Genomic DNA, 57,671 nt, shown 5'->3' with positions numbered 1-57,671 from the left:
ATAAGCCAGAAAGCACTTCAAAAACGCTCATAAACATAAGTCTGTCAATATTAAGACTCATAAGCATAAATCCGACAGTTAGAACAGTCAAAAATACAATCAGATGTGACCAATCAGAACCGCGGAATTTATGCGATCCAAAAATAATCGCTCCCACAAGCGAACCGCATGCAAACAATGCCAACTGCATACCAATGAAATGATCAAGCCCCTGAGCTTTCATTGCAGCTGTTACAGACACGTCAAATGCACTAAAACTCATATTAAACACAACAAACATGAGCACAAGCGGGATAATGCCGCGGTAAAGCAGCACGTTTTTGCCGCGCTTTTTTGAGCGATGATTATGCAATTGCTTAAGACTAAATTTGTCTACAAATGAGCGTTTCGCTTCTTGCTTTTGAGATGCCACATAATCTTTGGAAATTTCATCTTCTTTTTGAGAAGCGATTAATACATCAACATCTTCAGCTGCAGCAGTTGGAACTTCCACTACTTTGAGCACAGCAGGTTGAGTATTTTTTAGAGAAAAGAACCAAGCTCCGCCCAATCCACTTGCAAATACTGGCACGAATAATTGCGAAACAGGGTGCACAGAAGTTGCTAACCACGCGGCTAAAATAGGTCCTAATATAAACACAATTTCATCGATACCAGATTCCAACGCATAAGCAACGTTTAATAAAGAATCGTCATCTTCTGCACGCAATGTATAAGCCCAACGAGTACGCACCAACGCGCCAAAAGCAAACTGAGTTACGCCCATCACAATTGCTAACACAAAAAGCAAAACAAGAGGAACCTTAAATAAAGCTGCACATGCAAAAGAAATCATAGCGATTACTTGTGCACTTAGCGCAATAACTCCAACTTTACGCTGACCAAAACGGTCAAAAAGCTTAGCATACACAGGAGTTACCGCAGCTTGTGCAAGCACATACGACGCAGACATTGCTCCAGCAATAGTCCAGTTGTTATACAAATGGTTTAATGCAAGAACAATTCCCAACGCAATCATAGACATTGGCAAACGCGCAATCGCGCCTGCTACACAAAACGCTTTAGCTCCATTAAATGAAAATAATCTAGAATATTGAGAAAATACCGATGCTTTCTTAGTTGCCGTTTGGGACGACATATATTTCTTTGCTCCTTTTTGTCAAGCAAGTCACGCAACGTTATACATTTGCATATTTTTATTAACGCATTTTAGAACGAGCATTTGCTTGCTTTGAACGAACTCTCGGCTCACCTGAGTAAATATACAAGTCATCCACCAAAGATTTCACGTTCTTAGCTTCATAAGGATAATCCGAGCGCATAAAAGAAGCATCTCTTCTAAGCCCGTGATAATCATAAAAGCTTACGTCACACGCTGAATCAGTATGCAAATAGTAACGATTTACTCCGTTATTTCTTAGCATATGCATTGTTCGCTTCCACAAGCCTCCACCAACACCATGCCCACGAGCATCTGGAGAAACAAGGAAAAGCTCCAATTCCGCTTGAGTTAAATTATTGATATGAGATTTCGCTTCAAGTTTAGTTTCCAACGCGCGCATGCCGTACGCTTCTTCTAAAGCGAGAGCATAGTTTTTGTCACAATTTTCTTTCATTGCGGCTTCTTGCTCGCGAAGCATTCTCCCTACTTCTGGAAATAAAACAGGTGCGTCAAAAACTCGCGCCAAAAGCAGACCCATAAACTTACCGTCTATTTCAGCAATAGTACCATGCGTTGAAGGTTCTAAGTAATGCAACACACATCTTCGAGAAAGACTTAACGAAGCATCTTTCCCAACTTTTTGCGCAATACCCCAAGTACGTTCATATTCTTTAACCATTGCATCAATATCACTGAGTTTTACAGAACGAAATTCAACAGTCATGATTCTTCCTTACTTCATACTCAAATCGATGTTGTGCGTATGCCCGCCCACACACACTGCACGAGGAATCTGCACGTTTTCGAAGTGATGCACGATGCGTTTCAATCGCGGCGCAAAATACGTTACAGCAAACAAAAATTGCAGCAAATAAATTGCGACAAAATGATTGCAATAGCAACATTTATGCGTCATCATCATCGAGGGAGATTAACGTGTCAGAGTGTAACTCGGCAAGGATCTCATCTTTCGTTTTTTGCTCGGCATGAATTTCCCGTTCACATTCATCCGATATGTTCACATAATAAAGGGTGGCATCGATAGCATCAAGCGGAACCTTAGTCATAAGAGACAAAAGCAGACGATACCAGTCAAGCTGGCCAAGTTTAAGCGCAATATCTTGCGGCTTGGTCGGTTTTCTACCAGTTTTCCAATCAACAATCGTGTACAATTTGCTTGGATCTTCTGGATTTAAACCACCTGCAAATATTGCGTCGATTTTGCCATTAATAATTTGATCGCCTAATTCTGGAACATGAGCTACAATCGGCTGCTCTGCTGCTATAGGACGGCGATGCGCCCATTTTGATGTTATTAAACGCTGCTTCCATATCAACAATTTGCGCTCCGAAGATTTTGCATTTTGCGAAATATTCTCGCAAGTTTCAGCAACGTTTTCAACAGCAGTCTCATCAACGTCATACTGAATAGAATTTTTATTCACGCAACCAGCTTTTACAAACTGTTCAGCCCAAGCATGAAAACGCGTTCCCAAATCAGAAGCAGGCGAAGAAACGCTAGGAATAGGGCGAATAATTGCCATCCATTCCTTCCGCAAACGCTTAGCATCCGCATCATTAAAATCTTCATTCGCGCGCGAATAATCATTACGAAACATAGCGCGTCTTTGCACAGCAGTCACATTGACATTTTCAACATTAGAAAGCTGCTCTGCTCTGTTTTTCAACTCTTGAATGTTGTGATACCAATCAATTTTCGGCATTAAATCTGCATCTTGTAGCAAAGCTTGAGCTTTGTAAAGCAAAGAATTATCTTTTGAAATACCAGAAATTTGATTACTCATTTTTGAATTTACAACGTCTTGCGCAGATTTTTGCAATACACTACGTATAGCTTCACTAGATGCACTCGGCCAAGATAATTGTTTCTCATTATCTTCAGTTGGAATAGTGCTTTCCTCGCTAAATAATTGCGCAAGTTGCGAAGCTGACTCCCCTACAACATAACCTACTTGATTTGAAGAATCTGAAACCTTAGCTGTGACCTGAACCGGAGATTCTTCAGATCCGCGCATTGAATCATACATTTCCTGCCAAAAAACAGAAGGTTTTTTAACTCTAGAAGTTGAAATATTTGAAGATTCATCTACAGAAGAAGCTGCACTATTGGCAAAATTTTCTTTATTCTCAACAACGCTCATAGCATTAGACTGGCTGCAAGTGAGCAATGCTGCGAATTTAGCACGCGTCAAAGCAACATACATAAGGTGACGCTCGTCAATATGCAAAGCGCGCCCACGCTCTTCGACTTGTGAAAGAGGCAATGTGCCAGTTTTCATCACAGCGTCATACACTTTGCTAGCTTCTGAAGGAATCGCTTCTACTGGAGCCTGCTCATGCTCATGGAATTTTTCTGCCAAATCAAACATTTCTCTAGCTCTTGATCCATAAACTTCTGCGTCGATATCGTCTACAGTTAACATATTTTTCAAAGATTTTTGAGGTTCCATGCTAGTTTCAAGATCAACATCGTGAGGGAATCTTGGCAATATGTTTGCATCCACTCTCATAGAAACAGGCACTTTTGAAGCAACTTCGAGCGTTGCGTATGCCCTTTCCCTGTACACGCCACTTTGTTGCGTTGCTATTACGCGCAAATTATCGCCTTGATTACTTGGGAACGCGCCTTCATTAAGCCCAACTATCGCTACAGCAGGCCATTCCAAACCTTTCGATTGGTGAATAGTCATCAATACGACATCCGCAGCCTCATCCACTGAAGAAGGTTGATCGTTAATTTTGTCTATATTGAAAATCCAAGACATAAACCCATGCAAAGTAGGAGTTGTAAAATCGCTCATTTCTTGCAAATACGCGTCTGCTAGTAAACAAATAGAATCGACAGTAGAGTGCATATCGTCAAGAAGCGTTGCATTAGAGGAAGTATCATTCATAAGCGCACGAGATAGCGCAACGTCAATATCAACGTTAAGCGTTTCTACAGCAACGCGCATAATATCTTGCAAAGAGCCAGATTGAGCACGTTGTATTGCATGAATCATTTGCCCTATTCTTAACACTGCTATATAAGCTTTAGAGCTTAAATTATTTTTTAGCTCAAAAAGCAAATTATTGTTATTGTTGTCGTTATTTTTTGCTTCTTCGCTTAGTTGCGTTTCGTATGCTTCAAGCAAAACATCCGCCACAAAAACTCCACCATGAATACTATTGGTTTGCGAAGCTTGAGATTGCTGTTCTCGAACAACTTGCGACCACTTAGAGCGAGGAGTTTCAGCGTTTACTAAACCTGCTTGCACTAAAGCACGAAAAACATATTCGATATTCTTTGATGTTGCAATATTAGCTATAGCAGCCAAATCGTCAGTATTAAGCGCAAAACGAGGAGTTGCAAGCAATCTCATCAAAGCTTGAGTATTTGTGTGATCTGCAACAACAGAAAGAAGAGCTAAAACATCTCGAATTTCTGGTTTTTCAAGCAATGCAGAATACCCAACAGTAAGAGTGCGTAAACCTGCTTTTTGTAATGCTTCTTCATATAACGGAATATTATTTTTGCTACGGAAAAGAACTGCAACTCGAGCAGATGCAGAATTAGTATCGTCGTTTTCAGATAGCGCATTATGTTTTACATATTTTACAAAACGCACAACGGCTTCTACTTCTTGATATTGCGTAGGCATATTTAACACACTAAAAGTACCTTTTGGTGCATTATCTAAGTATTGCAAGTTTTTCACTTCTACTTCTGTAGCAAGTGAACTACTATGGCGAAGCGCAGGCACTCGCAAAGGTTTCGTAATAGAATTTGCAGCTTTTAAAATAAGCTGCGAATTGCGTCGCGTTCTAGTAAGAGAAAACTCACTTGACTGGTCGATATTTAGTGCTTGCTCAAGCTTTCTGAAAGCTCCGGAACTAGCTCCTCTAAACGAGTAAATAGCTTGGAACGGATCACCTACTGCAGCAATATTCGTTTGTTGAGTAGTTAAAAAGTCTTGATTTTCACTAGTTTTCGCAGCAACGCTAGCTTCTTCCACACCGTTAGTTTTTTTATGAAACAGCGTTGCAATCAGCATTGCTTGAGTTGTAGAAGTATCTTGATATTCATCAAGCAAAACTTGGCTGTATTGGCGGCGATACTGCTCTGCAATAGAAGGAAAATGCGTCACCAAACGGTATGCAGCAATAGTAAAATCGCTAAATTGCGCCATATTTGCGCGCTGCTTTGCTGCGTCAAAAGCCAAAACTAATTCAAGTAATACATTGCGCTTCTCAGCAGCTTCAAGCAAGTTATTACAAGATTCATAACACTTATTTTTTAATGTAATATTCAGGTATTCTACGTATTCTTTTCCGTAATTTTCGCACTTTTCGAAATATTTTTCATCTGAATCGTTTTTTCCGCGACGCAATTTAATAGAGCTAGGCTTTTTTGCAATTATTTCAGTAGTTTCAGCACAATTAATTGCTTTTTGCAAATGCTCAATCCAAGCGTTATTCCACTTCTGAATTTCTAAAACAGCTTTAGACGTGCTATCTATAGACTCTCCCCTGCTATTTATGCCAATCATCGAGCATGAAATATCTGCTGCGAGCGCAAGCACGTCGTCAATAAGCGCATCAAAACTATACCAAGACAGCACTTCCGCATGATTAGTAACATAATCGTTTACTAGCGGTTTTATTAATTCGCGCGCACCTGCATCGCTTAAAGGTTGCGTATTTTGATCAAATCCAACAAGCAAACCATATTGGCGCACAATTGACTGGAAAAAAGCATCGTATGTCATTACTTCTGGCTTCAAAAAGCCACTTGAAGATGCGGAATTTCCGTTATTGATAAGCTTATTTATTTCGCTACTATGCTGACTTACAGCTTGAGCAACTCTTGCAAGCAGCTCAGAAGCTGCTTTATTAGTAAAAGTCAAACCCAAAATACTTTCAGGAGCAACTCCGCGCTCAATAAGGTCGATAACTCGACGAGTCATCGTATACGTTTTGCCGCTTCCAGCTCCTGCAACAATAATCATGTTCTTATTTGTTGGTGCTTGAATTGCTGCAGCTTGCTCCGCGCTATCGGTGTTCTTGCGAGTAAATTGCTTATTTGTTTTATCAATCATAACTACAACACCTCATATACAGTGTCTATACAACCTGCGCATGCTGGGCATACTTGTTTTCCGTTGCAATACTTTAAGTGTTCAGAAGTTGGGTGCGCAATAATCTTATGCGAACGAACTGCCGCAGCAGCATAGCAAACGCGCGAAATCATAGTAAGAGACCATTTTGCACTTTGGTTTAATGATGTAAACGACTGCCAAGCGCTTTCGCTTACATTTTCTGGACAATTCTTCGCAATATCGTCAAGATGCGGACAATCTAACAATCTTGCCATATTTTTGAATCCAACTCGTAACTCAAGCGGATTATTATTTAAAGCATTTTTTACGCAAAGCGGCGGCTGATACACGTTTTCAGCAACGTTATGATCTTGAGCAGGATAATCGTTCTTAGCAACGTGAAATAGAATACTTCGCGAAATAATCGGCGCATTCGACGCATCAATAAGAGGTTTCTCATCAGAAAAAAGTAAAGCAAGCTGGTAGCAAACTAGCTGCAAATCGTTAAAAACTCCGCTTGCTGTTAAAGGCTTTCCTGTTTTATAGTCCAGTAAGCGAATATGCTCGGAACCATCTGAATTAATGCGCTTTTCCATGCGATCAATTCGACCGTGAATATGTACTTGCATATCTTCACTTGCGCCATCCGGCCATCCTCCAACTAAAGCACCCATCAATTCGTAGCAATCATGCGTAGTAACGGTTTGCAAATTTGCATTCTTAAAAGTATTGTTCAATACGCGAGCAATATCATTAAATCCAAAATGCGCGCTTGTTTGCAATTCGCAATACGCTTGTTGCAATCTACCTATGCTACTTTCTAAAGATTTTTCGCTTTTTGTAAGAGATTCTAATATGCCGTTTTCTGACTTTTTTGAGTTAAGCGCATATGTTGATTGATCGTAAGAAGTGACAAAATATTGCGCAATTGCATGTAACGCACGTTTAATATTCTTCTCACGCGCAAGAGCCGAATAATGCTCCTTACTATCTCGAATATCTGCAAGTTCAGGCGCAATACTTAGGTAATACTTTTCCATAAGATTTGCGATTGCGTTACTGCGGCGCACAAGCGGAGAGTAGGGAGAATAGTCGGCTGAATTATTCGCGACTTCGGCTGAATTATTCGCTGTTTCAGTTTCATCAACTTCAGTTTCTGGCATATCGTAATGCTGATTTTCGCTTGCCCATCTTGCAGTTTCGTGAATGAGCGTGCCAAAATACGTTGCTGCACTGCCGGGTTGAGGACCTAAAAGCTGACGATTTAGCAATCCGCACACAGGGCATGCCCACAAACTATCTACAGCTGAAGGAGACAAGCTTACAACAGAACTAGCTTTTTTAGCAGAGCCAGCTTTTTCATTGTTTTTTTCATTGTCTTTTTCAACAGAAGATTTTTTATCAACATAGTCATCGACATCGCTCATAAAATCCCACTCAAAAGGATCAGCGCAAAATACTCCATTTTCTTTAAGTAATTGCAACGTTTGAGCAGCGTCAATAATCGCATTTCTAGACTTACTATTCTCACTATTGGAACTATTTGCAATATCGGAACTACTTGCACTATCTGCACTATCTGCATTACCTACACTATTTCCAAACTCTTCTTTCATAGAAGAAGCACGCAAAATTTGCGAACGAGCAGCACACACTAGTCCACGAGCATCCATATCTAAACCGGCAAAAGGTGTAGTAAATTCCGTAAAAGGCGTGCGCGAATTTTCATTATTGTAGTATCTTTCAGGCAAATAATAATAAAGAAAGTCGCTTGGCACAGCACTATCGCTATATTGCGCGCTTATATACAAACGCTCTGTTGCGCGCGTAATAGCTAACAAAAAACTGCGCTGTTCCGAAGCAAAAACTGCAGATTTATCATTATTCGAAAGAAGTGACGCATTCACAGTCAATTTAGAAGCAGAAATCTTAGAATGCAAAATAATATTCGCTAAACTTTCTGCGCCAAACATAGTGCTACGAGAAGCAAGATTTGGCCACACACGTTGTTGCAAAGTAGGCATCCACACAAGATTCCAATGTTTTCCAACAGAACCAGCAGGAGTAGTAAGCGTTACAGCATCTGGAACAGGTGCTACTTTAGCAAGAGAATCAGCTTCAATTTCCATGCCACGAACTTGAGCTATAAAATCTGCAATACTTACAACATTTTCTTGTCTAAAAGTATCGTCAAACGTATTCATTGAAGAAATATCAGAAGAAACATATGAAGAAACATAATCAAAAAGACGCATTGCAGCATCCAAGCGATCGTTGGCTCGATAACCTTCCGAATTATGCTGTAAAGACATACGCTGCCAACGCTCAGCAACATGACAAATATTCCAAGCCTCACCAAGAGCGTATTGAGCATTACTCAAATCAGGATTATTGCGCATACGAGAAGCGAGAATTTGCACGTTTTTCCACAGTTTTACAAAAGCTGCAACGTGCGGATTTCGAGGAGCCATATTCTGCAATATTTGCAACACTGTAGAATCATTACGAACATTAGAATCATCATCTATAAAACGTGCAACATCTGCTACACAAAGCAAATAGCACGCATCAAGAGACAATGGCATAAGATCATTTGAACTGCCATCAATACGACTATTATCAACCAAAATTTGAGATTCAACGTACGCCTTGCTTTGCGCATTATGAAGCGAATTTTGCAACAAATCCCAGTTATGAACAAGATTTCGCAAAGGCGCATTAGATTCAAAGCTCTTGTTCTTTTCACCATTTTGCTCAATTAAAACAGCCGAAAGAGAAGAAAGAGAACGCATAAGCGAATCTACAGAATATAACTTCGCAGGTATTTCAACGTCTAAATCACCGTAAAACCCAGAATCGTTCTTAGTAATCGAGGAAAGTGGACTATCCATAATATTCTGAACTCGCAAACGCACCCACGAAGCCAAATTTTGCAAACTTCTACCATGTTTTACTTGCTCAACAATTCCAGAAAAACCGTACTGCGCAAATTGAGCAAGTTCAATAAGCGCAAATAAACCTTGCACAAACGGCTCATCTTTTAATGGGCGAGTTACTAACGAGTAACGCACAGGAACTCCAGAAGCGCGAAGTTGCTCGCCAAAAAGACGAACAGTGGAATTGTCGTGCGCAATTAACGCCATATCGCTCCACTTGCGCTTATTATTTACGTGAGATTGCTTCATTTGCCAAATAACAGCATCTAATTCCTCGCGCTGTGAACGATATAACGCTGTAAAAACAGTGTCGTCTGAGTTGAGATGAGAATTTTGTGGGGTTTCTATAGGCTCAATCGGTAAGGAACCTGCAAATTTTGGCATTTTCCAAGGGCGATTTGGGAGCGCAACATCTGTTTTATATTGCGAAGTAAGCGAAAGAGAAACGCGCGAAGCGAGTAACTCACGCATCGAAGGTGCTTGGGTATAATTTGCAAAAGTTGGATCTGCAGAATAATTTTTAGAAGAATTAGCAGAATCGTCGGAAGAATTTTCGCAAGAATCAGCAAAACTCGTATATTCTAAAGTTTGCTCAGCAGCATTCAACTCATCCAAAGCTGCAGAAATTGCATAATCCGGGTATGCTCCTCTAAACGATTGCACAGATTCATCCGGATTCGCAAGTAAAACTAAACGCGTGCCAATCTTCGACAAAGTCTCAATAAAACTCAAACCAGCCAAAGTAATATCTTGATAATCATCGACTACAAGAAGAGCCGGAATTTCAGAAGAGTTTACTAAACCATGCTCGCCTAATTCGCGCGCAGATTTTGCGCCCTCAACCAACAGTTGCGAAGCGTCAAGTCGGAAAGAAGATTTATAAGTGTCGGCAATTATTTTTCGATATTCAGCACGCAAAGCAAACGCCAAACGCCATTGAGTTAATCTACGTTTAATAAGCACAGACGTTTGTAAAATATCACTATTATTGGCGTAAGATTGCTCGTCACTAAGAGCGCAAAGAACTGAATTTTCGCTTTCAAAATCGCTAATACCAAGCTCATCTAAACGAGCGAGCATATCGCGCAATTGATGCATAAAAGCGTTGTTAATATCGAAACTATCTGCCAAAAATTCTGAAGACGAAGAAGCTGCTTGAGCAGCCTGAGTCGCGAAAGGCGCAGAAGGCGCGGAAGTGTTGGAAGTGTTTGAGACTGCGCAAGTTAATGGAACAACCCATTGAGACGTTTCAAAATAATCCTTAAAAAGCGCGCATATATTGCAATCACCATTATCTCCACGCATAACATGCTCAATGTGCGCGCGCAAAACTTTACGAAGCAAAGAATCCTGCTCAGCACCATTTAGCAGCTTAGGCGAAGGCTCATTCTTTAACTTACAGCAAGCAGAAATGATAGTAAAAGCCAAAGAAGCCAAAGTGCCAACTGGACGAGACTGCTTACTTACACCAATTTGACGAATAATGATATTGTCAATTTTTGAAGCAAGAACACGATTTTGCACAGCCATCGCAGTAACATTATGCGACCAACGCTTATAGCCGGAAATTGCTGCGCGCACAGCAAACTGCGTTTTACCAGTATTCGGCGCACCATACACAAGCAACGCATTAGTCACATTGCCAGAAGAATTGCGTAACGTACCGTCAAATAATGCTTGTAATGCAGTATCCTCACTCATACGTTTAATTCTAGCAATTAGGCAATAGTGGCGCGCAACAATACTATTCTTTTAATATTGCACGAGCGCGAGCATCCTTAAGAGCAAGAAATACACTGCCGACACCAATAAAAATAAGAGTAAACACAATTAACAAATACGCAACTCCAACGCCCAAAGTAGTGGCATTAAAAGTTTGCGGTGCAAAGCCGAACCAGCCGGCAGGAGCACCATAATTGAGGAAATTATAAGGCGCGCGCATTGCATGAACACCCCAACGAACACCAGCAAACTCGCTAAGCATAGCCGCATAAGCAACATAAGCAAGAGGCGGAACAGTAGAAACATACAAATGTGCGCGAGTAGAGCGGAAACGATAATCAAAAAGCACAAAATCAGCGATTGCAAGAAGCGGCGCAACTGCGTGAACGCAAAGGCTGCTGCATCCGTTATTCATGTAAGCGCCAACGAAACCAAGCTTATTGGTAGGTGCTAAGAAACACAGGTACAAAGTGAATGTGACAGCAATTGAGATAGTCATCATGAATTTGAAAATGTACCAAGCGTTGGATTTTGAGTCGAACCATGCGCAAGATGCTGCGGAATCTTGCTGCGCTGCTGAATCTACAGAATTATGAGCACGCATAAACGCAGCTGTATCAAGCAAAAGCGATCCAGCAAGAGCTACACAAATCATCAGGTTAGAAAGATTCGTAAAATAAGTGAAGGTCATTAAGCCTTCCCACGAAGCAGCCATACCATAAACAGATGCGATGATTGCAATCGCGCGTATTGCTGTGCGCGTCGCGTATTCGCGCGCTGTGAGCGGAGTCTTTTGTTCTAGCATGGAATCGTTTGCCATGTTATCTCGCTTTCGTAACTTCTATAATCTACTTTTTATTTACTATATTTATGTTTACACAATTGAAAGCAAAAATATGTAGAAGAAGTTGCAAAAATGCGGCGCGATTTTTGTAGATTCCTGCAAGTGCTGCAAGACAAGCAAAATGAGACACTAACGCAAAAGAGCGTAAGTCACGAACAAAAGATATAGTCGAAGGATGGTTCGGAGTGCGCAATTGCAACAAATTGTGAAGTCAAGCGCTGAGATTACATCCGTAAAACCTGATCTAGATAGTGCTAGCGAAGGGAAACATTATGACAACATGCAACACTGAAAAAACAACTAACTGCAACGAAGCAAACGAATACTGCACAAGCTCAACAACGCAAGTCGACACATGCTTCTCTGTACGCGCACGCCGCCGCATGTTTCTTAACGACGTGCGTCAATGTATCGAACGCGTGCGCACACAGCAGCCACTCACCCATTGCATCACGAACGTAATCGTGCAAGACATTACAGCCAACGCACTGCTCGCTGCAGGAGCGTCGCCGATTATGGTAACCGACCCAGAAGAAGCGCATGCACTTGCGCAAATTGCCACAGGCGTGCTCATAAACGTTGGCACATTCCATCAGCCAGAAACTTCCGAATACATGCGCGCAGCTGTTGAAGGATGCGAAAAAGCCGATACTCCGTGGGTGCTTGACCCGGTTGGAATCGGCGTTCCAGCACTTGCTCCACGCGCGCGCTTTATACACGAAATTATTAAGCACCACCCTACCGTAATTCGCGCAAACGCTTCCGAAATCATGGCGCTTGCAGGCAAAGAGAGCAACGGCAAAGGTGTGGATTCTCACGATAACGTGAACGATGCTCTTCAAGCCGCGCGCGAATTAGCAAAAAAGTACGGCTCAGTAGTGGCAATTTCTGGCGAAAAAGACGCGATTTACGCTCACGGTTGCTTAGCTCGCGTAACCGGCGGACATAAAACTATGACTAAAGTAGTTGGAACCGGTTGCGCTTTGGGAGCGTTGGTTGCAGCATACGTTGGCGCAAACCCAGAACGTCCGCTCGCAGCAACTGTTGCAGCACACGTGCACGCAGCAGCGGCTGGAACTTGGGCAGCTCGTCAAACCACAGCTCCCGGCACTTTCCGCACACTGTGGATGGATGCGCTTTCAACTCTTAGCGTAAACGACATGTTTAGTTTGACAAATATTGAGTTTACGGTGGAGCCTGTTGATTGGACACTGTATTTGGTAACGGATCCGCGCATGGGAAATCGCCCGGAAGAAGAAGTTGCAGTAGAGTCAGTTGAAGGCGGAGTTACAGTTGTGCAATTGCGCGATAAGTATTCTGATGACGCTGAAATTTCAGCAAAGGCGAAGAAGTTGCGTCATGCGCTTATTGATTCTGAGCACGGCGATGTGCCTGTATTCATAGACGATCATGTTGATTGCGCAGCTCAGCTTGGTTTCAACTTGCACGTTGGGCAAAAGGATACGCCGTTTGTTGAGGCGCGAAAAGCGATGCCGGCAGAGTGGATGGTTGGGCTTTCTTGCGCTCGACCGGATTTGATGGAGAAAGCTTACCGCGAGTGCAAAGAAAATGACGTTCCGCTGCCGGATGTGATTGGCATTGGTGCAGCTTTTGAAACGCATACGAAAGCGCACGACGTGCCGCCGTTGGGAGTTGACGGAGTGAACGAAGTGGCGAAAGTTGCGCACTCTATGGGCGTAAAAACGTTGGCAATTGGCGGAATTCACGAGAACACAGTGTTCCCTATTCGAGGTCTTGAGCTTGACGGAGTTTGCACAGTGTCGGCGCTTATGTGCGCTGAGGATGCTGGGAAAGTTGCGCGCGAGCTTAAAAGCGTGATTACTGAGTAAATCGGACGCTCCGAGTTGCTTTCGCGCGCACTGTGCTGCGCTCAAGCATGTCGTCGCGCCAACGCGAGACAACGCTCGCACTATAAGCGCGCGCTCACGCAGTTTGCCGCAAGATTCGTACGGAGTGGTTTACAGGTCCATGACCGCGCTCGCCGCCGCGCCCAACATGTAATTCACTTCCAGCCGCAATCGCCTCTCGAAGCCACGCCGTTGACCATTCAAGTGCGCAAAGTACAGTATCGTGATCGCTCAAATTCTTTTCCTCGCGCAAAGCAAGCCCAATTTTCGTAGCAAGCGCAGAAGAAAGCGAGCAACCAGTTCCGTGAGTTGTGCTTGTTTCAACTCGTTCGCTTGGTACGTGCCGCGCGTCACCATCCGGGAAAACCGCAGTATTTCCAACGTCTTCGCTAGTTAAGTGCCCACCTTTTACGATTACAACAACACTGTTTTTTGCAGCCAACTTGCGCGCCTGGTTGCAAGCTTCCTCAAAGTTTTCCGCAACGCGCGATTCGCACAAAGCCGCCAATTCCGGCACGTTTGGCGTCACTACATCAACGCAGCTTATAAAGTTTCGCATCGCATTTTCAGCACTCGCCTCAAGCAAGCGCTTCCCGGAAGTTGATATCATCACCGGGTCTAGAACACTTACAGGAACCGGGTTATCGCACATCCAGTCTCGCATTGCTTCAATATATTCTGTGCATCCAAGCATGCCGATTTTTAGTGCGTCAACTGTAACGTCGTCGTACACGCATGAAAGTTGAGTGCGGAAAAAGCTTACTGGCGGAGTGAATACTTCGCGCACTTCGCACGTGTTTTGCGCAACCAAATTAGTTGGTATGCACATGCCATAACCGCCTGCCGCCATAATTGACTTGAGATCTGCCTGTATTCCGGCTCCACCTGTTGGGTCTGTGCCAGCTATGCTTAGCACGCGCGGAATGATTGGGTCTGATTGCTGCATAGGCGATTGCGAAAGCTGTATAGGCGATTGCGCGGACGATTGCGCATGCTGCAAGTCATGCTGTTTGCTTGATACTAGCGTCATACTTTTATTATATTGCGTCGCAGGCGAATATAGTTTCATGAGAAAGTATAGTTTATATTACATTTTGTTTAACGTGGCGCGAGTTTCGGGGGATTTCTCTCCTCGCACGTCCCGTCCTTCGTGCGCTCTGGCTGCTAAAAGAGTTTAGTGTGTTCGCCTATCTTTAAAGAATGTAGCTTCTCAGTCCTCTTTTAGTGCTCGTAGAGAAATCCCCCAAACTCTGCGTGCTTAATGTTTAATAACCGTGCCTTATCGCAGAGATTTTTCGATTTTTCTTCTTCACTCGGTGAATCAGCAGCCTGCGGCTCTGACGTTCACCTCGTTCAGTGCGAAAAATCTCAAATCTCTACCACACTAATATCCACGCGACTGAATAACGCGCAATTAAGATGTATATAACCTATTGCGTCGCAGGCAAATATGTTTCGCGGGTGAGTTTGGACTTACGCAAACGCTATAAGTCCAAACTCATACGCATTTTACGCGTCAGCGTCGAAGCCACTTGAACTTGAACTTTGACTTGAGTTTGAAGAACGGCTTGCCGCTTCGAAGCACTTCTGCAGAAGCGTCGCAATGCTTGCTGTCAGTGAGTGCGCCGAATCCGTGACCACTAAGAACCAACCCAAGCCATCCGCGCCTACCGAACGCGCCGGATGCCAAGAACAACGCCAACAGCACGCCAAATATGAAGCTGAACCATATTGCAGCTTGACCGCCGCTGTAAGGCAGAGCAACCGGACGAACCAGGTAACCAAAGCTGAAGTATCCGACTAAGTGGCCTCTGTTACCGTTATCACCAAAGCCGTCGCTTTCATTGCTGGACTTATCTTTTGCGTGTCCATACAAAGCGTACTCAACTCCGTCACCGTCAGTCTTTAACTTCTTGAACGCCGCAGTATCCACGGAGCCATCTTTGCCCATTATTGACTTGCAGCTGTCAAAATCAGTTGCGCCGCCAGCCTTCTTGACTTTGCATGCAACTAGGCTAAAGTTGCTGAGATCACCGAAACTGTCGTAATCGTCGTGGACATCCGCAAACAGAGTCTTTCCACTCTCCTTGCTTTGAGACTTCGAAACTTTTCCGTCCTTGTATTCTACAGGATTACCCTTAACCGTGAGCTTAGCGTAGTCCTTCTCCTCCATCGTTACAACGTAAGGATTATTAGCATCCGCGTGACCACTGAGAAGCGATCCTGCAGTTGCAGCAAAAGTTGGCTTAACGTTATCAACAGGCACCAGGTACACAGGCATTACGAATTCGTAGTTGGCATCGTTATTCCAGCCGCCTTCTTTGCCTCGCGTTTTATGAGTATCTCCAACCCAGCTATCGCCATATGTCATAATAACCGACAAACCATTATCTGGATTCTTAAGAACCTTATGACCAATTAAGTCAGATCCAATACTGCCAGACCTACCCCATGCGCCAATATTAGCGAAGTCGGTAAGCGAAAGACCAGTATTACTACTTTCAGACGTTACGCCAGAGCTATTAGGAATAGAATATCCACCGCCGGTACCACCCTTTGAAATCATATCTATGACGTTTACATACCAAGTTTCTTCAGTAGTACCACCATTGTCGTTATCAGCGCCGTTAGCAGCAGAAGCAGCACCAGACCTATGGTCTTCAGACGGATTATACGTATAGAAGTGCGTATTCCAATCAAAGCTGAAGCCGTTTCGACCTTTCTCACCATCAACCTTATCGCTACCTCTTACTTCTGGCAGCAAGGATGGCTGACAATCAGCAAACGCCCATTGACTTCCATCAACATAGTTTCCACACTCGTTTGCTGGGTGCAAAGTACTGTTACGCTTAAGCTTCAACGCATATTGCAAATCATTAAGCGTAAAGTTGCGCTTAGTTGAAGCATTATACAGATACAGAAGAGACTTCTTATCTTTCGAAAGAACGAATCCTGGATCATACGAACGCCCAGCTACGCGCAGAGCTTTACTATTATCTTTAGTTTCTTCGAAGCTAGTAGGCGCATCAGCTAAGTAGTCTGCAGCACCCTTACTATCGCTACCATGCTCACTATCTACGTTTTCAGGCGCACGCAATCGCACAAATCGCGTAATCTTATTTTCTCGCGGATTTGGCACAAGCACGCGGCTTCTCCAGCCTCGAGTCATAACAGCTACGTCTTGTATATTCCCTACTTGGCGGCCACTATAGGTAGGCGGATTCAAAGGCTTATGCTCATCGTCCATAGCATTATAGTCATACTTCCTAAAAGTCACCATAGTTCTACCAGGATCTAGCCTTGGATCCTCATTCGTAACGATTTCACTATCGTTTTGAAGCCAAATTCCCTTCTTTGGTTCGCCCGCAAAGTTGTTTTCGCTGCGCAAATCCATTCGTATTGCGCGCTCCTCGTGACCACTTAGCAGCATTGGGTGTATTTGCACTATTTGACGCTTCATAGTAACACCGAAGTACACGCAGTCGGACGGCTTCTTCAAACCAGACCAGTTGTCTGCGCTCCAGTAATCCGAACGGCATACTTCGCTAGGCTTTTCTTTTGCGTAAGCCATTGGCAGCACGTCAAGAGTATCTTCTGAACTAGCGTCGTCTTTGTAGGAGTTTTTATCTTTTGCAGCGCGACCTTTTGCATTTTTACCTTTTGCAGCACGCGTATTTCCGCTGTTTCTGCTATTTCCGCCGCTTCGATTACTTCCGCCGCTTCTTGCAGTCTTATTTCCGTCCCTATTAGGCGAATCATCGGAAAGATCTTCAGGGCTTCTAACACCAGGCATATACGTCCATGGGCCAACTTCAAGACGGCTGCGTGCTCGAACCACGCTTCCTGGAGCTAGGTAACCACTAGGGAATGTTATAACAGCATTACCCTTATCATCTTGATTAAGCGTTACTTCATTCGGCTTGGAAGTACCAGCGCATACACTCCACGATTTATCCCAGCACACGGAAATTGTTTTACCAATGCTGGTTTCCAAGTTAGTCTCATTTGAGTTTGCAGCAGAGCCAAAAAGACCATTACTAGTAACAGGCTTTTCAAGCTCTGAAGCAGGGTGATAGTAAACTACCATTCTTTTAGCTCCATAGCCTGATTTCACGACAACTTTATAATCGCGGTTTTGTGAAGAACCATCTTTGCTGAGCCAGTCATCATACTTTGCAAATTCATTGCTTCTACCATCGTACGCAACAACAGATGGTTTCACCATGTCTGTCCACGTAGCCTTAAAGCATCCAACAACAGTTTTTGCACTTTGCTTTCCAGCACTATCCGTAGTTTCAGCATACATTGTAAATACAGTTTGCTTATTTACACTTGGATTTTCTAAATCTGTGCTTCTGTATTTTTCAACAAACCTTCTAAGCAAATGTTTATTTGTAACGCTGTTACTAACAAACTTCACCATCGGACTAGAAGTTTTACCACTAGAATCCTGAATATTATTCGCTTGAATATACACATTCAGATTATTAACCAGCACTTTACTGTTTATACTATTCGGGCACAAAGTGACGTATTGCTTATTAAATATACCGCCATTTTTCCACTCTCTTGTGCATTTGCCAGATTCGTAAGCATTGAAATCATCATCTAGCTTTAACGCTGAAGGCAAATTAATCGTTGCATTATCAGCTTCATACCAAGCTTTATTACCTGCATAAATTTTCTTATCAAGAGTAATAACATCATCATCAACCGTATTACAACTATTGATATTGCCATTAATCATGCATCTTCCGTGAATATCCCACGGCTTACCGTCCCACTCCTGATAACTCTTCGCACTAATCGTCGGCTTCTCATTATCAACCGGCATAAACCACACGTTTATTACGTTCGTTGTGTTATCTGGCGTCTTACCAGGCTCACGAAGCAGAAGATCGTTCGTAACCTGACCATTATTCACATAAAGTTGCGCATGCATAAACGGCCTGTTATTTGCGTATCCCTCAGGCTTCGAAGTACCCTCACCGTACGCGTCGTAGTCGTTCATAGTGTCAACATCAATATTCTTAGTTATAATGTCGCCAATATTTTCGCCGTCTGCTTGACCGTTCAAATCTTCACCGCCAGGCATAAGGAAGTCCTTGTGAATAGCATATTCACTAACATACTTATCTTCGCCAGCATGCTGACTACCCTTATTTTCAATAAGCTTATCTGTAATATGTACTTCACTTCCGTTTTTCATATTTACAGAAGCATTGTAAGAGAATGAAGAAGAATCCATAATAAATTCTTTAGGCGTGTACTTCACTAAATTAAGCTTATTTCGCCACTGACACTTACCTTCTTGCGCAACACCGTTATGAGCAGCAATAGACGCAGCGCATGTATTGTCACGCACAGCGTAACCTAATCCACCAGCAACAGCCATAGGGTACGAACCATTCCATGCATCAAATTGCTTATTATCCGCCGCACTCATAGGAGTTAGCGAAGGCTGCGGCTTACTTTCTTCTTCTTGCTTATTGATATTCGGCGTACCTTTTACAAGCTTTAGCGCATCCTGAAGGTTTAACGCCTTACCATTGCCACCCTTACGGTATGAGTTTATGTTCCACTTGTACACAAAGTATTGCGTGCCAAACTTCTGATTTCCATGCAAGCCGTTTTGCGGCCCGTCAAATCCAGGATCGTTTCGCCCGTCAACACTTTTCTTGTTGTTGTCTACTAATCCCCACGTATAGTCCTTGCGCATATCAACGAAGCGCGTCACCTTATGCTCAATCGGGTTAAGCGTAGTCTCGTCATCAGCTTCCAACTTTTGGAAAGAAAGAGTCTTTATAGCGTACAGCATTTCGCTAAGTTTATGTTTCTCATCTAGCTTGCCAATACCAGTAACGCCATCTAAGCACAGCTTCCACTGCTGATCCGTCTTCGACTGGCATGAGAATTTAGGCTTATCTTCACCATAAGCATACTTTGCTTGAGTAGTTTTCGGCTTAAAGCCACTGTCGTACTGGTCGTAAGTATCGTACTTCTTTTGCCCTTTAACGCCAATTTCTTCCTTGCGGTAACCGAAAATTCGCTCGTTACGCTTATCGTGCCTCATCCAAGAAAGCATTGCCACGATTTCGTTATTATTAAGCTCAAACGGGTTCACTTGCACTAAGCCGTTTGGCCACGCAATATCGAGCGGAAGCGGGTCAGATTCTTCGTAATCCTGAAGATTGCCTGGCTCCATAAGCTTCCAAAGTTTATCTTGACGCCAATCTGGATTATTTTCCGGCACAGAGTAAGTGTCTACGTAAATTCTCGAACCAATTTCTGCAAAGTATTCCGGAATCGTAATATTTCCAGTTACAGGATCAAAAGTAATTTCGCATTTATCGCCGCCGTTAGCAGTGCAACCCTTGATATGATCTCCAAGCTTTGCTGTAAGAATGCGCTTACTAAATTCTTTACGCCAATCATCGTTACTTTTCGCAGTTTTTTTAGCAGAACGATCTTCTCCTTCAGCATCTCGATCCTGACCCTTAGATTCTTCTGACTTAGCATCTTCAGAATCCTTGACGTTCTTAGAGTCCTTGCTATCGTTACTGCCCTTATTATCTTCGCTTGTGCTACTGTTTTCTGCAGTATTACCAGCATCACTCTGTTTTTTACCATTACTTACTTCAGATTTTTGTGTATTCGCATTCTTAGAAGAATCACCTTCGTTTAGCACAGCAAATCTTACTTTACTGCGCTTTTCAGGAGCATTGCGCTTTTTAGAATTCTTCTTAGAACTATTCTTAGCTGTCTTATTCTTAGAATTCTTCTTAGCATTCTTCTTAGTCGCTTTAGAAATCTTCAAAGAAGCAGGCTTGTTGCTAGTTTGAGGCTTATTAGCTTGCTCATCCGACGCATCCTGCTGATTTTGGGTAGAGTTCTCCCTTGGTTTGGCATTATCAGTTTTTTCGCTATCAGCTTTAGCTTTATTATCAACTTTCGCCTTACCGTCAGCAGATTTACCGTCAGCCGACTTACCGTCAGCTGCCTTGTCATCAACTGCATCTCTGTCCTCTAAAGCAGCTCTATCCTCAGCAGCTCTAGACCCATCCGGGCTTGCAGCATCATTATTGTGATTAAAAGTATTAACCTGATGCCAAAGATCAGTCTTCTTATTACCGTCTCGCTGAATAACAATGCCGTAGCAACTGCCATCATTTGGACACAGCTTATCGTAGTTATGATCCTTCCTAGGCTTTTCCTTACCGCGCGCCCAAATCCTAACCATAATCGAGCGCACGCGCTTATCTTCATCCCAAGGATTCACTCGCCCAACATAATGTCCATTCGGCTTCTTATCCCACCAAACGTTTGGCAAACCATAGCCAGGAGATACAATAATCAGCTTAATTTTCTTTATTACGGAATTACCTGCAGCATCCCAACCGTGGAATATCAAATCATGCACACCGTGATTTCTATTCTGATCGCCCACTAATACTGTAGGAGAACCATCATCTTTAGAATTTTTGCTGTTAGTAACCCAGCCAACTTGATCCATCTTACTATCAGATTCACCATTTTTATGAATGAATTGATCGTAGCTTATTGTAGTAAAATCGCCGCAACCGCGAGTATCGCAATCATTCTTTTTGTCACGCGGAGTGGTAATCATATCGAAATCATTGCGCACAACAACTTTTTTACTATCAAAGAATCTCTTATTTTTATCGTTAGTAAAGTAGTCGGTAGCTTCCTGCGGCTTTACGCCAAGCAAAATCCTCTTATCGTCATGACCTTTAACCCAGAACTTAATTTTGCTATTGACAGGAATCTTCAAACCATCAGCTGGAGCATCAACAGGATTTCCATTATTCACGCTCACTTTTACATCCAACGTTGGCTTCTCGTAATCAACATACGGGAATACAACAGGTATAACAGTAGTCGAATTATCCCAGAACGTAATCTTTACGTACTTTACAAACACGTAATTTGGCAAAACTTTAGGATTCTTGCCATCTTGCAGCTGAGCACTATACTTGTTGCGCATCCAAGTTCTGTAAATACGCTTGGTTTTAGCCAAGACTTTGTCTTGCAAGTCTTTCCTTACAGGATCTCCAGGCTTCAACTCCTTACCGTCATCGCCCGTCTTAGGAGCATCTTTTACAAACCAAACATTACGCTTAGTAGCATTTTGCGCTTTAGGCCAGCATTCAGGCATGCTGTCTTCACGATCCTCACCCATAGCTGCACGATCGTTGTTTGCAGCGGAATTATCGTCACTATCTATGGATCTAAATGAAATAGAAGACCTAGACTGACCGTTAATTTTATCCTTGTATTCGTCAAGAATCTTAGAATGACCGCAAGGATTTACAACGCTAACAATAGGCACTTTAGCAGCAACGCTTAAATCAGCATCCTGAAGAGTGTTCGAGCGAGACTCATCACCCCACTTATTCGTCCACTCAGCTTTATAAACAGCAAGATTCTTAAGCGGAGTATTAGAATCTCCATCCGGATTATTAGTCAAATAGTTAGCATCAAGCGGATAATCGTTTGTCTTAGAGCCCTTCTTTTGCTTTATGGAACCATACCTATGCCTTGAACCATACTCATCTTTATTAACAGGCGGGAACAAGTTAGGATCGAAAGCCATTACCTGCCTATACAAATCAGAACGCTTGCCAACAAAATTCACAAACCCAGCATTATTATCACGATTATCAATAATAAGAGGATTAGGAAGCGGCTGATCGTAAGAATAATACTTAGGAGTCTTGTTATTTTCGTCATATTCCTCAGTTTGCAAAGGCTTAAACACGTCTGCTTGCGTAATAACCCTATACCACAAATCCTGAGTTTCACTCATATGATACGTTCTATCGTTATATCTAAGCTCAAGCTTATGCCTACCAGGCTCTGAATCCTTCGTATTATGGTCGTTCATACCAGGATTACGGAACCACTGATTGCCTCGAGCATAGCCGTTATTCGGGGAATAATAATCAGGCAATAAGCGTATATCTTGGTTCTCGTTCATAAGATATGAAGTTCCCAAAGGCTGATTTACTATTCCAAGCAACACACTAGAGAATGAAATATGCCTGTGCTCAAGATAATTACCACTGTCACTGTTGTACGGACCCAAACCAGTACCCTTAAGGAAGTGGTATCTAGGAGCCTGAATATCCATAATTCGCGGCGCACCATACCACTGCTGATGCATTACAGTGTACATGTAGAAGTTAGCGTCACGACCAAAATTAGTCATGGAATATTTACTGGCTTTAGTAACACCAAACGGGTCAGTAGCACCATAAAAACCTTGGCTCTTTCTCTTACCATAGTAAGATCCTGCAGCGTAGAAGAATGAAAAGTTTTCGCAACCCGTGCCATCACCCACGTTATTAGAAGAGCAATATGAGTTGTTTTTAGTCGTAGAAGTTGTAGTAGTGAAGTGAATCTTATACGTATAAGCAATCTCGCCAGACTTAATATTGTTCACAAAACTAAATACGCGCTGCGTGTCATCTTTTATAGATCTATAAAGATTTTGCACGAGAGCAACATAAGCAGGACTATAGCCTCTGTTATAGCTTCCTTCAACTTTAGGAACAACTTTAAGATCGCCTTCATCCAAAGCACCATAGCTACTGGATCTAATGCAGTCCAAACCTTGACCATCACGGCACCAACCAATAGCGTCAGAACTACCCAAATCCTCAGTTGTTACAGCATCCGGAAGGATCCTAGAATAATTGCCATTCTTACTGTCGTCAGTGCCGCGCATCTTATTCCAAGCTGCGACTAAGTCATCTCCAGAATCAAAATCGTTACCGTCAGTTTTAATGCTGCATAAACCGTTAGGATTATCCCACGAGAATGAGCAGGTTTCGCGAGGAGGATTATTATTGCCTTGATTCTTCTTATACAAAGCAGTAGCTTCCCTGCCACTGTAAAGAACACGCTGAATATACTGCCTTCCGCCTTCGCTACCCTTGTCTAGAATCTGACCTTTTGGAATCGTAAAGTAATCAAGAGCAGCACCAGCGCCTTGAGTACGGCCGCCAGCGTTAAAAATAATATCCCACACGAAGCCACCACCGGAAAGCTTAGGGGTGCGCTTTACAAACACGAAATCTGCAGTATCATCTATAGGCAAGTTAATTCTGTCGACGCCGGAACCCTTATGGTTAAAGGCCATGTTGCGTAAACGGCCCATAATAAAAGTGCCCTTAGGATACGGAGTAAAGTAAGTTGCGCCGTAATGATCCGTGCCAGAAGGATCTTCAGGTACAGAACCGTTTTCGTAGTGGCCGCGAGGTCTCGTTGCTGCACTAGCAAATTGGTCGCTAGATTCCAAGTTGTATCCAAGGCTATTAACATCCAAATCGTGACCGTTCGTAGCGCGCAAACCAGCACCATCGCCGTCAGTAGTAATGCATGCGCCTAAAGCGTAATCCTTGTTACATCCAGGGCGATACACTTCGTAAGATTCACGAGCTGAGTAATTCTTAGCGTCGCGGTTTTGCGCTTTTGCTCTTTCTTCTTCTGCAGCGCGCTCAAAAAGTGACTTTGGTTGAGATCCGAACGGAGAACCAAATGGAGAATCAAATTGAGAACCAAATGGAGAAGCAAACGGAGAAGCAAACGGCACGCCTGCGCCAGAGCCTGCAGAAGGATTAAAAGATTGAGAGAGTAGATTCCCTGAATCTACAGATCCTTGTGAATTGTCGAAACTCTGTAACGCAGAAGACTGAGATGATGCAGATAAGTCTGGATTAGAGTCTGGATTATTAGAATTAGAGTTAGAATCAGACTTTGGATCAGACTTTGTGGAATTATTTGCGGAATTATTAGCACTATCCAAAGCAACTGCGGTTTCAGCAGTAATGCAAATAGGTAGCAACATTGCTACCGAAAGAGAGCAAACAAGAACAGTTTTAAGAGCAGTGGCAAAAGAGCTACTGAACGCACGATATGCAAAAACAGACTCGCGTTTAGATGAGCGTTTATTCACGCAATTAGCTATACGATCATCCAAACGATTAGACACACGACTAGCTAAACGCTCAACCGCGCTCTTAGCCACACGGTACATATTCTGAGTCGTACGTTTAGCTACACGAGTTGCGCATTGAGTCAATTGACCTATACGAACAAGAACGTTTAGCATAATCGTCCAAATACTCTTCATTGTTTCCACCTGTTTTGCATTGTTTTAAACTGCTTTGCGTCGCCCCCACGGCACCACAAGTTTGTTATTAAGTTTTTCTATTAAGTTTTGTTATTGCCTATAAGCAATCGCTCATAAACCAAGGATGCTTATAAGCCAGTCGAAAGTCTTTTCGCCGTGACCACTCCGCTTGCGTTTCTTGCGCAAACTAGACTTTTTGACTTTCGGCCGTTTTTTCGGACGATTTTTAATCGCCTTAGCTTCCTCACGCGCAAGATCTTCTCTGCGTACAGCGCTATCTTTCGCGCTACTTAACTCTCTATCTTCTTCGCTACTTGCAGCACTACTTGCAGCACTACTTGACTCGCTATCTTTCGCACTATCTTTCGCACTATCTTTCGCACTATCTTTCGCACTATCTTCTTCGTCTTCCTTCTTTTTCTTCTTAACCGGCAGACCAGCCCACCAAACGTAGCCGCCCACAACGCACAAGCTACCAAAGCAGCCCAAAACCCACCACGGGAATCGCGGAACATCCGGCTTCTTGCCACGAAGCGCCTTATCCGCCGCAGGCGTTGGCACAACTCGCTCACCAGTCACCAAAATGCGCTGCGTGTTAATGCCGAGCGGCGTGCAAGTAATAAGTGTCACCAAATCCTTGCCAGGAACAGCTGCAATCTTCTTCGTCTCATCAGGGTTCACAACGATTTTGTCAACTACCTTGTAGGTGAGAATCTCGTCGAAAACCTCAATTGTAAAAGTGTCACCTTTTCCAACTTCGTCCAGCCTTGTGAACATTTCCGCACTTGCCAAACCTCGATGCCCCGTAATCACAGAGCGCGTGCCCTTGCCGCCAACAGGAAGCGAAGTTCCACGCAAATGACCAAGACCTTTCAGAAGAGTGGCATCTTCTGTGCCGTGATACACAGGCAAATCAAGATCAATTTTTTTGATTCGCAAACGAGCCATCAACCCGTCGTCGTTCACTTTCAACTGATCCCAATAATCCTGACTCGCATCGGAAGTAACTCCGTGAGAAGTCGGTATGTTAGTATTTGCTTCGTAAATAGCACCCGACGAAAGCTGACTGTTATACTCACGAGCGCGGCGGAGCTGCTCATGCGGAGCAGGAACAGCATGAGTTATAAGCTTCGCGTACTCAGCAGCAACTTCCGACATGTGGTATTGGCTTAGCCACATGGCGGCGTGCGGATAAATAAGCGACGCAAACGATGCAAGCAACAGCAAAGCAGGGACTATGCAGGATTTAGAGAAGTGCCAGTTTTTGGCGTTGTTGCGCGAGTTTGAGTGGTTTTCTTTTCTCACGATTTTGTTTTCGACATTCTTGAGTTTTGGCTATGAATTTTGGCTGGCGTTTGGCTGGCGGATTTCTTTGTAGGGTTGCGAGTGGTGGGGTTGCTTGTCTCGCAGCGCTCCGCTCTTATACCTTATTTGGACTTAGCGGTTGCGTAGTTAAATTTAGTTTTTACTTACTTTTTCTGCAGAAATAGTATTCGTCAACGAGATTATTACTATCGTTCCGCTTTTATATTGCTCGACCAAGCAACACCCACCCCTCACTACTAGTAAAACCGCTAGTGTTCTTTGGTGTGGTAGGTGCGTCTGGTGTGGCGTGCGCAGCAGCAATGACGCTAGTGTTCTTTAAGCAATAAATACTCAACGTCCGCAGAGCATTAATGTTAAAGTTCGCTAATCGATAAATAATCGCCGTTAGCAAAGCATTGGCGCAAAGCTACAGAAGCAACTTCAGCAGAGCAAAACTGCAAAGCTACAAAACCACTTTTCGCAGAAGCACTGGTGCAAAGCTTCGGGAACTTTGACGGAGAATTTCTTGCGTTTGCGTTACACCTGACCGCGCAGCTAATCCGCTCAAACCGGCTGCACAGCTTGTTTCGAAACCAAACTGCGCAACCGGCAGAGCAAATCAGCTGGAACAACCATCCAAGCAACTCAGCCAACGAGCGAGTTTTACTCTTGCTCCTGCTCCTTGCGACGCTTCATCACAACGTAGAAGAGCGTGCCAGCGATGCCAACAATGCCGCAAACTGTCAAAATCACCAAGCCGCGAGCACCGGTCATAGGCAAGTTGGCAAGAATCTTGTCGAGTTCGGTTGCCTGGGAGTTGACAATCTCGTGAGCGTTGTCATTATTAAGACCTGCTGCTGCCTGTTCTTTGGTTTCTACTTTAACCTCGTAGCAAGTTGGGGTTTCATTCAGTTTGAAGCCAGCAGGAGCCTTGGTCTCAACAACGCAGTAAATCTTGGAAGCAACATCGTTAGTACCAATGAACAAGTTTGCAGTGGTTACACCATTATCATCAGTTGCTTTAAGCTTGATAGCGTTGGCATCGTTTGTACCTTTATCAAGCTTTCCATCGATAGTTTCCTTAGTTACATTTTTACTTGAAACATCGGTAAACTTTGTACCTTCTTTAACTGGGTAAACAGTGAACTCTGCACCCTTTAATGGCTTCTTGCCCTTAGCTTTATCAGCAGCATCATTAACCTTGGTGATCTTCAAGGTAGCAAAATGCGAAGTACCGTGAGGGTTCTTATCGCACTTCTTCGGATCTTCCTTAGTTGGAACACATGGATGCTCCGGATCACCGTTATCACCAATCTTGCTGTCATCAATCCAGCCGTTAATCGAGTTGGTAACGTTCTTGGTATCCTTAGCAACCTTCGTCTTTAAAGTAACTTTCAGAACATAAGTACTTCTACTGAAATCTTCAGAGAGCGTCTTCAGCCTAGAGACAGAAAGACTAAACGTTACTTTTTTCTTATCGGTACCAGTCTCAACCTTGTAGTCAGTATTTTCGGTAAGAGATACATCACTTGCTGTAGAACCAGTCGCTTTCCCCTTCTTAACAAGCTTAACTTCAGCTAAGCTATCATACGTCAAACCTTCAGGAAGAGAATCGACGAATCCAATCTTCTTATAAGCTTTATTGTCAGAAGGAGGAGTCAAAGGCATAGAAATATCCCATGGGATAATAGCGTCTCCATCATCAGTATAAAGCTTGGTTGGAGTCTTTGGCGTCTTACGAGCAACGTCGTCACTGGTGTCGTTCTTTGGATACACATTGACGTCGTACAACCATTCCCATGTATTTGCAGTCTTGTGAGGCAAAGGCGTTGTGATGAAGAATGGATCAACCTTACCGGTAACAGTTACAGGCTTCCACGCTCCCTGAGCATCCTTAATTTGAGCACCCTTTGTGTCAGATTCTTCAACGTAGTAAAGCGATTCGGCAAGCTTATCAAACTTTGTGGAACCATCTTCACCAGTTGTTTGTTTTTTGCAATCAGTATCGACCGTTACGAATTTAGCATTATCACCTTTGAGGAATGAAGCTGCATTCTTCGTAGCAGAAGAAGGGTCAAGCTCCTGGATGTCTTTGATTTTCTTCCAGCCTTCAGCTGTAGACAAATCAATCTTCTTGGCATCAGCATCTTTGCCTTCCTTAAGAGTGACCTTGCAAACTTTGAACTCAACACCCTTAACTGGCTTCTTATCCTTAACAAGATTACTCTGATTAGATCCATCAGATCTAGTATCAGTTGCAGGACTTTGGTACTTGTGAATGGTTATAGAAGTACCATTGTCTTTTTTAGTATCATCGATGTTTCCAACATTTGCACCATCTTTACCCTGTTCACCATTCGCCCACGCTATGGATCCAGCGATGCAGCAGGTACCGAGCGTGCAGGAGGCAGCTACGAGTGCCACCGCGCGTTTTAACTTTGAAGCCTGTAGACGCATATTTCCTCTCTTCAATAAGTAAACTAATCGTCTTACATCTTTATTTAGGCTCAACAGCAGGTTACAAGCTAAACAAAAGGTTATGACATATTAACAATTGTGTCGTTATGACATACTGACAATTGCATTGACGACAGCATCAGTGCAAACACACAGATGCGAACGCAGAAATACAACTGCAAACTTTCATCATTTAGCTATTCTTCGCAAATTGTGCGATAACGCTCAACCGTGAGTACATATAATATTAATCGATATTTAGACGAAAAATGAGATGTAGTATAACACAGTCAAATGTTTATGTTTCTGAGCATCTACCCCCCCCCCGGTACAAAAATCGTTGAAAAACAACGGATTTGGGGGTGACAAATAACCAGCTCTTTTTGTTTTTTGCGTTTTTTATTTTTTCTCAAAACCCAAACCATCGGCGTGTCGCATTAGAGTATCGAGAAGCAGCACAGAGTGCTTCTCGATACTCTAATGCGGTAGCGACGACTCAATGCTGAAAGCACAGTGTGCTTTCAACGCAAGCGAGGTCTGCCTTCGTCTCGATTGACGAAGGCAGGGCAGGTTCGTGTGACTATGCTTTAGAAATTATGTTGTGCTTTCTTTATATTCCTAACGAAAAGTCAACCTGTCGGAATTTCCAACAAGTTCGTTTGGAAAGTACAAGGCATGTTGAGCGCTAAATCGCAGCGCTAAAACACGTCAACGCGCATTCGGCACAAACTCAATCCTGCAAGTCGCATTCAAAGCATTTGCAATACGATTCAAAAGCGCAATAGTCGGATTCCTCGAACCATTTTCCAACCTGCTAATATCCGACTGACTTATACCCGTCTTCTCCGACAGCTCAGCCTGAGTCAAACCAGCCCTTTTTCTCGCCATCACAAGCGACATAGTCAAGTCTCTTTCCGGCTGAAGCGCATCATACTCTTTCTTGAACTCGGGATCCTTCATAAGCTCGTCCGTGAGTTCATGCAAATCATTCATTCGCGTTTCCTGCACTGCGCGCGCTCCCTGCACTGCGCACATTCGCCGCAATTCTTGCTTTCTCTGCATTACTCGTGTTCCCCGCACTACGTGCATCTCCTGCACTGCGCACGATCGCAGCAACTCTTGCTTTCTCTGCATTACTCGCGTTCCTCGCACTACGCACGTTCCCTGCAACTCTTGCTTTTCCATCACAAGCCCATCTTTCTATTAAAATATTCAGCCCTTCTCTGCATAGCGACCAATATTTCACTACGCGGAGTTTTCTGCTGCTTTTTAACGAATCCGTTGGTGGCAACAATAATCTTATCCGCATCAAAAAAGTATAAAATACGCACTATGTTGCTACCTAAAATAGTGCGAAGCTCAAAAATATGGTTGCCAACATGCTTACTAAGCGGTTCCCTCGCATCGTTTCCCAACATCTCCAAGCGATGCAAATCAGAAACCACCTTCGCGCGCAACTTGACATCTAAACTTTTAATAAACTCGCGTACTGGCTTATCACCATCCTTATCACTGTAAAAAATCACATCAAACAATTCCACAACCCCCTGCTTATGTTATATATAGCATAATCGCTTGTATACATCTTGTCAAAACAAGCAACCAGAGACCATAACGCAGAAACAGTACTGCGCCAGTGTCCGAAGGTAGGCAAAATCAGACACTAACGCAGAACACACGCGCTCTCTAATTTGCAGTAATTAAAAAGACGATAGATTTTCGCTTCTACCGCCTTTTAAAGTTCATACAACTTCCTACTTTGCTCTTTGTGTATTAAATTTTCAAATTCTTATTGTTTAACATTCCAGCAAACATTGTATGATACATATCCTTAGATGATTCTTCTATTTGAGTAATACTTGATATTTTATTTCCCGCATCCTTCGATGATGCTCCACAAAAATAAAAGACCTCATTTTCTGCCCCAAAATCTAGTGCAATATATCTATCGTGGTATTTTTTATCGGATACCTTCAGATTCAGGTCTATATTAGGATAATCTTTTCTAAAATCATCTAAAATATTTTTTGTAAGCATATCTTTATTTCTTACATTATCGCTAAAAACTATGATTTGTATGTTATCTCTTGCAGCCCTTAAAAGTTCCAAAGTTTTAAGCCCTATATAGTTATCTATAACATAAATGCTTTTCTTTGCTGACTTATATATTTTTGTATAGGCAACATCTGCTTCTATCTTATCTCCATTCAGCAAAAGAAAATGCTTGTAGGTGTTACTATCTATAAAATTATCCATTACCTTTTTCAAATCTTCTTTTGTTGCCAAGGTGCTAATTTTATCGTTTATATTTGCTATTTCTTTTGAATGCTGCATTATATCATTTGTATTTTGACTTGTTTGCAATAACAGTTGCGTCATTTCTTTTGAACTAAGAAAGTCTCTATTTTCAACAATGAAGTCTTTCATCTGCTTAAACATTCGTATTAAAGCCTTGCTCTGTTTAACTGCCAGTTCTCCCCTTAATACAGTCATAAGCATATAGATGCCCTGTTCCGTAAAGGCGTAAGGTTTGTATTTAATATTACTGCCTCTGCCTTGCGCTTTGTTCAAGGTCGCAAAATGCGACCTTGAACGTTCATATACTTGCACATCGTTCAAGGTGCCAAAATGGCACCTTGAAAGTTCATATACTTCTTCACCGGTTAATTGAAACATAAAATCGTCATCAAATTTTTCAATATTCCTTTTAACCTGTTCGTTAAATCTTTTTGTAGAGTATCCATAAATTTCAGCTAAATCCGAATCAAGCATAACTTTTTGATTTCTTATATAGTGAATCTTACTTTTAATCGTAGTTTCATCTATTATCACAATCTCTTTCTTCTCTTCTGCCATAATACCCCCAACATTATCTAAATATCTTTCCCAATACGCCACGTACTGCGTAACTTTTACTGCGTAACTTTTTTAAATCAACTGCGCCAGCAACAAATAAACAACATCGTGCGTAGATTTATTAGTTTTTGAGCTGAATTAATAGGTAGGATGCATCTATGCTCTATTTCAGCGTCTCTTATCATACGTATCATTTCGTTGTTAGTTTTAGGCATACTACTGAAGTTATTTGAGAATACGATGAATAGACAATAAATTTATAACATTGTGGTTAAAAGGTGTTGTAGTACGATTCATGTGTTACTCATGCAGTAAGCCGACTGCGCCAGTGTCCGAAAGTAGGCAAAATCAGACACGCACGCAGTTAATGCTCGCGCAGATTGCGCGCTCGCTTGCGAAACTCGCGTTGAAAGCACACTGTGCTTTCAACGCGAGTTTCCGCTCCGAATTGCTTTCGCGCGCTACGCTCTATGCGCGAAAGCAGGTCGTCACGCTGCCCAGTAACGAAAAAACGGCATTATACGTTATTAACGCAGAAAGCATACTGTGCCAGCAACAAAAAAGGAGCTTCAAGCCCGAAAGATTGAAGCCCCATTTTTTATATTAGATTAGCGCAATCACTCAGCTTCGTCGCCATAATCGCTCTGACCACCCTGATCGTCAAGGAAGTCATCTGGATTAAAGTCGTCGCCGAGCTTCATATCGCCAAAATCAATGTTGGAGAAGTCAACATCACCCATATCGCTCTCACCGAAGTTCGAAGGCGTGCTATCCGCACCGCCCAAACCGAAGTTTGGATAAATAGAGTCGCGAACTTGAGGATCCGGCTCCACATTAGCATTGCGGTAACGCGCCAAACCGGTACCAGCTGGGATGAGCTTACCGATAATCACATTCTCCTTCAAGCCCTTAAGGTCATCTTCCTTCTGGCTCAAGGCGGCCTCAGTAAGCACGCGCGTAGTCTCCTGGAACGATGCTGCAGAAAGCCAAGAATCCGTAGCCAACGAAGCCTTGGTAATACCCATAAGCTCTGGTCGACCAGCAGCAGGCTTTCCGCCGTTCTTTACAGCAGCCAAGTTTGCCTCGCGGAACTTTGCTTGATCCACAAGCTCACCTGGAAGAAGATCCGTATCACCAGAATCGATCACCGTAATACGGCGAAGCATCTGGTGCACAATAACTTCAATGTGCTTATCGTGAATATCAACGCCCTGAGAACGGTAAACGTTGTGAACCTCTTCCACAATATTTACCTGAGCTGCACGCGGACCAAGGATTCGAAGAATCTTCTTAGGATCCACAGAACCTTCAATCAGCTGCGTACCAACGTCAACATGCTCGCCATCCTTTACCAGCATTGGCGCACGACGCGTCACAGGGTAAACGATTGGCTCAACGGTTGTGTCGTCTGGAGTCAAAGTCACCTGACGGCCGTGGTCGGTATCCTCAACCTTCACAACGCCTGGGAACTCAGCAATTGGAGCCTCGCCCTTAGGAGTACGAGCCTCGAAAAGCTCCGTAACACGAGGAAGACCCTGCGTAATATCGGAAGCAGAAGCAACACCACCGGAGTGGAAGGAACGAAGCGTAAGCTGCGTACCAGGCTCACCAATGGACTGTGCTGCAACAATACCAACAGCCTCGCCAACATCCACGAGTCGGCTCGTAGCCAAGGACCAGCCGTAGCACTTTGCGCAAACACCACGCTTGGATTCGCAAGTAAGCACAGAACGCGCCTTAACTTCCTCAACGCCGTGCGCAACCAAATCACGCAAAACGTCCATAGAAAGCGCATCTCCGCACTTTGCCAAAACTGTTGTGCCATCAGCAGGGTCAACTACGTCTGCAGCAAGCAAGCGCGAGTATGGACCACCGTCAGCAGCCTTAACAAGCATCAAATTGCCGTTTTCGTCGTGATCAGCAATCTTCATCATAAGACCGCGCTTAGTGCCACAATCTTCTTCGCGAACGATTACTTCCTGCGAAACGTCCACAAGACGACGAGTCAAGTAGCCAGATTCTGCCGTACGAAGTGCGGTATCTGCCAGGCCCTTACGAGCGCCGTGCTGGGAGATGAAGTACTCCAACACGGACAAGCCGTCGCGGTAGTTTGACTTAACAGGTCGAGGAATAATCTCGCCCTTAGGGTTTGCCACGAGGCCTCGCATACCAGCAATCTGGCGAATCTGCATCCAGTTACCACGTGCGCCTGACTGAACCATGATGTTCACGTTGTTGTCGTCGTGGAAGTTTTCGCGCATTGCGTCTGCAACCTTGTCGGTGCATTCAGTCCACAAGTTGATCAACTCTTGACGACGTTCTTCGTCGGTAAGAAGACCCATATCGTACTGGGAGTTGATTTTTGCAGCCTGATCCTCGTAATCTTGCGCGATTTGTTCGCGATTTGGAGGAAGAACAATGTCGGAGAATGCCATCGTTACGCCAGACCAAGGAGCGCGAGTAAAGCCGAGATCCTTCAAAGCGTCGAGTGTTGCTGCAACTTGAGCTGTAGAATAGCGGGTTGCGATTTCGTCGACGATCTTAGAAAGTACGCCCTTTGGCACCTGCTCGTTTACGAACGGATAGTCGACTGGCAAAGTTCCGTTGAACAAAATGCGTCCGCAAGAAGTTGCAAACAGTACAGTTCCGTCCTTAAAACGCTCTTCGCGCACAACGTCCGGGCTGCCTGGCTCAGGGTCAACAACCTTAAGCTCAGCAGGCTCCCAATTCTTTGGCAATACGAAGTCTGCAGGAACTCGAATCAGCACCTTAGCTTGCATGTCAATCTCATGCTTGTCGAGAGCCATTTCAGCTTCAGCAAGCGAGGAGAAGATTCGACCTTGACCTTTTGCTTCGTCAATTACGGTAGACAAGTAGTAAAGACCCAGAATCATATCCTGAGAAGGCATTGTAACGGTGTGACCGTCTGCTGGCTTCAAGATATTGTCGGAAGCCATCATCAAAGTACGAGCTTCGGCTTGAGCTTCGGCAGAAAGCGGAAGATGCACTGCCATCTGGTCACCATCGAAGTCTGCGTTGAATGCTGCGCAGGCAAGTGGTGGCAGGTGGATTGCTTTACCTTCAACCAAAATTGGCTCAAATGCTTGAATACCCAAGCGGTGAAGTGTAGGTGCGCGGTTAAGAAGCACAGGATGCTCGGAAATAACTTCCTCGAGCACGCCCCAAACTTCGGAGTCGCCGCGGTCAACCAAACGCTTTGCGCTCTTCATATTCTGAGCAAAGCCCTGATCTACCAAACGCTTAATAACGAACGGCTTAAACAGCTCCAATGCCATTGGCTTTGGCAAACCGCACTGATGCATGCGAAGGCTTGGACCAACGACGATTACGGAACGGCCGGAGTAATCAACACGCTTACCGAGCAAGTTCTGGCGGAATCGACCTTGCTTACCCTTAAGCATGTCGGAAAGCGACTTTAATGGTCGGTTGGATGCGCCGGTTACTGGGCGTCCGCGGCGACCGTTGTCGAAGAGCGAATCGACTGCTTCCTGAAGCATGCGCTTTTCGTTATTAAGCATGATTTCAGGAGCGCCGAGCTCAATAAGTCGCTTCAAACGGTTGTTACGGTTGATTACGCGACGGTACAAATCGTTCAAATCGGAAGTTGCAAAACGACCACCATCGAGCTGAACCATTGGTCGCAAATCTGGTGGGATTACTGGAATTACGTCCAAAACCATAGCTTCTGGCTTGTTTCCAGTAGTCAAGAATGCGTTTACAACCTTCAGTCGCTTCAAAGCGCGAGCCTTGCGCTGACCGGTTCCGTTGTCGATTTCTGCGCGAAGCTCCTCTGCGGCAGACTTCAAATCGAAGTCCTGCAAACGCTTCTTAATAGCTTCAGCACCCATGCAGCCTTCGAAGTAGTCACCGTAGCGATCTTCCATCTCGCGCCACAAGTCAACGTCGCCTTCCATGTCTCCGGCACGCAAGCCCTTGAAGCGGTCAAACACGGCATTCAAACGCTGAATCTGCTCGTCGTAACGGGTGCGAATAGCAGACATTTCGCGTTCTGCACTAGCGCGCAGCTTAGATTTTGCAGCACCTTTGCTTTCGCCAGATTCTTCCAGCTCGTGCAAGTCTTCTTCAACTTTCTTTGCGCGCGCTTCAATTTCGTTATCGCGGCGCTTGCGAAGGTTGCTGATTTCGGTATCGAATTCGTCTTGCAAATCTGGAAGATCTTGATGACGCTGTTCTTCGTCGACTTTCGTAACCATGTAGGCTGCGAAGTAGATTACTTTTTCAAGATCCTTAGGTGCAATGTCGAGCAAGTAGCCCAAACGGCTTGGCACACCCTTGAAGAACCAAATGTGCGTTACCGGAGCTGCAAGCTCAATATGACCCATGCGTTCGCGGCGAACGCGGCTGCGGGTAACTTCCACGCCGCATCGCTCGCACACGATTCCCTTAAAGCGCACGCGCTTATACTTACCACACGCGCACTCCCAATCGCGAGTTGGACCGAAGATCTGCTCACCGAACAGACCGTCCTTCTCTGGCTTTAGGGTACGGTAATTAATGGTTTCTGGCTTCTTTACTTCGCCGTGGCTCCAGCTACGGATATCTTCGGCGGTGGCCAGTCCAATCCTCAGTTTGTCAAATGCGTTGACGTCCAGCACTCTTATCGTCCTGTCTCATGAAATTGTTTTCTAATGTTTCTTAATTTCTTAAAGTGTGTTCGTTACCGAATCACTGGTATTCAGGTTCAACAGCAATCTGATCTTCCTTGGCGGACGAATCTGGTCGAGCGCCAATATTGAAGCCAAGATCGTCGGAAGATGAAACTGGGTCGTCCTCTTCATCCTTCATGTCGATTGCAACGCCTTCAGCGTTCAACACTTCAACATTAAGGGAAAGCGACTGCATTTCCTTAAGCAACACCTTGAAGGATTCAGGAATGCCAGCTGGTGGCAGGTTATCGCCCTTGACGATAGCACCATACACGCGCACGCGACCGTCGACGTCATCAGACTTCGTAGTCATCATTTCGTGCAATGTGTAAGCAGCACCATAAGCCTCGAGCGCCCACACTTCCATTTCGCCGAAGCGCTGGCCGCCGAACTGAGCCTTACCACCCAACGGCTGCTGGGTAATCATGGAGTAAGGACCAGTGGAACGTGCGTGAATCTTATCATCAACCAAGTGATGCAGCTTCAAAATGTACATGTAGCCCACAGAAATTGGCTTCGGGAATGGTTCACCAGTACGACCGTCGAATAAGGTTGCCTTACCGTCGGAGCCAACAAGCTTGTCACCATCGCGATTTGCGAGTGTTGTAGAAAGCAAGCCCTTCAAAGTTTCTGGGCGCACACCGTCGAATACTGGTGTTGCAACTGGAGTGCATGGATCGCCATGCTCAGCACCTTGTGGCACGTACTTCTTCCAAGCTGCTTCCAAATCTGGATCCAAGTTAATATCCCAGCCAGCGTGAGCAATCCAGCCCAAGTGAAGCTCGAGCACCTGACCCAAGTTCATTCGAGAAGGCACGCCCAACGGGTTAAGCATGATGTCAACTGGAGTACCATCAGCCAAGAATGGCATATCTTCTTCTGGCAAAATGCGGGAAATAACACCCTTGTTGCCGTGACGACCGGAAAGCTTATCGCCTTGCGTAATCTTACGATGCTGAGCAATGTAAACGCGAATCATTTGGTTCACGCCGTTTGGAAGCTCGTCACCGTCATCTTCAGCGTCTTCACGAGTGATTTCCTTAACTGCAATCACAGTACCAGTCTCACCGTGTGGCACGCGCAAAGAAGTATCGCGCACTTCGCGGCTCTTTTCGCCGAAGATTGCGCGGAGCAAACGCTCTTCTGGAGTAAGCTCGGTTTCGCCCTTAGGAGTCACCTTACCAACCAAAATATCGCCAGCTTCGACTTCAGCGCCAATGCGAATAATGCCGCGCTCGTCAAGATTTGCAATCGCATCTTCACCAACGTTTGGCAAATCGCGAGTAATCTCTTCGGAACCAAGCTTGGTTTCACGAGCGTCGATTTCGTACTCTTCAATATGAATAGAAGAAAGCGTATCATCTTGCACAAGACGCTGGGAAATAATCACAGCATCCTCGTAGTTGTAACCGTTCCAAGGCATGAATGCAACGAGCAAATTCTTACCCAATGCAAGTTCGCCCTTTTCGGTTGCAGGACCGTCTGCCAAAACAGTACCAGCTTCAACACGCTCGCCATCTTTAATAAGCGGCACTTGGTTGTAGCAAGTAGTCTGGTTAGAACGCTGGAACTTTGAAAGCTTGTAGCTGGACTGAGTTCCATCGTCGTTCATAACGCGAATAATATCTGCAGAAACGTAAGTTACTACGCCCGGCTTTTCAGCTAAGATTACGTCGCCAGAATCAACTGCTGCACGCCATTCAGAGCCGGTACCAACAAGTGGTCGCTCCGACTTAATAAGCGGCACAGCCTGACGCTGCATGTTCGTACCCATCAATGCGCGGTGACCTTCATCGTGCTCCAAGAATGGAATCAAGGAAGCACCAAGGGAAACCATCTGACGTGGGGAAACATCCATGTAATCTACAGTGCTTACAGGCACATCGACTGCTTCTTCTTCGTCCACGCGAGCAAGTGCTTGAGTGCCAACGAAGTTGCCGTTTTCGTCGAGTTCCTGGTTTGCTTGAGCAATAACGTGCTCGGCTTCGCGGTCTGCAGTCATGTATTCAACTTCGTTAGTTACGTGACCATTCACAACCTTGCGGTATGGGGTTTCGATGAAGCCGAATGGGTTGATGCGTCCGAAGGTTGCCAAAGAACCGATAAGACCGATGTTTGGACCTTCTGGGGATTCGATTGGGCACATACGTCCGAAGTGGGATGGGTGCACGTCTCGAACTTCCATAGAAGCGCGATCGCGAGAAAGACCACCAGGACCAAGTGCGGAAAGACGACGCTTGTTCGTAACTCCTGCCAAAGGATTGTTTTGATCCATAAACTGGCTGAGCTGGGAAGTTCCGAAGAATTCCTTAATAGTTGCGTTTACTGGACGAATGTTAATCAAGGACTGAGGAGTAATTGCCTCTGCATCCTGAGTTGTCATACGTTCGCGCACAACGCGCTCCATGCGGCTTAAGCCGGTACGAAGCTGATTCTGCACAAGCTCGCCAACCTGACGAATACGACGGTTGCCGAAATGATCGATATCGTCAACGTCAACGCGCAACTGCACGTCTTGACCGTCGCGCTTACCTGGGAAGGTCTTTTCGCCGGAATGCAACGTTACCAAGTACTTAATAGTTGCGATAATATCTTCGCGGTTCAAGCTACGATCGCTGTAATCTGCTTCAATACCGAGCTTGCGGTTGATCTTATAGCGACCAACGCGAGCCAAATCGTAACGCTTTGTGTTGAAGTAGAAGGAATCGAGAAGGTTGCGACCAGCTTCTGGAGTTGCAGTATCTGCAGGGCGAATCTTACGGTACAAATCGGTAAGTGCATCGTCTTGCGTTTCGATAGGCTCTTTTGCGAGCGCATCCAAAACAAGTGGGTATCCTTGGAAAGCATCGGCAATTTCGTCTTTCGTCATGCCAATAGCCATAAGGAATACGATTGCAGACTGCTTACGCTTGCGGTCAACGCGAACGCCTAAAACGTCACGCTTGTCGATCTCAAATTCCAGCCATGCACCACGGCTTGGAATAATCTTCGCACCGAAAACATCCTTGTCGGAAGTGCGATCCTGCGTGCGATCAAAATACACGCCTGGAGAGCGCACAAGCTGCGAAACAATTACTCGCTCGGTGCCGCCAATAATAAAAGTACCGTGTGGAGTTTGAAGTGGAAAATCACCCATGAAAACAGTTTGGCTCTTAATTTCACCAGTTTCGCCGTTTTCAAACTCAGCATTCACATAAAGTGGAGCAGAATAGGTGTAATCCTTTTCCTTGCACTCGAGCACAGTGTGGCGTGGCTCTTCAAAGTATGGATCAGAGAATGTGAGACTCATTGTCTCAGCAAAGTTCTCAATTGGGGAAATCTCCTGGAAGACTTCGTCGAGACCAGAAACATGAGGCACGGTGTGAGTTCCGTTTGCTTCATCTTCTGCAACGCGCTTCTTCCAGCGTTCAGAACCGATCAACCAATCAAAGCTGTCGGTTTGCACGCCGAGGAGGTATGGCACATCAATAGGCTCACAAATGGAGCCAAAATTCACACGATCTGACGCTTTATGCAACTTAATATCATGTTCGTCAGCACGTGCGATGACTTTCGTGGTGCTCGTCATAGCTTGTTCAGCAGCCAATGGACGTTCCTTTATCACTCGCTAGTTAACTATTTAATCTTTGAAAAACTAAAGAAAATCGCGGCAAACGAAACTGCCAAATAAGCAAGTTGCGATGCGCGGGCGCCTTCTTCGGTTCCATGAGCATGCCCGCTATATGACACACCTTACACAGAACCTCTACTTTACCAAAAACTAAAGACTTCCTTATTAATAAAAAAGTCCGCTCTAGCGCTTGCAATTTCTGGGATGCTTAATATTCTCTACTTCAGTGGAACGAATATTCGTGTGGTGAGATTTGAGATTTTTCGCACTGAGCGCGGCGAACGTCAGAGCCGCAGGCTGCTGATTCACCAAGCGAAGAAGAAAAATCGAAAAATCTCTGCGATAAGGCACGGTTATTAACGATTAAACACGCAGAGTTTGGGGGATTTCTCTACGAGCACTAAAAGAGGACTGCGCATTGACTTGCCGGAGCGCTTAAAGCGTAGCGCGCGGAGGCACTTCAATGCGGAAACTCGCTAAAGTTGGAAGTCCAGTGGACTTCCAACGCGAGTTTCGCAAGCGAGCGTAATAAAACGCGAGCTTATCGTTAAAAAAGTTTAAGAATAAAGCGCCCGAAAGAACGCTCACGCGCAAAGCGCGCTCGCTACTGAGCTTGCGTTGAAAGCACACCGTGCTTTCAACTTGAGCAAGCTCACGCTCCGAGTTGCTTTCGCGAGCACAATGCTGCGCTCAAGCATGTCGTCGCGCTAGTAACACCCACCACTCACAGCCACTTCAGAAACACACCAGCCAAACACCAGCTAAAACTCGCGCCACATTAAACTATACAAGTTGCGAGTAAACTAAATACGTTACGATTACGAAGTTACGTAAAGATACTTAAAAAGCTAAGGAATAGCATGAATAACAGCGAGAATACGCAAGAAGCAGCAGCCAAAACCAAAAAGCAAACCGAAGCACAAACCGAAGCACACAAAGCAGCAGCAAGCCGCGTAGAGCAAATGTACGAGTACGGCTACCGCAAATCAAATTATGGCCCAGACGAGCTTGTAACCGACGCTCACGGAAATCCAATTAGCGTTATGGACGCAATGCTCAGCGCCGACGACGCAGCGCGCGCAGAAACGCACACTCCTCACCTTTGCTTCTACTCCCCTCGTATTCCAGGAAATACAGGTTCCGCGATTCGACTTTGCGCTGTAACTGGCACTATTTTGCATTTGGTTGAGCCGCTTGGTTTTAATTTGCACGATACTAAATTACGTCGCGCAGGCTTGGATTATCACGATATGGCTCACGTTGTTTTGCACCCGAATTTTGAGAATTTAGTTGAGTCAATGCCAAATTCGCGAATTATTGCGTTTACTGCGAATGCTACGAAACTTTACACTGAAATTGAATATAAGCCGAACGATATTCTGCTTTTTGGACCAGAACCAGGAGATATTCCTGATCCAATGGATGTTATGGCAGGACCGCACGTGGCAGAGCAGGTGCGTCTTCCTATGCGCCCGTCACTTCGTAGTTTGAATCTTACAAATTGCGCTTCTATTGCAGTGTATGAAGCGTGGAGGCAACTCGGTTTTACAGGCGGAAAGTAATCACAAAAGTATACGACGTTTACATAATTAAGCATGCAACAAGATTCACAATCTCTCCCCGAAGAACATCTCACCGAAGAAACTTCTCAGCCATTGCGCGAATTGGCAACACTTACGCGCGATAATGTTGCACTTTTTTGGCATAGTTGTGCACGCGATTTGCCTTGGAGGTTTGGGCGCACTACCCCTTGGGGTGTGCTTGTGTGTGAAGTAATGAGCCAGCAAACGCAAATGAGCCGTGTTGTACCCTATTGGCTCACTTGGATGCAAACTTGGCCAGATGCACAATCACTAGCTCACGCTACGAGTGCTGAAATTATTACAGCTTGGGGTCGTCTCGGCTACCCTCGACGCGCGTTACGTTTACAATCTTGTGCTCAAGTTGTAGCAACAAGATATCGCAATAAGCTGCCATGCACCTATGAAGAACTTATTGCCTTGCCAGGTGTAGGCGATTACACAGCAAGTGCAATACTCAGCTTTGCTTATGGCAAGCACATTGCGGTGATTGATACAAATATTCGCCGCGTACTCATGCGCGCTTTTACTGGAACTGAATCGCATGGTGGCAGCACAACGCAATCTGATCGCGAGCTTGCTGCCGCAGTATTGCCAGAAGATAACCATGTTACTGCTACCACTGCTAATGCTACTAACACCACCAACACTACCTGCACTTCATCCGTTTGGAATCAGGCAATTATGGAAATTGGTGCTACCATTTGCACAGCACGATCTCCGCAATGCACTGCATGTCCTTTGCAAACATGGTGCCGTTTCAAAGCTGCTGGATTTCCAGGTCTTGGCCGCCATACCCGCCCCCAGCCGCATTTTGCCGGCACTAATCGGCAAGTGCGCGGCATTATTTTGCAGGCATTGCGTGAAGCACATAAAAAACAGCAGGTATTGCAACGTTGCGAGATCAATAATTTATGGTCGAATCAAACACAACTTGGCGAATGCATTGCTTCGCTCGATCATGACAGTCTTATCACTATATTGCCAGATGGCACTTTAGCATTACCTTAAGTAACTAACTCATTACGCTGCTTTTGTAACTCTTTAATTAACAGCTTAATTACTTTGTATGAGAGTCTACCTTGTGTAGTGAGTACAGTTCATCTCATCGACTTATGTATTACAATGGTAAATATGTCAATGCCAACTACGTCACCACGTGAGCCGCATCGCAATGCGAGTGCAACATCGGTTCGCAACCCGATGCGCAAACCCGTGCATAAGACCGTACGTAACATGAGCGCAGCAAAACGAAGAATGTATCGTCGTCGCAGAATTGTTGTCGGTATTGCTTTGTTGCTTTTGATTATGTTGGCAATATTTTGTGTTATTAGCTTGAGCAAGGGTATTGCCGCTATTAGTAAAGCGATTGCTGGTCATGAAGTTACCATTGTTCGTCATTCAGTGCCAGACCCCCGTCCTGTTGGATTAACACCTCATTGCACTGATAAAGATATTCGTCTTGAGCTTTCTACTAAGTCACAAACTGTTCCTATGGGCGGTAGTGTTGAGTTGACAGAACGATTTGTGCACGAAGGAAACTCTTCTTGCCTTATTGACGCATCGGATATGAATGCTGTTCTAACTATTAATAGTAGTGAAGAAGTTACGCAAGGTAAGCAAGAAACTAAAGATAATAAAAAGAAAGATAATAAAGACAACAAAGACTTTAAAGACGCAAGTAAGAGCGTTGACTACTTATCACATGCAGTATGGCGTTCTGATAGTTGTGACACTGCATTAAAGCCGCTGCTTATGGCGAAGGGTGATCATTTCGAAAAGAAAATCACTTGGAATACCAATACTACCGTCGGAAAAGGCTGTGTTGCAGATGACGATTTACCGAAGGTGGATCGCGGCACATACGTTGCGCGGCTTGAGCATAAGCGCGTGCCAGGGCTTCACAGCGAGCCAGTGATCATTAATGTGCAGTAGGATTTATGCGTGCGACGACCTGCCGAAGCGCTGCGCTCGTTTTTGTGGACTTATGTGGGGTGTAAGTCCCCAATTGCGCGCATGTTCTCCGGCATTTGCGCTGACGACTGCACCAGTAACGAAAAAACGGTGACGCTCGCGCGGGTAACGCGCTCGCTACGAAACTCGCGTTGGAAGTCCCCCGGACTTCCAACTTAAGCGAGTTTCCGCTTTGAAGGAGCTTGAAATCCTGTGATTTCAAGCTCGGTCAAAGCGCACGCTAATTCTTGAAGCTGTGTACTGGAGCAGGAATACGTCCACCGCGAGTTACGAAAGCTTCGCAGCTTGTTTGGTTTACTGGCATAATCGGCGCATATCCCATTAATCCACCAAAGTTCGCCATTTCACCTACACCTTTTCCAATTACTGGAATAATTCGCACAGCGGTAGTTTTTTGATTAATCATACCAATTGCAGATTCATCCGCGATCATGCCAGAAATCGTTGCAGCGGAAGTGTTTCCAGGAATTGCAATCATGTCAAGACCGACTGAGCAAACGCATGTCATTGCTTCAAGCTTTTCAATAGTCAAGCAGCCAGACTTTGCAGCAGCAATCATATTTGCATCTTCCGAAACGGGTATAAACGCTCCAGAAAGACCGCCAACATAGCTACTTGCCATAATGCCGCCCTTCTTAACTTGATCGTTCAACATAGCGAGCGCAGCAGTTGTGCCAGGAGCACCAACCTGGTCCAAACCGATTTTCTCAAGCACTTCGCCAACAGAATCGCCAACTGCAGGAGTTGGAGCAAGCGACAAGTCTATAATTCCAAACGGCACACCAAGCCTACGAGAAGCCTCTTGCGCAACCAACTGACCTACACGAGTAATCTTAAACGCAGTGCGCTTAATAGTTTCGCATAGAAAAGCAAAGTCTTTTCCTCTAGCAGCATCGAGTGCACTCGAAACAACGCCAGGACCAGACACGCCAACATTGATCACAGCATCGCCTTCAGTTACACCATGGAAGCCGCCTGCCATGAACGGATTGTCGTCCGGAGCATTGCAAAAAGCCACGAATTTAACACAACCGTAAGAATCGTTTCCAGCTGTAGCTTCAGCAATCTTTTTAATTGTTCGTCCGAGCAGCTCTACGCAATCCATGTCTATACCAGTTCGCGTCGAGCCAACATTCACAGACGAGCACACAATTTCCGTCTCGCTTAAGGCTTGTGGAAGCGACTCAATAAGCATGCGGTCTGCTGCAGTCATCGACTTTGCAGGAAGCGCCGAATACCCACCAATTAAATCAACTCCAACAGTGTGTGCTGCTCTGTCTAATGCGTGCGCAATTTGCACAAAATCTTCAGGCTTTTTACAAGATGACGCTCCAACAAGCGAAATTGGAGTTACGGTAATTCGCTTGTTTACAATTGGAATTCCATAGTCGCGCGAAATATCGTTACCTGTTTTGACGAGATCTTTTGCAAGACGTGTGATTTTTTCCTCAACTTTGTTACAAACGTCCTGCACGTTTTCGCAAGCGCAATCTAGCAGGTTAATTCCCATGGTGATTGTGCGAACGTCGAGCTGTTCTTGCTCAATCATCGAATTAGTTTCGCTTACTTCCATCAGGTTGAGCATTGTGTACTTCCTTACGTTTACTTAGATTGCTGCGGATTTTAGATTCTGTGCATTGCAGTGAAAATATTGCTACGCTGGCAGCGAATACGCACGCCAATTTCGTCTCCTAGCGTTTCTAATCCTGCAGCAAAGTCGCCAAATTCGCAATCAACAGTAGACACGTCAACAATCATCATCATGTTGAAGAATCCATCGACAATTGTTTGAGAAATATTCAAAATATTTACATTATGCTCGGCAGCATGTGAAGTAACTTTTGCAATAATACCAACGGTATCGCAGCCGACAACAGTAATAATCGCCCTGAAAGCATCAGATTGCAACGCTTCTTGCGATTCATTATTTTCTGCAACTGCTGTTGTGTTATTGGCGACCATATTTGCCTCCTGCCGTTTTGAACCCGTACGTTAATGCATAAAGCTTATGCAGTTACACGAATTTGCGGTTATTTGTTTTATATATTGTACGTTTTATGCGCTTTATGCGTAAATATTATGCTGTTTCATATCTTCCGGAAGTGCGTTGCGAAGTGACACAAGCGATCCAGAGCGGAACACGGAACGAATGCCAGCAGCAAGAAGCGGCGCAATTGAAAGAACCGTCATATTATCAAGACGCTTCTCTTCGGGCACAGGAACTGTATCCGTCACAATGATCTCGCGAACCCCAGCAGCTTTTAAGCGCTCAACAGCAGGTCCAGAAAGCAAAGCATGCGTTGCAACCAAAGTAACAGATTTTGCTCCAGCCTCACGCAAAGTGCGTACAGCTTCGCAAATAGTGCCAGCAGTATCAATCATGTCGTCAACAACAATGCAATCGCGTCCTTTAATCTCACCGATAATGCCATGAGCTTCAGCATGATTAGGGCGCGTAATATCGCGCGTTTTATGAATAAAAGCAAGAGGTAAATCTCCGAGTTTTGCAGCCCATTGCTCAGAGACTTTGATGCGACCAGCATCAGGAGAAACAATAGTTGCGTTGTCGAGCTTCATAGAGTTTCGCACATAATCAATAAGCACAGGCATCGCAGTCAAATGGTCAACAGGACCATCAAAGAAACCTTGCTCCTGAGTTGCGTGCATGTCGACAGTCAAAATGCGCGTGGCGCCAGCAGCGCGGAATAAGTCAAACATGAGGCGAGCAGTAATAGGCTCACGTCCCTGATGCTTTTTATCCTGACGCGAATATCCAAAGAACGGTGCAACCACGTTAATACTGCGAGCAGATGCGCGTCGCAAAGAATCGACCATAAGCAGCTGTTCCATAATCCAATTGTTAATAGGATTCGTATGTGCCTGAAGCACAAACACATCTGAGCCACGAACAGGCTGAGTAAAGCGCACATACATTTCGCCATTCGCAAAATCGTAGGCAGTAGTCTCAAGCACATCAATACCAAGATACTGTGCAGTCTCATTAGCAAGCTCTGGGTATGCACGACCCGTAACTAACATCATCTGCTTTTTTGGATTGCCTTCAAGAATTATTGACATAATTGCCTTCCCGTTTGCAAACTGGTGTACGCGACATAGTCACTTCCCATTTTAGCAGCCTGTACGCCTCGTACGACACAACAAGCGTTTTATTTTAATGCGTTACTTTAAAAATTACTAAGCACTACGTTTGCAAAGCAAAATCATCATTACGAAAATAAGCCCGAATCCCACAAAATCTGCCCATGAAAAAACAGCTCCAGTAAACATAACAGCAGTAATTGCAGCAGTAACAGGCTCGCTAGCTCCAAGCAAAGTGCCACGAACAGAACCTACTCGCATAATGCCCTCTAAGAACAGCCAATATGCTCCAAAAGTTCCAGCAATAACGGTAAAAGCAAAAAGCAGCATAGCGCGCAAATCTAATGCAGGCATCGTTTCCCACGGTCGCACAAACGGGAGCATAATACAACCAGAAATAATAAACGTAATGCCATTAACAGTCAGATTTCCCCATTTTGCAATCAATTTCACAGGCATAATAGCAAGCGCCGCTGTAGACGCAGCATCTGCAAGCCCCCAAAGCAAACCCATAACAGGCAAAGACAGTGAAGAAAGATTACCACCTGTAGCCATTAAAGCAGTTCCTGCAAAAGCTAGCACAACTCCAATAGTTTCGCGCATAGTTGGCACGCGGCGAGTGTGGAAACACGCATAAACCAAAACAAACAGTAAGTTAAGGCTTTGAAGCACAGTAGCAGTGCCAGAATTAGTCCAATCAATAGTACATAAATACGAAACTTGCGTAAGAAGAACGCACACAATTCCCGTAATAGCCATTGAAATCCAAGTACGACCAGTTTTCACAGCACCACTTAACTGCTTAGGAGTGCAAGCTGCAGCAGTAATGACAAATAACATGCCAGCAGCAATTTGACGAACGCAAGCGATTTGCAAAGGAGATACGTGATACGTCGACATGAGGATTTTCGAAACTGTTGCGTTTGCACCCCAAAATGCGCCACCTAAAAGAGTTAAAAATATTCCTACAAGAATAGCGTTTGTAGAATGATTTAACGCTGGATTAGGTTTATTTGGAGTACCTTCGATTGCTTTTGTTGCAGATTTTGATGTGTCAAAAGTCTTTGAACCTGTTGATTGCAATTTTGAAGATTGTTGCTTTTTTGTTGAAGAGGAATCAATATTTGATGAATCCAAATCATGCGCACTGCTACGCCAAGAAAACTTAACCATTATTAGATTCACCTCGCATCCCCAAAACAAGCAAACATGCAGTAATTATTGCACATCTACTCAACTAATTTGCTGGTAAACAACACTTTAGAAAAACATACTCTACTTGCACACACGAAAGAAATGTATAGTATTAAAAAATTACAATTCAAAACGCGCGCATTAAACAATAAAATCAACGAAATAAACCAAAATAACAACGTGACTTAAGCCATAAACCAACGCACTAGTCATATGAAGGCGGAAACATGCACAACTACGCATCAAACAGTAATATTTTTCAACCACACCACATTTTAGTTACTGGCGGCGCAGGTTTTATTGGATCTAATTTTGTGCATTACATAGCTAAATATCATGTAACGGTTGCTGTTACGGTACTTGATTTGCTTACTTACGCTGGGAATATGGCAAATCTTTACGACTTACCTCAAGATTTTGCAAACAACCGATACGCTTTTATTCGCGGAGATATTCGAGACGAAAATATAGTTGATCAGCTATTAGATCCGCATAATCCAATTAAAACTGCAGAAGGAACAACACTTCCTGCTATCGACGCAATCGTAAATTTTGCTGCAGAATCACACAACGATAATGCAATCGAGTTTTCTGACCCGTTTATAAGCACAAATATTTTAGGAACGCATACACTCATTAAATTCGCACACAAATATAATATTCGCTTCCATCAAGTAAGCACCGATGAAATTTACGGAGATTTTCCTATTGACAGCGTGCTTAAATTCGACGAGTCAAGTCCATATTGTCCATCTAGTCCATATTCTGCAAGCAAAGCTGCAGGCGATCTCTTGGTAAAAGCATGGTGTAGAACTTACGGTTTGCGCGCAACTATTTCGAATAGCAGCAATAATTACGGGCCACGACAGCATATTGAAAAGTTTATTCCTCGCCAAATTACAAACATTATGTGCAATATGCCAGCAAAATTGTACGGCGTAGGAGATTCGATACGCGATTGGATCCACGTTGAAGATAATTGCGACGCAATATGGCATGTTCTAACGCGTGGAACAATCGGTGAAACATATAATATTGGCGCTAACTGTGAAATTAACAACATAAATATTTTGCGGATTTTGATGCAACTCATGGGCGTGCCAGAATCAAATATAACGTATGTAAATCCCAGAATAGGCGAGGATAGGCGTTACGCACTAGATACTACGAAAATTCGAACACAATTAAAATGGGAGCCTAAACACGATAATTTGAAGCAAGAATTGCAAGAAACAATATCATGGTACGACTCTCACGCTGATTTATGGAAGCCTATTAAAGCGCAAGTCGAGCAGCATTACGCTGAATTAGGGCACTGAATTTGCGTGACGAAATTGCGCTCGACAACCTGCCTGAGTGATTAGAGTGTAACATGCGCGACGTCGGGTAAGCGGCAATCGGGTTTTCGGCATGAAAAAAGGGCTTCTAGCGATTGGCTAGAAACCCTAGGCGCGGAGAATACGAGATTCGAACTCGTGAGGCTGTTACACCAACACGCTTTCCAAGCGTGCGCCATAGACCACTAGGCGAATTCTCCAAACTGCTAACTTAGCAATCAAACTGCTTGCCAAGCAAACAACTTAAATAGAATACCACGAATCGCGGATATTGCAAACTCGCGCGCGCCGACAACCTTTTTGGGGACACTCGCGCAGATCGCGTTCTGCATTAGGGCCGGATTTTGCTTGTTTTGGGACACTCGCGCAGTCAGCAAACTGCATCCGTGTCCCTGATTGCCGTTTTAGCGCGCGCTCAGGTTACGTGCTTTCAGGTTACGCGCGCGGCGGCTAATCGCAAGAACGCCCACCAAACCACCTAAGCCAGCAACGGCGCTACTTGAGATTCGTAAGCGCGCAAAGCCATGTCGATTACGTTGTGCATGTCGTAATAGCTGTAAGTTCCCAAGCGACCGCCGAAAACTGTGCGAGGCTCAGCCGCAGCAAGCTCCGCATAGCGCGCGTACAAGGCTTTATCTGCATCAGTATTCACAGGATAGTAAGGCTCATCGTCGCGAGTTGCAGCGCGAGAATACTCCTGCCACACTACAGTTTCCCCAGCTTTCACGCTTTTGCCCGGCACGAAAGTTGCGCAATCGTCAGCATCGCCACTAGCCTCTCCGCCAACTTCCTCGCGCTCTGGATTAAAGTTCTTAAACTCAATCGCGCGCGTAAACGGCACATCAGCATCCGAATAGTTCATAACTGGGCAGCCAAAGTGGTCGCTCTCCTCGTAACGCACTTCCTTAAAGTCCACAGTGCGCCACTTCAACTCGCCGAGCGCATAGTCAAAATACCTATCAACCGGACCGGTATAAACAACCGGCACTCCAGCCTCCGCCAACGCGCGCTTATTAAACGGCTGCGACTCGTCGAAAAAGTCTACACCAAGCGAAACGTGAATACGCGGATCGTCAATCATGCGCTGCATCCAAGCTGTGTAGCCGTCCGTTGGCAAGCCTTCCCAAGTGTCTTTAAAATAGCGATTATTGTAGTTAAATCGCACAGGCAAGCGTTTAATAATTCCAGCAGGAAGCTCGGAAGGATCCGTCTGCCACTGCTTTGCCGTGTAGTTTTTAATAAACGCTTCATAAAGCGGACGACCAATTAAGCTAATGCCCTTATCGTTCAAATTTTGCGGATCTTTGCCAGCCAACTCCCCCGCTTGGCTTGCAATCAAAGCCTTTGCTTCCTCTGGCGTGTAGTGCGCGTGGAAGAACTGGTTAATTGTACCCAAGTTGATTGGCAACGGGTAAACTTCGCCGTCATGAGTTGCATACACGCGATGCACGTAGTTAGTAAACGACGTAAAACGGTTCACATAATCCCACACGCGCTTATTGCTTGTGTGAAAAAGATGCGCACCGTACTTGTGAATTTCGATTCCTGTGCGCTCGTCAAAATACGAGTAAGCATTTCCACCGATGTGATTTCGAACGTCAATAATTTCAACGCGAGCGCCCGTATGCTCCACTGCTTGCTGAGCTACAGTTAAGCCGAACAATCCTGCTCCAACAACTACTAAATCTGGGTAAGTTGCTGATTTTGCTTTTTCGTACATTTTATTCCTTTATAAGATACGTCTATACGTCTATTTTGAAATTATGCTTTATATATTCCCGTTATTAAGCTATTCCAGTTATTAACCTAGCATTTCGCTTGTTGCGCTACTTATTTTTAGGAAAATCAACTTTTGGATTAAATCTAATCGCTTTTAGCATTTGACCAATCATTTTGCGGCGCAACTTTCTCTCAACATGCCCTCTTCGCATTTGACGAACTACATTTGCGCAGAAAAGCAAGTATTTTGCCTTACCTTCGTGATGCAAACGGTAAGATGCTTGATTACGCACGCCGTATGCGAATTTCCAAGCATTCTTTTTGTCAATCATTGTAAAGTTCACACCCTTGTTTGCTCCCATATCATGCATAATTACACTATCGAGAACCTGCACGCCCGGGCATACACGCGTAATACGAAGTGTATATTCGGCATCATCGAACCAAATAAAGTATTCTTTAAATGGCAATCCGTACTTTTCTATAACCCAACGAGGAATAAGCACCGACACAAACGAACAGCTTGTAACCATAACGAGATTGTTAAATCCTTTAGCAATAAGCCTTCCCCAATCCCACGTTGGTACTGGATTGTTCATTTCGCATATTGATCCATCAACAAACTTAACCATTGAGCAAGCATACGGAACATCCGCACCAAGCTCACCTACGGCAGCATTAAATCCATCTAGAAGCTTTTCCAAAGCTTGTGGCTGAGGGTAGCCATCGTCGTCAAAAATCCACACGAAATCTGCGCCAAGCTCGTAGCCTTTACGCATACCAGCACTAAAGCCACCTGCACCGCCAACGTTTTCTGGCAAATTTACAACAGTAAGATTTACTCGATTCCCCAAATGACCATTCGCAAAATCGCGAGTGTACTCTTGCAAATATTTATCTGTGCCATCAGTTGAAGCATTGTTAACAATGATTAGTTGATTTGGAAGTCGCGTTTGAGATTCTAACGAAGCCAATACGGTTTTTAGTTTCTCTAACCTGTTAAAAGTTACTACAACAGCCGCAACATTAACGCTATCTTTTGATTTATTAGCATTCACTACTTGAGCATTTGACATTACTTGCTCCATTCTTCAAATAACTTAGTAAATAACGTTTCTGCAGATTCGAGTTTTGCGAAATTGCGCAATTTTTCAACTTCTTCTTTTAACAATAATGAACGATATGAATCATTCTCCATAATATTAAACAATTCCTTTACAGACGCTTTAACAAAACTAGAAGTCATTCTTGGCAATAACGCACTTTTTGCTATAACAGTTTTTTGCGATCCAACATCCGATGAAATTACTGGAACTCCATTAGAAAGTGCTTCAATAGTTGTAAGCGTAATACCCTCGTTTACAGAGCTAATAAGTAGCACGTCCGCATCATCATACGTTTTTTGAGCTGGAATTTTCATAGATCTGCGCTCAATAACGTTTTCAAGACCATACCTAGATATAAGTTCTGAAACAAATGTGTCTAATTCGCCATCTCCATGCAAAATAAAGTGGAATTTCCCTGGATATTTTTTGTTTAAAGCTTTTGCAACAAGAACAAACGCTTCTGGACGTTTTTGTCTTGCAATCCTTCCAACAAAAGCAACATTCAGAACATTTTTATTTTTTCTCGGCGATACGCAATCGTTTCCAATTCCAGCAGTAAGACCAATAAGTGGAGCGTCAACAATCTTGGAAGATTCAATACCATGCACATCATGCAACCAATTTTCAAGTTGTGGAGAAATAACATGGTGCAAATCAATCCACTTATCGTGTGTTACAGCTTCATGCGGATATCCTCCACAATTTATGTATTCAACAATATGCAGCGAATCAATAATATGTGTTTCTGGGAAGAATTGTTTAACCCACCAAATATGGTCGTAAAGCCATTGGCAATGGTGTATTGCTATTGCTTTAATCTCAAATTGCTCAAACAAAGATCTTAAAAGTGGAACATCCGCCCAATATTCTCTAATTGGTGGAGTAAGTGGTAACACAAGAGCATCATCACAGAAATCTTTCGTAATCCACGGCTGGTGACCGTCTCTATCTGTGATAACAATTGGCACAAAACCAGCTTTTTTGGCAAGTTTTATTGTTTCTACAGCCCATCTTTCTGCACCACCAGCTTGCAGCCAATGCAAACCTATAATAATAGCTTTTTTAGCTCCTTCAACTCTTTTAGCAGGAGAAACACAGTCCAATCTAGCATCTTTTATATTTGATAAATCCCAATTTTCTTGTTTTGCAATTTCTCTTTGGTGAGCATTTGCAACATAATAAAACTTCTTTTTATTCCAAGGACAATACTCTTCAACAGGTTTCTTCGAATCACACTCGCGTTTTTTGCGCATTACTTCCCTAACAACATCAAACATAGAAGGGGCGTGCAATTCACACTCTTTGTAAATGTGCTGCTTTAACGTATCAGAAGCCCAGTGAGACATCACATCATCGTCGGTTGCATCATCTGGTGTCAGCAACAAATACCTAACGCCATTATCTTTAAACAGTTTGCCTTCATTCCAAAATTCTTTTGTGTATTCGCTATTAGTTTTAACAGTTGATCGTGCACTAAAAGTTGCGATTGGTTTTAATCCTTCGTTTTTTGTACAAGCACCGTCAAAAACTGAAAAATCAGCCAATCGCGGATACTGCCATTTTTGACCCATGTAAACTTGATATTGCAAAGTTCTAGATGGAGCTGTTAGGGAATGATAATTTATAGCACCCACAATAAGCCTGCGTTGACGCTCGCTTAAAGAGTCTATATAAGCTTTTGCATTAACATCTAGATTAAAGAAATTCATTACTAAAACACCCTTATTTTTAGCCTTTAACACATATAAAACCAGCAATAAATAAAGCTAGCATTTATAATGCTTTAAGCAAGTAAAAGTCATTGCATTGTCATTTAAGAGCGCATACTCACGGTTTCGACTATCTCTTACAGCAAACATGCATGAATTACTGTCGTTAGTAAACGCAACCATATCTGTTAATTCAGGATCAGTTTTGCTTCTAGTACGAAGAGAGGCAACCAGCTTAAATTCGCCATTATTTAAAATTTTAAGAGGCACTTCAAATTCAACTTTTTGTCTTCCTGTTCCTTCTAGCTCAATTTTATCTGCTCCAGAATCATACGTGATTCCTCCACGTTTTATATCGTGCATTGCTACAGCTATAAAATATTTTCCAGGCTCATTGAATTCATATTCAATAGCAAAACGGAATTTTTCTTTACAACTAAGCAACTGCTTACTCAAAGGAACAATGCGCATAAATGGCACTCGCTCATTCAAACCAACAGCATAACCATCTTCACTTTCTCCGCCATTTTGGCTAGAAAGATTTTCTAGGGTGTAACGATTTGCAACATCGTCTTTATCTCCGTTAACAATCACTTCGCCATTCTTAATAAGAATAGCTTTATTGCAATAACGCTTTACTGCGTTCATATCGTGCGTAACGAGAATAACTGTTTTACTTACGTCTTTTTTAACCTTTGCAAAATATTCATCGCATTTTCTTTGAAAAGCTTCATCTCCAACTGCAAGAACTTCATCAAGTACTAGAATATCTCCCTGAGCTTGAATTGCAACTGAAAATGCAAGACGCACTTGCATACCAGAAGAGTAGTTTTTAAGTTTTTGATCCATAAACTCTTCAAGTTCTGCAAAATGCACTATATCGTCATACATGTTTTCAATTTGCGAGCGCGTAAAACCTAATAGTGCTCCATTTAAAAACACGTTTTCGCGACCGGTTAGTTCTGGGTTGAAGCCTACGCCAAGCTCAATGAATGGCACGAGTTTTCCGTTGACGTGTATGCGTCCGGAGTCTGGTACGTAGATTCCAGAGATGAGTTTGAGTAGGGTTGATTTGCCGCTTCCGTTGCGTCCTACGATGCCGAAGAAGTCGCCTTTGCGTACTTCAAAGTTGATATCACGCAGAACGTGCTGTTCTTTGTAGCCTTTGATACCACGCGTCCAATTAATAAACGCCTGTTTCAAACCGCTTGCTTGCTCAGTTGGTAGCTTAAAGTATTTGCCTACGTGTTCTACTGAAAGTACGACTGGTTGCAACTCTTCTTTTTCAGTATTTGTCAACTCAATCTCGCTCATTACATCACCTCAGCAAACTTACGATTGCACTTGCGGAACACTGCGACGCCGAGCACACACAAGATTACGGTTAATACTACCGGAACCATCATCAGCAAAGGAGACCCTACTAAATTCCACACAGTAGGCTGAGTAAGAGGTGCTACAAGATTGTGGCGCAAATCTTGAATACATTGTGCAATAGGGTTAAGTAACTGCACTTTTGCAATAACCGTTCCCCATCTTCCTAAAGAATTATTACCAATCACCATGCTTAGAGGGTAAATGATTGGCATTGCGTAAAACAGTACTTGTTGCGCCACGTCCCACAAGTGCGCAATGTCGCGAAAATACACGTACATAGTTGCTAGCAGCAGCGTTACGCCTAATGCTAATGCGTACAACTGTATACAATTCAAAGGAACTAATAGCACCCACCACGTAAATTGCACGCCTGAGCAGATGGCGAAAATGATTACTACCACAAGATTTATTGCAAAACTGATTAACGCGCCAACAGTTGCCGAAACCACCACAATATAGTTAGGAAAATGGATTTTACGCAGCAAATCTCCACGGTCTACCACCGCACGTAAACCAATCGAAGTAGCCTCGCCAAAGAACTGCCATGCGCTAATGCCAAGCAAAAGCACAACTGGATAGGTGGGCGTGCCATCCGACATTCGCAAAAACTTTGCAAACACTGCATACATTACGCAAAACAGCATAAGCGGTCGCAAAACCGACCACGCAACTCCCAAGAAAGACCCTTGGTAGCGCAATTTGAAATCAGTTTTCACCAGCTCTTTAAGAACCACCCACGAATAGTGGTATCTTGCGCGCAACTTATCTACAATGTTTTTCACAAGATATATAGTTTACCAGTTACTTACTCCATTTTGGATTGCGAATCCGTTTTGTGCACAGAACATACGCAATTGGCGACATGCTCCAAAGTTAGCGCAATTCGGTTGGAAATTGGTTTGATAACGAGATCTATTACAACTGCAACAACTGAAAGTGCTGCGTACGTACAAATTAAAGTAATTGCGTAAAGTAGCACTATGAGTGCGCTTGAGGAAGTTGTAGGAAGCATCCACGCCACGAACGTCCACAACGCTATGAAAATAAACATGTGCTCGTGAAGAAGGTACACTCCGAAAGTTGCTTTGGAAACGCGCAAAATTACAGTTCTTGCTAGTCCTTTAATTCGCAGCATATTTATTCGGTGTACGAGAATGAAAATACACATTGCAATAATCATTGGCAGTATTCCAATGCCGCCATGGATCTGCTGATCCCACGTAAGAACTCGCACAAACTTATTCCCGGACGAAGCAACATAGTCGAAAGCGAGCATAAGAACAGTAGATATTGCTACGCACGCACAAAGTCGCTTCGTAGTAAGTTTTTTTATTCCGCTACCGTACTGCGCAATAAAAGCTCCGGCTAAATATCCAAAAATTGCGTAAATAATATCGTTCCAAGTATAATTTTTGCCAAAATATAGCGGAATAAGTGAGATTGACGCAAGAAGTACCAGCAGCATAGCATGATTGCGCTGAGTCATGTGACTTATAAGAATGTTGATAAAAGGCATGAACATGAGCATGATTAAGTACGCGCTCATGAACCAATAGCTTCGGTAAGTAAATGGCGTCACATTCCATAACAGCGTGTAGACAAGTTCTTTTCCGTGAAGTAAGTTGCTCAAATTTTCCGGAAGTAAGCCAAAGCAGTCTGCTACGAAGGTTACTGCCAGCACGATAATGCAGTAGAAGAACATTTGCGCCCACGCTGCAAAAACGCGTCGGTAGCGGAAGGTTTTGCGACATAAAAAGTAGCCGGAAATAATAAAGAAGGTTGAGACACCAACTTGACCGTATTGTACGACTAAGAATTTAAGTGCTGAACGCAAGCCTGGAGCCGGCAAAAGTTCCATATTGAAACTGTGCTCGCGAATGTTCAAATGTATGATCATGTGGCAGGCCACAATCATAAGCATTGCAATAATTCGCAAGACTTCAACTTGCAGGTCTTTTTGCGTGCCATTTTGCAGGTCTTTGCTCGATTGTAATACCGCTTGAGCTTGTGCAGAAGACGCTACTTTTTGCGCTGATTGTTTCTGTTCTACTACCATATTTTCTTCTTCAAAATTTTCTTCTTCAAATTATCTGAATTGTAATTTACTAATAGTAACCAAATTGCAACTGATTCGTCTGTTACGTAAGTGGCGAGAACCAGGATTCGATACTTCTGTATATACTCGGCCTAGTGCCTTGAAGGTCTGAGTATCGTCCGTTGGCAAGGAGGTTTAAGGAACACAAGCCCACGCTGGAAATCACCAGAATAATCAAAACTTTGTGCATTAACTTAAAGTTGGCTTTAGAAGGCGACTCCTCGCCTGTTTCGTTGACGCAACCAGAAGGAACGTCAACCATGTGCGCGCAAGACGAGACTTTGTCTACAAGACTTGCAATCACCATAATTGCACACAACGCTAGCAGCCAGCCAAAATCACTAAAGTACCTGCTGGAAATTCCTACTACTTCCGCATCTAATACCATAAGCAGTATCGACAATGTTAAGCCGAGCGTAAAGAATCCAGCAAGCTGCTTTTTGCGTAATTGTTGCTTTACTACCGGGTACAGTACTACGGCTGCGCATACAGGAGAGTAAGCGAGTAGGCCGCCAAAGAATGGCTCCATAATGATTTGCCCGTGGAACATTGACGGCAGCACGGATTGTTCCATAAACGGAAAAACTGGCGTAATAGTAATAGGCTGGAACAGGTACATCCATACTCCCCATGGGATTCGCGCCCAAGAGTAGGAGCGGTGAACCATGTCAAAACCGGTGAGATTGTAGGTTGCACCAAAATCGAGTGGAGAACCGAAACGCGCGTAGTTGTACCAGCAGGCGGCTAAGCCTATAAGAATCATTGGTGCGATTACGCAT

Annotated in this window: 31 protein-coding genes, 1 tRNA gene and 1 riboswitch (2 of these 33 cut by a window edge); of the genes, 6 read left to right on the top strand and 26 right to left on the bottom strand. The window is 44.1% G+C overall.

Annotated features, from left to right (window positions below; all coding sequences use genetic code 11):
- The 5 genes from HXT48_RS01460 to HXT48_RS01440 form a co-directional block, all read right to left on the bottom strand.
- Positions 1-1,138 carry the 5' portion of an MFS transporter gene (locus HXT48_RS01460; RefSeq protein WP_012914427.1) on the bottom strand. The gene continues 257 nt to the left of window position 1, outside the view, so only the first 1,138 of its 1,395 coding nucleotides appear in the window; the start codon lies at positions 1,136-1,138; its stop codon lies beyond the left edge, outside the window.
- A gap of 61 nt (positions 1,139-1,199) precedes the next feature.
- Complete coding sequence (locus HXT48_RS01455; RefSeq protein ID WP_076003038.1) at positions 1,200-1,886, bottom strand: GNAT family N-acetyltransferase; 687 nt, start codon at positions 1,884-1,886, stop codon at positions 1,200-1,202.
- A gap of 181 nt (positions 1,887-2,067) precedes the next feature.
- Entirely contained in the window at positions 2,068-6,261 is a 4,194-nt protein-coding gene (locus HXT48_RS01450) for an ATP-dependent DNA helicase (RefSeq protein WP_102155656.1), read from the bottom strand.
- Positions 6,262-6,263: 2 nt separating this feature from the next.
- Positions 6,264-10,898, bottom strand: a complete 4,635-nt coding sequence (locus HXT48_RS01445) for a PD-(D/E)XK nuclease family protein (RefSeq protein ID WP_421793115.1) — start codon at positions 10,896-10,898, stop codon at positions 6,264-6,266.
- A 43-nt stretch (positions 10,899-10,941) separates the two neighbouring features.
- Positions 10,942-11,739, bottom strand: coding sequence for a hypothetical protein (locus HXT48_RS01440; RefSeq protein ID WP_004109313.1), 798 nt, complete (start codon positions 11,737-11,739; stop codon positions 10,942-10,944).
- Between the two features lie 195 nt (positions 11,740-11,934).
- A riboswitch (TPP riboswitch) is annotated at positions 11,935-12,046 on the top strand.
- Here HXT48_RS01440 and thiM point away from each other — a divergent pair.
- The gene (thiM, locus tag HXT48_RS01435; RefSeq protein WP_033888471.1) at positions 12,036-13,613 is read left to right on the top strand and encodes a hydroxyethylthiazole kinase; all 1,578 of its coding nucleotides are present in this window, start codon (positions 12,036-12,038) and stop codon (positions 13,611-13,613) included. Its footprint overlaps the riboswitch before it by 11 nt.
- A gap of 94 nt (positions 13,614-13,707) precedes the next feature.
- Here the strand turns inward: thiM and thiD are convergent, their stop codons facing one another.
- From thiD to HXT48_RS01420, 3 genes are all read right to left on the bottom strand, one after another.
- Positions 13,708-14,661: a bifunctional hydroxymethylpyrimidine kinase/phosphomethylpyrimidine kinase gene (gene thiD / locus HXT48_RS01430; protein WP_103013816.1), complete on the bottom strand. Its 954-nt coding sequence runs from the start codon at positions 14,659-14,661 to the stop codon at positions 13,708-13,710.
- Positions 14,662-15,147: 486 nt separating this feature from the next.
- Positions 15,148-24,786 (bottom strand): hypothetical protein, encoded by a 9,639-nt coding sequence (locus tag HXT48_RS01425; protein WP_421793114.1) that lies wholly within the window; start codon positions 24,784-24,786, stop codon positions 15,148-15,150.
- Positions 24,787-24,897: 111 nt separating this feature from the next.
- The gene (locus HXT48_RS01420; RefSeq protein WP_421793113.1) at positions 24,898-26,091 is read right to left on the bottom strand and encodes a class C sortase; all 1,194 of its coding nucleotides are present in this window, start codon (positions 26,089-26,091) and stop codon (positions 24,898-24,900) included.
- Between HXT48_RS01420 and HXT48_RS01415 the strand changes: the two genes are divergently transcribed.
- A complete protein-coding gene (locus HXT48_RS01415) occupies positions 26,024-26,164 on the top strand; it encodes a hypothetical protein (RefSeq protein WP_012914437.1) in 141 nt (46 codons plus the stop codon). The genes HXT48_RS01420 and HXT48_RS01415 overlap by 68 nt on opposite strands.
- Before the next feature lie 590 nt (positions 26,165-26,754).
- On the opposite strand, the gene HXT48_RS01410 is transcribed toward HXT48_RS01415, so the two are convergent.
- The 6 genes from HXT48_RS01410 to rpoB form a co-directional block, all read right to left on the bottom strand.
- A complete protein-coding gene (locus tag HXT48_RS01410; RefSeq protein ID WP_421793112.1) occupies positions 26,755-28,548 on the bottom strand; it encodes a SpaH/EbpB family LPXTG-anchored major pilin in 1,794 nt (597 codons plus the stop codon).
- Positions 28,549-29,256: 708 nt separating this feature from the next.
- Positions 29,257-29,556: a helix-turn-helix domain-containing protein gene (locus HXT48_RS01405; protein WP_240318917.1), complete on the bottom strand. Its 300-nt coding sequence runs from the start codon at positions 29,554-29,556 to the stop codon at positions 29,257-29,259.
- 176 nt (positions 29,557-29,732) lie between these two features.
- Entirely contained in the window at positions 29,733-30,089 is a 357-nt protein-coding gene (locus HXT48_RS01400) for a type II toxin-antitoxin system RelE/ParE family toxin (RefSeq protein WP_004109288.1), read from the bottom strand.
- A gap of 232 nt (positions 30,090-30,321) precedes the next feature.
- Positions 30,322-31,404: an ORF6N domain-containing protein gene (locus HXT48_RS01395; protein WP_421793111.1), complete on the bottom strand. Its 1,083-nt coding sequence runs from the start codon at positions 31,402-31,404 to the stop codon at positions 30,322-30,324.
- A 617-nt stretch (positions 31,405-32,021) separates the two neighbouring features.
- Positions 32,022-36,041 (bottom strand): DNA-directed RNA polymerase subunit beta', encoded by a 4,020-nt coding sequence (locus HXT48_RS01390; protein WP_421793110.1) that lies wholly within the window; start codon positions 36,039-36,041, stop codon positions 32,022-32,024.
- A 70-nt stretch (positions 36,042-36,111) separates the two neighbouring features.
- Positions 36,112-39,660: a DNA-directed RNA polymerase subunit beta gene (gene rpoB / locus HXT48_RS01385; RefSeq protein WP_033888523.1), complete on the bottom strand. Its 3,549-nt coding sequence runs from the start codon at positions 39,658-39,660 to the stop codon at positions 36,112-36,114.
- Between the two features lie 902 nt (positions 39,661-40,562).
- Here rpoB and HXT48_RS01380 point away from each other — a divergent pair.
- From HXT48_RS01380 to HXT48_RS01370, 3 genes are all read left to right on the top strand, one after another.
- A complete protein-coding gene (locus HXT48_RS01380) occupies positions 40,563-41,264 on the top strand; it encodes a tRNA (cytidine(34)-2'-O)-methyltransferase (RefSeq protein WP_004109264.1) in 702 nt (233 codons plus the stop codon).
- Between the two features lie 33 nt (positions 41,265-41,297).
- A complete protein-coding gene (locus tag HXT48_RS01375; protein WP_421793109.1) occupies positions 41,298-42,293 on the top strand; it encodes an A/G-specific adenine glycosylase in 996 nt (331 codons plus the stop codon).
- A 129-nt stretch (positions 42,294-42,422) separates the two neighbouring features.
- The gene (locus tag HXT48_RS01370; protein ID WP_421793189.1) at positions 42,423-43,217 is read left to right on the top strand and encodes a peptide ABC transporter permease; all 795 of its coding nucleotides are present in this window, start codon (positions 42,423-42,425) and stop codon (positions 43,215-43,217) included.
- Between the two features lie 259 nt (positions 43,218-43,476).
- Here the strand turns inward: HXT48_RS01370 and HXT48_RS01365 are convergent, their stop codons facing one another.
- From HXT48_RS01365 to HXT48_RS01350, 4 genes are all read right to left on the bottom strand, one after another.
- Positions 43,477-44,841 carry a PFL family protein gene (locus tag HXT48_RS01365; protein WP_415689982.1) on the bottom strand — a complete coding sequence of 455 codons (1,365 nt, stop codon included), beginning with the start codon at positions 44,839-44,841 and terminating at the stop codon, positions 43,477-43,479.
- Between the two features lie 38 nt (positions 44,842-44,879).
- On the bottom strand, positions 44,880-45,218 hold the full coding sequence (locus HXT48_RS01360) for an ACT domain-containing protein (protein WP_004118662.1): 339 nt from the start codon (positions 45,216-45,218) through the stop codon (positions 44,880-44,882).
- 102 nt (positions 45,219-45,320) lie between these two features.
- Entirely contained in the window at positions 45,321-46,334 is a 1,014-nt protein-coding gene (locus HXT48_RS01355) for a ribose-phosphate diphosphokinase (protein ID WP_004107531.1), read from the bottom strand.
- Between the two features lie 117 nt (positions 46,335-46,451).
- Positions 46,452-47,528, bottom strand: coding sequence for a DMT family transporter (locus tag HXT48_RS01350; RefSeq protein WP_231130952.1), 1,077 nt, complete (start codon positions 47,526-47,528; stop codon positions 46,452-46,454).
- Positions 47,529-47,776: 248 nt separating this feature from the next.
- On the opposite strand from HXT48_RS01350, the gene rfbB reads away from it, so the two are divergent.
- Positions 47,777-48,868, top strand: coding sequence for a dTDP-glucose 4,6-dehydratase (gene rfbB / locus HXT48_RS01345; protein ID WP_102155639.1), 1,092 nt, complete (start codon positions 47,777-47,779; stop codon positions 48,866-48,868).
- Between the two features lie 133 nt (positions 48,869-49,001).
- Here rfbB and HXT48_RS01340 read toward each other — a convergent pair.
- The 8 genes from HXT48_RS01340 to HXT48_RS01305 form a co-directional block, all read right to left on the bottom strand.
- Positions 49,002-49,086: transfer RNA gene (locus tag HXT48_RS01340), tRNA-Ser, on the bottom strand.
- A gap of 278 nt (positions 49,087-49,364) precedes the next feature.
- On the bottom strand, positions 49,365-50,606 hold the full coding sequence (locus HXT48_RS01335; RefSeq protein WP_076003055.1) for a UDP-galactopyranose/dTDP-fucopyranose mutase family protein: 1,242 nt from the start codon (positions 50,604-50,606) through the stop codon (positions 49,365-49,367).
- Between the two features lie 106 nt (positions 50,607-50,712).
- Positions 50,713-51,681 (bottom strand): glycosyltransferase family 2 protein, encoded by a 969-nt coding sequence (locus tag HXT48_RS01330; protein ID WP_004109239.1) that lies wholly within the window; start codon positions 51,679-51,681, stop codon positions 50,713-50,715.
- Positions 51,681-53,420 carry a glycosyltransferase gene (locus tag HXT48_RS01325; protein ID WP_012914454.1) on the bottom strand — a complete coding sequence of 580 codons (1,740 nt, stop codon included), beginning with the start codon at positions 53,418-53,420 and terminating at the stop codon, positions 51,681-51,683. The genes HXT48_RS01330 and HXT48_RS01325 overlap by 1 nt, the downstream gene beginning before the upstream one ends.
- A gap of 57 nt (positions 53,421-53,477) precedes the next feature.
- The gene (locus HXT48_RS01320) at positions 53,478-54,734 is read right to left on the bottom strand and encodes an ABC transporter ATP-binding protein (protein ID WP_033888481.1); all 1,257 of its coding nucleotides are present in this window, start codon (positions 54,732-54,734) and stop codon (positions 53,478-53,480) included.
- Positions 54,734-55,579, bottom strand: coding sequence for an ABC transporter permease (locus HXT48_RS01315; protein WP_004109231.1), 846 nt, complete (start codon positions 55,577-55,579; stop codon positions 54,734-54,736). Before HXT48_RS01315 ends, HXT48_RS01320 begins: the two co-directional genes overlap by 1 nt.
- Positions 55,580-55,602: 23 nt before the next feature.
- On the bottom strand, positions 55,603-56,853 hold the full coding sequence (locus tag HXT48_RS01310; RefSeq protein ID WP_103013908.1) for an acyltransferase family protein: 1,251 nt from the start codon (positions 56,851-56,853) through the stop codon (positions 55,603-55,605).
- Between the two features lie 82 nt (positions 56,854-56,935).
- Positions 56,936-57,671, bottom strand: partial view of a hypothetical protein gene (locus HXT48_RS01305; RefSeq protein ID WP_421793108.1) — the 3' portion only. The gene runs 1,568 nt beyond the window's last position; only the last 736 of its 2,304 coding nucleotides appear in the window; its start codon lies beyond the right edge, outside the window; it ends in the stop codon at positions 56,936-56,938.

This window comes from Gardnerella sp. KA00127 (genome assembly GCF_049244125.1).
Lineage (GTDB): Bacteria > Actinomycetota > Actinomycetes > Actinomycetales > Bifidobacteriaceae > Bifidobacterium > Bifidobacterium swidsinskii.
The sequence above is the reverse complement of the archived record's forward strand: the minus strand, read 5'-3'. Positions and strand labels throughout refer to the sequence as shown.

Bases quoted from the DNA above. Each gene is read 5' to 3' on its own strand.
- HXT48_RS01455 (WP_076003038.1), bottom strand. From the start codon at position 1,886: ATGACTGTTGAATTTCGTTCTGTAAAACTCAGTGATATTGATGCAATG.
- HXT48_RS01450 (WP_102155656.1), bottom strand. From the start codon at position 6,261: ATGATTGATAAAACAAATAAGCAATTTACTCGCAAGAACACCGATAGC.
- HXT48_RS01445 (WP_421793115.1), bottom strand. From the start codon at position 10,898: ATGAGTGAGGATACTGCATTACAAGCATTATTTGACGGTACGTTACGC.
- HXT48_RS01440 (WP_004109313.1), bottom strand. From the start codon at position 11,739: ATGGCAAACGATTCCATGCTAGAACAAAAGACTCCGCTCACAGCGCGC.
- thiM (WP_033888471.1), top strand. From the start codon at position 12,036: ATGACAACATGCAACACTGAAAAAACAACTAACTGCAACGAAGCAAAC.
- thiD (WP_103013816.1), bottom strand. From the start codon at position 14,661: ATGACGCTAGTATCAAGCAAACAGCATGACTTGCAGCATGCGCAATCG.
- HXT48_RS01425 (WP_421793114.1), bottom strand. From the start codon at position 24,786: ATGAAGAGTATTTGGACGATTATGCTAAACGTTCTTGTTCGTATAGGT.
- HXT48_RS01415 (WP_012914437.1), top strand. From the start codon at position 26,024: ATGCAGGATTTAGAGAAGTGCCAGTTTTTGGCGTTGTTGCGCGAGTTT.
- HXT48_RS01410 (WP_421793112.1), bottom strand. From the start codon at position 28,548: ATGCGTCTACAGGCTTCAAAGTTAAAACGCGCGGTGGCACTCGTAGCT.
- HXT48_RS01395 (WP_421793111.1), bottom strand. From the start codon at position 31,404: ATGGCAGAAGAGAAGAAAGAGATTGTGATAATAGATGAAACTACGATT.
- rpoB (WP_033888523.1), bottom strand. From the start codon at position 39,660: ATGACGAGCACCACGAAAGTCATCGCACGTGCTGACGAACATGATATT.
- HXT48_RS01380 (WP_004109264.1), top strand. From the start codon at position 40,563: ATGAATAACAGCGAGAATACGCAAGAAGCAGCAGCCAAAACCAAAAAG.
- HXT48_RS01375 (WP_421793109.1), top strand. From the start codon at position 41,298: ATGCAACAAGATTCACAATCTCTCCCCGAAGAACATCTCACCGAAGAA.
- HXT48_RS01370 (WP_421793189.1), top strand. From the start codon at position 42,423: ATGCCAACTACGTCACCACGTGAGCCGCATCGCAATGCGAGTGCAACA.
- HXT48_RS01365 (WP_415689982.1), bottom strand. From the start codon at position 44,841: ATGCTCAACCTGATGGAAGTAAGCGAAACTAATTCGATGATTGAGCAA.
- HXT48_RS01360 (WP_004118662.1), bottom strand. From the start codon at position 45,218: ATGGTCGCCAATAACACAACAGCAGTTGCAGAAAATAATGAATCGCAA.
- HXT48_RS01355 (WP_004107531.1), bottom strand. From the start codon at position 46,334: ATGTCAATAATTCTTGAAGGCAATCCAAAAAAGCAGATGATGTTAGTT.
- HXT48_RS01350 (WP_231130952.1), bottom strand. From the start codon at position 47,528: ATGGTTAAGTTTTCTTGGCGTAGCAGTGCGCATGATTTGGATTCATCA.
- rfbB (WP_102155639.1), top strand. From the start codon at position 47,777: ATGCACAACTACGCATCAAACAGTAATATTTTTCAACCACACCACATT.
- HXT48_RS01335 (WP_076003055.1), bottom strand. From the start codon at position 50,606: ATGTACGAAAAAGCAAAATCAGCAACTTACCCAGATTTAGTAGTTGTT.
- HXT48_RS01330 (WP_004109239.1), bottom strand. From the start codon at position 51,681: ATGTCAAATGCTCAAGTAGTGAATGCTAATAAATCAAAAGATAGCGTT.
- HXT48_RS01325 (WP_012914454.1), bottom strand. From the start codon at position 53,420: ATGAATTTCTTTAATCTAGATGTTAATGCAAAAGCTTATATAGACTCT.
- HXT48_RS01320 (WP_033888481.1), bottom strand. From the start codon at position 54,734: ATGAGCGAGATTGAGTTGACAAATACTGAAAAAGAAGAGTTGCAACCA.
- HXT48_RS01310 (WP_103013908.1), bottom strand. From the start codon at position 56,853: ATGGTAGTAGAACAGAAACAATCAGCGCAAAAAGTAGCGTCTTCTGCA.